Genomic DNA, 57671 nt, shown 5'->3' with positions numbered 1-57671 from the left:
AGGGCGCGGTCAATGCGGGGTCCAATCTCTATATGGGGACCGCGGCGCTGTCGGAACGCGACTGGATCCACGAGGCCGTCGACAAGGCCGACCTCATCATCTCGATCGGACACGATACGATCGAGAAGCCGCCCTTCATCATGAACGAGAAGGGACCTCGCGTGGTTCACGTCGGCGCCACGCCGGCGACCGTCGAACAGGTCTATTTCCCGGAGGCGGAGATCATCGGCGACGTCGGCGCCAGCCTGGCGGCGCTTGCGGGCCGCCTCGAAGGCAAGCTTCCCAACGCCGGCGCGCTGTTGGGCTTGCGCGAGAAAATCCTGGCAAAACTCGCGGAGGGTTCCACCGAAGACCGTTTTCCGCTGACGCCGCAGCGCATCGTCCATGACGTTCGGGAAGCGGTGCCGCCGGACGGCATCGTGACGCTCGACAACGGCATGTACAAGATCTGGTTCGCGCGCAACTATCGCACCAGCGTCGCCAACACGCTGCTGCTCGACAATGCGCTGGCCACCATGGGGGCGGGGCTTCCCTCGGCGATCGCCGCGGCCCTGATTCATCCCGAGCGGAAAATCCTCGCGGTGTGCGGCGATGGCGGCTTCATGATGAATTCGCAGGAGCTGGAGACGGCGGTTCGTCTCGGCGTGCATATCGTGGTGTTGATCCTCGAGGACCACGCCTACGGCATGATCCGCTGGAAGCAGGAAGCCGATCATTTCGCGGATTTCGGCCTCGAATTCGGCAATCCCGAGTTTGTGGCCTACGCCAAATCCTATGGCGCGACGGGCTCGCGGGTGGCGTCCACGGCGGACTTCCTGCCGACGCTGAAGGCCGCGCTGGACGGCAAGGGCGTGCATCTGGTCGTCGTGCCGATCGACTACAGCGAGAACATGCGCGTGCTGGTGAAGGAATTGCCGAAACATTAGGGCGCGCCGGTCCGAGGCACCTAGACGAAGCACTGCAGGGGGACGGAAAAGAAAAACGTCATCCTGAGGAGCGGCGTCTTCGCCGCGTCTCGAGGATGGCCGCACGCACCGAGCTGAACATCATCCTTTGAGACGCGCGCAAAGGCGCGCTCCTCAGGATGACGCCCCCAGCCGGTGTTTGCAGGTTCCACGACGGGCGGATTATGGTATGAGTTCCCGTCACGGATCTGCCGGGTGGTCAATCGATTGGGGCACGGGATGCAGCCAAGGGATCAAAGGCATCAATCAGTCTCCGCAACGCGTGCCGCGGCCATCGTGTTTTCGCTCCTCCTGTTGACCGGCTGCGAACAGAACGCCTTCGTGCCGCCACCGCCGCCCTCGGTCGACGTCGCGGTGCCCGTGCAACGCAGCATCACGCGCTATCTCGACGCCACCGGAAACACCGCGCCGATCAAATCGGTCGATCTGGTGGCACGGGTGCAGGGCGTATTGCAGGCGATCAGCTATCAGGACGGCGCCTTCGTCAAGGAAGGCACCACGTTGTTCACGATCGAGCCGCAGACCTATCAGTACAAGCTCGAACAGGCGCAGGCCGCCGAGGCCGGCGCGCAGGCTTCGGTGAAGCAGGCTGAAGCCGATTACAAGCGTCAAGTGGATCTGGTGGCGCGGCAGGCGGTGTCGCAGGCAACGCTCGATACCTCCACCTCCACCCGCGACAACGCCCAGGCCAATCTGCTGCAGGCGCAGGCCAACACCAAGATTGCCGCGGTCAATTTCGGTTACACCAACGTCACCGCGCCGTTCGACGGCATCGTCAGCGCGCATCTCGTCTCGGTTGGCGAACTGGTCGGCGCCTCTTCGCCGACGCAACTCGCCAGCATCGTGGCACTCGATCCGATCTATGTGAATTTCAACGTCAACGAACAGGACGTGCTGCGGATCCGGGCCGAAGCCCTCAAGCGCGGGGTCACGGTCGCCGAACTCAGGCAATTGCCGGTCGAAGTCGGATTGCAGACCGAAGCCGGCTATCCGCATAAGGGCAAGCTCGATTACATCGCGCCGGTCCTGAACCAGTCCACCGGCACGCTGCCGGTGCGCGGCCTGCTGCCGAACCCCGACCGGATGCTGCTGCCCGGCTATTTCGTCCGGGTCCGCGTGCCCTATGACAAGCAGGAAAATGCGCTGCTGGTGCCGGATGTCTCGCTCGGCAGCGACCAAAGCGGGCGTTATGTGCTGGTGGTCAACGGCGACAATGTGGTCGAGCAGCGCAAGGTGCAGACCGGCCCGCTCGAGGGCGATTTGCGCGTGATCGAAGACGGCCTCAAGCCGGACGATAAAGTCGTGGTTGCCGGCCTGCTGCGCGCGATCCCCGGCCAGAAGGTCGCTCCGAAGCTGCAGAAGATCGAAACGCCAAAAATCGAGACACAAAAAATCGAGACTCCGCCGTCGTCGACCAAATAGCGTATGGGACTTTGGCATGATTTCGAAATTCTTCATCGAACGTCCGGTCCTTTCCAACGTCATCGCGATCCTGATGATCCTGATTGGCGGCGTCTGCCTGTTCCGGCTCGCGGTCGCGCAATACCCTGATGTGGTGCCGCCGACGGTGCAGGTGACGACGCGTTACCCCGGCGCCAGCGCCAAGACCGTGATCGACACCGTGGCGCTGCCGATCGAGCAGCAAGTCAACGGCGTCGAGGACATGCTCTATATGCAGTCCTACAGCGGGGCCGACGGCACCTATTCGCTGACCGTGACCTTCAAGATCGGCACCGATCTGAACTTCGCGCAGGTGCTGGTGCAGAACCGGGTGTCGAGCGCGCTGTCGCAACTGCCGCAGTCCGTCCAGAACCAGGGCGTCACGGTGCAGAAGAAGTCGACCGCGATCCTGCTGTTCGTGACGCTGACGTCGCCGAATGCGACCTACGACAGTCTGTTCCTCTCCAACTACGCCACCATCAACATCCGGGATGAATTGTCGCGGCTGCCCGGCGTCGGCAACGTGACCGTGTTCGGCGCGGGCCAATATTCGATGCGGGTCTGGCTCGATCCCAACAAGCTGCAGGCGCGCAGTCTGGTGCCGCAGGATGTGATCCAGGCGATCCAGCAGCAGAGCCAGCAGGTCACGGCCGGCCAGGTCGGCGCGCCGCCGACCCCGCCCGGACAGGCGTTCCAGTACACGCTGAACGTCAACGGGCGGCTCGACGATACCCGCCAGTTCGAGGACATCATCCTCAAGACCGGCAATAATGGCGACGTCACCCGCGTGCGCGACGTCGGCTGGGTCGAACTCGGCGCGCAGACCTACAGCCAGGTGTTTTCGCTCAACAACAAGCCGGCTACCGGCATCGGCGTATTCCAGTCGCCCGGCGCCAACGCGCTTGAGGTCGAGGCGGCGGTGCAGAAGAAGATGGCGGAACTGGCCAAGGCATTTCCGCGGGACGTGAAATACGACACGCCGTTCGACACCACCAAATTCGTCTCGGCCTCGATTCATGAGGTCTACAAGACGCTGATCGAGGCCGGCCTCTTGGTGCTCGTGGTGATCCTGATCTTCCTACAGGACTGGCGCGCGATGCTGGTGCCGGCCACGACAGTGCCGGTGACGATCATCGGCGCCTTTGCCGCGATGGCTGCCCTTGGTTTCACCATCAACATCTCGACCCTGTTTGCCATCGTGCTGGCGATCGGCATCGTGGTGGATGACGCCATCGTGGTGGTCGAGGGTGCCGCCCACAACATCGAAAAGGGCATGTCGAGCCATGATGCCGCGATCAGCGCGATGGATGCGCTGTTTGCGCCGATCGTCGGCATCACGCTGGTGCTGATCTCGGTGTTCCTGCCGTCGGCCTTCCTGCCGGGATTGACCGGGCGGATGTATTCGCAATTCGCGCTGGTGATCGCCGCCACCGCGTTGCTCAGCGCGGTCAACGCCGCGACGCTGAAGCCGACGCAATGCGCGCTGTGGCTGCGCCGGCCGGCGCCGCCGGAGCAGCGCAACTTTTTCTACCGCGGCTTCAACGCGGTCTATGACCGGCTCGAGCGCGGCTACGGCCGGCTCATGGTCCGCATGACCAACCATAGCGGCCTCTGCGTGATCCTGGCGCTGATCCTGATTTGCGGCAGCGGTTACGGGCTATCGCGGATACCGACCGGATTTATTCCGATCGAGGACCAGGGCTATATGCTGGTCGCCGTGCAACTGCCTGACGGCGCCGCACTCGACCGCACCCAGCACGTGCTCGACCAGGTCAGCGAGATCGCCGGCAAGGTGGCGGGTGTCGATCAGGTGGTCACCATCGCCGGTATCTCGGCGCTCGACAATTCGTCGAGCCTCGCCAATGCCGGCGTCGGCTATCTGATCCTGAAGGAATGGAGCGAGCGCGGCCCGGGTCAGGATTTGCGCTCGCTGTTCGTCGGATTGAACGAAAAGATGGCGGCGATCCCGGAAGCGCGGATCCTGGTGATTCCGCCGCCGCCGATCCAGGGCATCGGCAACGCCGCCGGTTTTGCGATGCAGGTGCAGTTGCGCGACGGCAATGCCGATTATGGCAAGCTACAGGCGATCGCCGGCGCCATCGTCGCCAATGCGCAGACCCAAAGCGCGTTGCAGCGGGTCAGTTCGCCGTTCCGTTCGATGGTGCCGCAATTCAATGTCGAGGTAGACCGGATCAAGACCCAGACGCTGTATGTCACGACCGACCAGATCTTCTCGACGCTGTCGTCCTATCTGGGGTCGAGCTATGTCAACCAGTTCACCAAGTTCGGCCGTACCTTCCAGGTCTATGCCCAGGCGGAAGCGCAGTCCCGCCTGACGCCGCGCGACATCGAAAACCTGATGGTGCGCAACAGCCAGGGCAACATGGTGCCGATCGGCACGGTCGCGAACATCACGCAATCGGTCGGGCCCTCGCTGATCAGCCTCTATAACCTCTATCCGTCCGCGACCATCATCGGCCTGCCGGCCGCCGGCTATAGCTCGGGACAGTCGATGTCGCTGATGGAGGAGATCGCCGCCAAAACCCTGCCGACCGGCACGGGATACGAATGGACGGCGATGTCGTATCAGGAGAAGGCCGTCGGCGGCCAGATCTACTGGGCGTTCGGATTGGCGCTGCTGCTGGTGTATCTGGTGCTCGCGGGACAATATGAAAGCTGGTACGCGCCGGCCTCGGTGATCCTCGCGGTGCCGCTGTCGCTGCTCGGCCCGATGCTGGTGCTGTCGGCGCTCCGGATCGACAACAATCTCTATACCCAGATCGGCATCATCCTGCTGATCGCGCTGTCGGCTAAGAACGCCATCCTGATCGTCGAAGTCGCGCTCGAATTGCACGGGCGCGAGGGCAAGCCGTTGCTGGAATCCGCGGTCGAGGCGGCGCGCGCCCGGTTCCGGCCGATCCTGATGACGTCGTTTGCCTTTATCCTCGGGGTGGTGCCGTTGGTGCTGGCGACCGGCGCAGGCGCCAACGCCCGCAAATCGATCGGCATCACGGTGTTCTCCGGCATGCTGGCCTCGACCTGCCTTGCCGTGTTGTTCGTGCCGACATTCTTTGTCGTGATCCAGCGCTTCGAGAACTGGCTCACCGCCCGCAAGCAGGCGCCGGTGAAGGCGGACCAGGCAGCGTGATGGCGTGTATAAGGCATATCAACGCGTCGTCCCGGCGAAGTAGCTTGTGAAGCTATCTCGGCCGTCATCCCCGGGATGAACGCAATTGCGTTCACCCGTGAGGTGCGCGCTCTTTCTTGCGCGCCTCGAAGGATGGCCGCACGCACTGCGCTGAACACCATCCTTCGAGGCGCGCCAGAGAGGCGCGCTCCTCAGGATGACGGTTCCGGTGTGTCCCGGCGCCTTACGCGCAATTGCGCGCTGGGCCGGGACGACCCGCCGAGAGATTGTTTGAATCGCGGCCGCTTACTTCAAGGCCAGCGGCTTGTCTTCATCGAGAAAACCCATCAGCTCATGGAAGAACTGCATGCGGTTCTTTTCCATCATCACCGTATGGGTTCCTTCGCTGAGCTCGATCATGCGCTTGTAGGGCGTGTTCTTGAGCTGTTTGAAATAGTTCTGCGCCAGATAGCTCGGCAGGTCGGCATCCCATTCGGCATGCAGGATCAAGGTCGGCACGGTGATCTTGCCGGGATCATATTGCGCTTTGCCGGCGCTCCAGTAATTTCGGCTGTCCTGGCCGACGCCATTGGTGGCGCGCAGCATCGGCGGCGTGTGCTTCGAGGCCTCCGGATCGGTGGCCCAGGTCGCGTTCGCCCAGGCATCGAACACGCCGGGCGGAATCAGGTCGGCCTGCTTGTCGGCGGGCACGCCTTTCAGCCAACGCTCCTTGGCTGACTCCTTGGAGACCAACCGGTAAGCGCCGAGCGGCGGCAGGTCGGCGGCGGGCGGTTCGGTGCGGATCCATTGCGGCGCATAGAGCACCAGGCGGTCGACTTTCGCATTGTGCTCGCTGGTGTAGAGGCCGACGATCGAGGTGCCCCACGACCAGCCCATCACGTCGATTTTCGACACGCCGCGCTTTTTCAGGATGTAATCGACCGCGACGCCGTAATCATGCGCGGCGACCTCGGTCGATACGATCGGCTTGTTGGCCTCCGGCGGCTGGCTCATTTCCGGCGGCCGGGTCGAGCGGCCATAGCCCCTGACATCCACCAGATAGACGTCGAAGCCGCGCCCGGCGATCAGATCCATCATCGAGACGCCTTCGATCGGCAGGTCGAACGCGGTTTCGGCCGGATAGGTCGCGCCATGCACGAACAGCAGGATGCGGTCGGACGGGAAATTCTTCATGCCCACGGGATGCTTGTTGCGGACGAACAACTCGATTCCGGGGTCTCCCGACGGGATCATGACATCGGTGGTCTCGAGTTTTGGGCTGGCAGCCTGGGCGGTGGGATTCATCAGGATTGCGGTGGCGGTGAGGCACGCGAGCGAAAGCACGCGCAAGGCAAAAGCGGGCATCGTCAGACTTCCCTGGACTGTTTTTGACCGCTTGAGGGGCGGCATCGGCCGTTGTGGCCGATGCGCCAGAAATACACGGTCAAAGCGGGTTTATCGAGCGCCATATTCGCATGGCCATGTTCGGATAGCGTATTCGCATAGCCATTTTCGTATAGTCATGGCCGCGCTTGAGCGGCCGGCCGGCTTTGCCTATGCTGCCGGCTGCAACGATTTACCGCCCAAATCGTTCTCAATTCAGAAAATTCACAGCCTGCGGGAGACAGCGATGAACCTTTCCGATCTCAACAAGGTGGCCCAGGCCATGGTGGCGCCGGGCAAGGGACTTCTCGCGGCCGACGAATCCGGCGGCACCATCAAGAAGCGGTTTGACGCGATCAAGGTTGAATCCACCGAAGATACAAGGCGCGATTATCGCGAGATGCTGTTCCGCTCCAAGGACGCGATGTCGAAATGCATCTCCGGCGTCATCCTCTATGACGAGACGATCTGGCAAAAAGCCAAGGACGGCACGCCGCTGGTCAAGTTGATCGAGCAGGCGGGCGCGATCCCCGGCATCAAGGTCGATGAGGGCACGCAGTCGCTGCCGGCCTGCCCGGGCGAACTCGTCACGGTCGGCCTCGACAAGCTCGCCGAGCGGCTCGCGGCCTACTACAAGCAGGGCGCGCGCTTTGCGAAATGGCGTGCGGTGATCGACATCGGCAAGGACATTCCGAGCATGACCGCGATCTCCGTCAACGCGCATGCGCTGGCGCGCTATGCGGCGCTGTGCCAGGAGGCGCAGATCGTACCGATCGTCGAGCCCGAAGTGCTGATGGACGGCGATCACGATATCGACCGCTGTTATGACGTCACCCAGCGCGTGCTCAACAAGGTGTTCCAGGAATTGCGGATCCAGCGCGTCGCGCTCGAAGGCATGATCCTCAAGCCCAACATGGTGGTCTCGGGCAAGAAGAACGCCAAGCAGGCGCCGGCCGGGGAAGTCGCGGAAAAGACCATCCGGCTATTGAAGCATTGCGTGCCGGCGGCGGTGCCCGGCATCGCGTTCCTGTCCGGCGGCCAATCCGATGAGGAGGCAACCGCCCATCTCGACGCCATGAACAAGATCGGTGGCCTGCCGTGGAAGCTGACCTTCTCCTACGGCCGCGCGCTGCAGGCCGCGCCCCAGCACGCCTGGGCCGGCAAGCTCGAAAACGTTCCTGCCGGACAACAGGCGTTCAGCCATCGCGCGCAGATGAATTCGCTCGCGGCGCTCGGGCAGTGGAAGGCGGAGCTGGAAGGCAAGAAGGCGGCGTAGCTGTCATTCCGGGGCGCGACGAAGTCGCGAGCCCGGAATCCATACTCCCTGTGTTGTTGTTCGGTGCTGAACGCTGCCACAGGGGTTATGGATTCCGGGCCCCCGCCAAGAGGCGTGTCCCGGAACGACGAACTTTAACGTTGGCGTGAACAGCGCTAACCAACCCTCGCAATACCCGGCTCGAACGCCAGCGCGCTTTCGACCCACTTCGCGACGCGCAGCGTGCGATAATCTTCCCGGTACGGTCCGACGATCTGGACACCCAACGGCAGACCATTCTTGCCGAAACCTGCCGGCAGCGACAAAGCGGGCACGCCGAGCAGGGTCCACGGTTTCGACCAGCGACTTCAAATGGTTGGTGCAGGTGGGTCCTGCACCAACGTCTGCGCGGCGTGTTCGTAGTGCGCGCCAGAAGACGTAACCCTGGGTTGTCTTTAACCTCTGCTGTCTATAGGTTTGGCCGCCATGAACTGGCGGTTCAAAGCATTGGCGTTCCGCGCTCTCGATTTACCGGGAGGCGCTCAGGCGCATTATTTCCTGCAGCGTCATGTAACAAAGAACTGGCCGCGGCGGGCATCAACGCTGGATTCTCTTCTCGGGATAGCACGCCGAGTCACGGATGATTTTGCGCGGCATGCAGGTGGATCGCCCGCAACCGTGCTGGAAGTCGGAGCCGGTCGCGATCTGGCGGTGCCACTTGGATTGCGGCGACTCGGCGTCGGCAAGGTCATTGCCTCCGATGTGATCCGCTTGGCGAAGCTCGATCTTATCCAGCACGCTGCCGATCACTTGCTGGCAGATGGCGTCAAATTTCAGCATTGGGATGATCTTGAGAGATTTGGCATTGATTATCGTGCACCGCATTACGCCACGGCGAACGACGAAAAGGTCGATTGCTCCTGCTCCAATGAGGTTCTTGAGCACGTGCCACCTGAGCAGCTTGTCGAGCTACTGACTGGTCTGCGAGCTGTCACTAGCGGAATAACCACGCATTCGATCGACTACAGCGATCACTATGCCAGGTCTGATCGCCGGATCTCTCGCTTGAATTTCCTGCGCTACAGCGATGCCGATTGGGCCAAATACAATTCTGGCATGCAATATGTGAACCGGCTGCGTCACAGCGATTATCTGCGCCTTTTTAAGGAAGCCGGTTTCAAAATCCTTGAGGAAAGCTCGGTATTAGGCGATCCGCCGGCGGACTTGGCTGTCGTCGAGAAATTTCGGTCTTATGCTCCATCCGATCTCTATGCTGTGAAGGGGCGGATCGTTGCCGGATAAAAATCTGGATATTCCATGGATATTGGTCGTGATCGCATTGATGTCCGTTGCGATGATGCTGTGGGCTAGTTTTGGGATATCCAGGTAATCGAACAGGCTGTCGATCTTGGGCCACCTCCAAGTGGCTTTTTACCGTCCAAGGTAAACCCTCATCATTGGTGCATCGCGCCATTGAACAGTCCGCTAACAGCCTTTGGCGATACCCGGCTCGAACGCCAGCGCGCTTTCGACCCACTTCGCGACGCGCAGCGTGCGATAATCTTCCCGGTACGGTCCGACGATCTGGACACCCAATGGCAGACCATTCTTGCCGAAACCTGCCGGCAGCGACAAAGCGGGCACGCCGAGCAGGGTCCACGGCGCGCAATATTCGGCGTCGCCGGTATAGCTCAGTCCCTTCGGCGCCTCGCCGAACGCCGGCAGCGTCAGCACCGCGTCGTAGCCTGACATCTCGGCGGTGAACGCATCGCGCAATTTGTCCTGCGACGCCTTGGCCGCAAGATAATCGGTCGCGGAATGCGCGTTGCCGGTTTCGACCAGCGACTTCAAATGGTCGCTGCTGCGATCGGGATAGCGTGCCACCAGCTCGGCGAAGATCACAGCGCCCTCGCTGGTGAGAATGGTGTTGATCGCGCTCCAGTTCGTGCGATCGAGTTCGGCGAGTTCAATCTCCGCGATGACCGCGCCCGCATCGCGCAGCGTGGCGATAGCGACATCGAATACTTGCTGCTGTTCGGCTTCCGCCTTCGCCCATTTCGCGAAGCGGACAATCGCGAGCCGTGGCGCGGCGAGCGGTGACACGCCTTGATCGATATCGACCTGGAAGTTCGGTAGCGACCGGCCGTGGCGATCGCGGTCGCTTGAGCCTGCAAGCTGCGACAGCGCGAACGCGACGTCGTCGACCCGCCGCGCGAAGAAGCCGATATGATCGAGCGATGGGCTCAGATGATGCACGCCGAGCCGCGGGATCGCGCCGAAACTCGGCTTGAAGCCGACCACGCCGTTGAACGCGGCGGGCCGCACCACCGAGCCCAGCGTCTGGCTGCCCAGCGCCAGCGGAACCAGCCCGGCCGCGACCGCCGCCGCTGATCCCGACGACGATCCGCCCGGCGTATGCTTGGAGTTCCACGGATTGACGGTCGGTCCCGGCTGTCGCCAGGCGAATTCGGTCGAGACGGTCTTGCCGAAGATCGTGGCGCCGAGATTGCGCAGGCGCTCGACCACCCAGGCATCCGCGCTCGGCACGTGATCCCGGTAGATCGGCGAGCCGTTGGTGGTCGGCATGTCCGAGGTCGCGATGATGTCCTTGATCCCTACGGGAATGCCGGACCACGGCCCCGGCCGCCGCGTGGTATCGGAGGGAAGAACCTCGAACGCTTTCAGCGTCGGCTCGACCTCGCTGGCTCGCTCCAGGCAGGCCGCCGCGTAATGATCGGCCGCGGCCGGGTTGCCCCGGAACAGGCGCAGCAGTTCGAGCAGTCCCGCACCGGATTGCAGCGCGGAGCGGGCGGCAGGATCGGTCATAATTGGGTACTCCATGGCCGGGCATAGCCGTCCGAAGGACGGCGTCGCTTCCGCTCGCCTATGTCCCGGCCATCCACGTCTTTGTCTAGGCAATGCCGTCAAGACGTGGATGCCCGGGTCAAGCCCGGGCAGGACGAGTCCGCGAAAGTTTCGCTTGCGCGAAGCTATTTCATTGCGACCGCGGGTTCGATGAATTTTTTCACCACGAACGCTTTATAGTCGGGCTGGCTGGCCAGATTGCCGAGCGCGATTTGGGTGTCCATCGCGACTTTCAGCGCATCGGCGCTGATGTCGACGCTGGGCGGATAGACGGCGTCGGCGAGCATGCGTTTGACGGCGGATTCCACCACCATTGGATCGAGCGTCGGAAATTCCTTTTTCGCGATCTCGACGGTCTTGGCTTGTTCCTTGGCCATGAAGCGCATCGCCATTTCCATGGCGTTGACCACACGCTGCGCCGTATCGGGGTCGACGTCGTTGCGCGCGGTCACCGCCGAGAAGGCGTAGGCGCCGTAGGATTTCGGAAATCCGAGCACGACCTTCATGCCCTTGGCGACGGCCTGGTCGAGGCCCGGCTCATACATCACCGCGACATCGGCCTGCTTGGCGACGAACGGCCCGGGCTCGGAACCGATCGCGACCTGGATCATGTCGACGTCGGTCTTGGCGTCCATGCCGTTTTCCTTGAGCAGTTTGATGAACAGCGAGGTGCTGGTGGTCGGCATCAGGCCGGTGACGACCTTCTGGCCCTTGATGTCCTTGATGCTGTCGAACTTGAAATCCGGCGCGGTCGCGATCCACACTGCAGCGCCATTGACGACATTGGCGATGATGTCGACCGGCGCGCCCTTGGACGCCGCGATCGCGGTCCATTCCGGGCCGTGGATCGAGAACTGCGCGCTGCCGGAAATCACCGCCGAGAGCGCCACCGTCGGCGCGCCCGCGGTTTCCTTGGTGAGATCGACGCCTTGCTGCGTGAAGAAGCCCTCGTCGATCGCGACGTAAAGCGGCAGATACAGCATCGACTGGAACGCCTGCGACAGCACCACCTTCTTGTTGTCGGCAAGCGCCGGGCTCGCCAGCAGCAATGATAGTAGCGCGGCGGCGCGGGCGATACGCATGGGCAACGACATCTGAAATCTCCGTATTCGGGACATTGATATGGCTAAAGCGGGATGGCTTTTGATTGAGTTGGTCTGGCCGGCATTTCAGCCCACCTTTCCCCGCCGGGGAGAGGTCGATTTGCGCAGCAAATCGGGTGAGGGGCGCTTAACGAGAGGCCGTAACCCCTCACCCCAACCCTCTCCCATTCGAAGTCGGATATATCCGACTTCGATCGATATGATGCCCAACTCGGGTAAACCCGAGTTGGGTGGGAGAGGGAGCGCGTTCCCATCGCTGCTATGGCTTGATCTAATCTCATCTCATCATGCTCTAGACCTGAACCTGATGGACGGTGTTCGACTGCTTCCAGGGCAGGCTGGTGCGCTCGATGATGTCGATCACGTAATACAGCACGAACCCCATGATCATCAGCGTGAACAGGCCGACCCACACCGTGTTGAGATCGTAGAGGCTGGACGCCGTATAGATCAGGTGGCCGAGCCCGCGCTGCGACGAGATGAACTCGCCGACCACAGCGCCGACCAGGCCAAAGCCGATATTGATCCGGAACGTGGCGATGATCGACGGCAGGGTCGAGGGCACCACCGCCTTGAAGAACACCTGATGCTTGTCGGCGCCCATCGAGATCATCAGCGATTGCAGATCGACGTCGGCGTCCTTGGCGGCCTGATACGCTGCGATCAGCGCCACGATCGCGGTCAGCGACACCGACAGCATCACCTTGGAGACCAGACCTGTTCCGAACCACAGCACCACGATCGGCGCCAGCGCGATTTTCGGGACGCTGTTGATGGCCACGATAAACGGCTCGACCAGCCGCGCCACAAAGGCCGAATACCATAGCGCCAAACCCAGCAATGATCCGAAGATGGTGCCGATGACAAAGCCGAGAATGGCCTCGAACAGCGTGTACCAGGTGTCGGACACAAGGTCGCCGCTCATCAGCATCTTGCTGCCATCGGCAAAGATGCCGAACGGCGAGCCGACCAGAAAGGCCGAGATCCACCCCGCGCGCACGCCGATTTCCCACAGCGCGAAGAAGCCGATCACCGCTGCGGCCTGTAAAACGGCACGGCCGAGCGAGGTGTCGAAATTGAAGCGACGTCGCGCGCGGCGTGTCTTGCGCTTCGGCAGGGGCGCCGTGCCGGGAAGGGTAATGGTCACGCGGTCTTCTCGGTCTGGATGTCGAGCTCGGCGCATAGCGCGTGGAAGTAGCCGGAGAAGCGGCTGTCGCTGCGCGCCGCGATCGGCGAACTCGCCGATATATCGATGTCGTGCACGATCTTGACCCGGGCCGGGCGCCCTGAGAGCACGACGACGCGCTTCGACAGCGCGACCGCCTCGTCGATGTCGTGCGTCACCAGGATAACGGTCTTGTGATAGGTCTCCACCGCGTCCTTCAGCACGCCCTCGAGATAGAGCCGCGTCTGGTAGTCCAGCGCCGAGAACGGCTCGTCGAGCAGCAGGATATCAGGGTCCATGATCAGCGTGCGGATCAGCGCCACGCGCTGGCGCATGCCGCCCGACAATGTTTTCGGATAGGCGTTTTCAAAACCGGCCAGCCCGAAGCCCTTGAGGTATTCGCGAGCCTTGCCCTCGGCCTCGACGCGGTCGACGCCGCGGGTCTCCAGGCCCAAAAGCACGTTGCCGAGCACGGTGCGCCAGGGAAACAGCAGGTCCTTCTGCATCATATAGCCGACGCGGCCGCGCAGGCTGTCGATCTCCTCGCCGAGATAATGCATCGAGCCCGAGTCAGGCTCGATCAGGCCGGCGATCACATTGAAGATCGTGGTCTTGCCGCAGCCGGAGGGACCGATGATGCTGACGAAATCGCGGGCGTTGATGTCGAACGAGAGGTCGTCGAGCACGCGGACTTCACCCGCCTTGCCGTGGAACGACTTGCGGACGTTGCGAACGCTGAGCTGGATGGGAGAAGGCTGCATCGGCCCAACCAACGCAACTTGTATGCCACGGCAGCGCGGGCATAAAGCGCCGGTGCGCGGGCGTTTTCGCCGATTTTATGGGGTTTCTCCGCTGCTTTGCCCATGCCTTGCGCAAAATTCTGCCTCCGCGCCAAGAAATTATGCACGTCAGATCATCCAGAGATATAATGGACGCGTTACGCCAAGGCATATGGTCCAGTATCTGCGCGTAAACACCGAGGCCGGCGGCACCGCGATATGGGGTGCCCTGGCCGATGCAAAGCGAGCAGTCGCAGACTATATCCGGATCAAGCAGCGGATCGGAGGTCTCCATGGCGACGTTGACAATCAACGGTGAGCAGAAGTCGTACGAGGCGCCGGCGGAGATGCCGCTGCTCTGGGTTTTGCGCGATGTGCTGGGTCTCACCGGCACCAAGTTCGGCTGCGGCATCGCGCAATGCGGCGCCTGCACGGTGCATGTCGATGGCAAGCCGGTGCGCTCCTGCATGCTCCCGGTCGGCGCGGTGCGTGATCGGCCGATCACCACCATCGAAGGCGTCGGCGCCACGCCGGCCGGCGCCAAGGTTCAGAAAGCCTGGCTCGACCTTGAAGTGGTCCAGTGCGGTTACTGCCAATCCGGCCAGATCATGTCGGCCGCGGCGCTGCTCGCGGGCACGCCAAATCCGGACGATTCCGATATCGACGCGGCGATGGCGGGCAATATCTGTCGCTGCGGCACTTATGTGCGGATTCGCGCCGCGATCAAGCAGGCCGCTTCCGGCCGTCAGTCGTAGGAGCGGACCATGGCCCAGGCAGCAACGATTTCGCAAAAGCCTTCCAACGGATTTTCCCGCCGCCGCGTGTTGACCGGCGGGGTGGCGAGCGCCTTCCTGCTCGCGTTTCATGTTCCGGTGCGTGGCGAAAACGAACCTGTGCAGCCGTCCGATGACACATCAGGCAAATTCGCGCCGAACGCGTTCATCCGCATCGATCCCGCCGGCAAGACCACGCTGGTGATGCCGCAGACCGAGATGGGCCAAGGCATCTACACGGCGGTGGCGATGATTCTGGCCGAAGAGCTTGATGCGGATTATTCCGCGGTGGTTCTCGAGCATGCGCCTGCCAATGAGAAGCTCTACGCCAATCCGGCTTTCGGCGTTCAGGCGACCGGCGGCTCTACCTCGGTACGCGCGTTCTGGAAGCCGCTGCGCGCCGCCGGCGCCACCGCGCGCGCGATGCTGGTTCAAGCCGCCGCGAAACAATGGCAGGTCGATACTTCAAGCTGCACCACGGCGAACGGCGAAGTGATCCATGCCGAAAGCGGACGCAGGCTTGGCTATGGCGCGCTGGCCGACGCGGCAGGCGCCGAAACGCCGCCAAAGGATGTTCCGCTCAAGGACCCCAAGAATTTCGTGCTGATCGGCAAACCGCTGAAGCGGTTCGACACCCCGGACAAGGTCAACGGCAAAACCGTCTACGGCATCGATGCAATGCTGCCGGGCATGAAGTTTGCGACCCTGGCGATGTCTCCGGTGTTCGGCGGCAAGATCGCCAAGGTCGATGATGCGGCGGCCAAAAAATTGGCTGGCGTGCGACAGGTGATCGTGCTGGACGATCTGGTCGCGGTGGTCGGCGATCACATGTGGGCCGCGAAGAAGGGCCTCGAGGCCCTCGCCGTGACCTGGAACGAAGGCAGCAACGCCCGTATCAATTCGAAAGACATCTGGGAAAATTTGCGCGCCGCCAGCGAAAAGGATGGCGCGGTCGCCAAATCCGAGGGCGACATCGCCAAGGCCCTCGCCACCGGCGAGAAGATCGAGGCGGCTTTTGAATTGCCGTTCCTGGCCCATGCCACAATGGAGCCGTTGAATTGCACGGTTCATTTCAAGGGCGACTCCTGCGAGATCTGGACCGGCACGCAAATCATGGCGCGGGTGCAGTCGGAGGCCGCGAAGGCCGCGGGGCTGCCGGTCGAGAAGGTGATCGTCAACCAGCATCTGATCGGCGGCGGCTTTGGCCGCAGGCTGGAGCCCGACATGGTGGTCGCGGCGGTTCGCATCGCCAAACAGGTCGATGGGCCGGTCAAGGTGGTGTGGACCCGCGAGGAAGACATCCAGCACGATGTCTACCGTCCGGTCTATCGGGATACGATCTCCGCGACACTGTCCGACGGCAAGATCGCGGCCTGGAAATATCGTATCACCGGGGCTGCCATCCTCGCGCGCTGGCTGCCGCCGGCGTTCCAGAAGGGCATCGATATCGACGCGGTCGATGGCGCGGCCGATATTCCCTATGACATCCCCAACATCCACGTCGACTATGTGCGCGCCGAACCGCCCGCGGTGCCGACCGGCTTCTGGCGCGGCGTCGGCCCGAACAACAACGTGTTCGCGATGGAATGCTTCATGGATGAGCTGGCGCGCAAGGCCGGCAAGGACCCGGTCGAATTCCGCCGGTTGATGCTGGGTAAAAGTCCGCGGCTGCTGGCGGCGGTGAATCTGGCGGCCGAGAAATCCAATTGGGGCCAGCCGCTGCCGCCCCGCGTCGGCCGCGGCATCTGTGCGCAGCCGTCGTTTGCGAGCTTCATCGCAACGGTGGTCGAAGCCGAAGTCGATGAGCAGGGCGAGGTGCATCTGCGGCGTGTCACGTCCGCCGTCGATACCGGCATCGCCGTCAATCCCGATACCATCATGGCGCAGGTCGAAGGCGGGCTGATCTTCGGCCTCACCGCCGCGTTGTATGGCGAGATCACCATCGACAAGGGTCGTGTGCAGCAGTCGAACTTCCACGACTACCGCATGCTGCGCATCGACCAGGCGCCCAAGATCGACGTGCATCTGATCAAGAGCGGCGAGGCGCCCGGCGGCATCGGCGAGACCGGCGTCACCGCGAGTGCGCCGGCGCTACGCAACGCGATCTATGCCGCGACCGGCGTCGCGCTGCGAAGGTTGCCGATCGATCGCTCGCTGATTGCGGTGGGGAAGAAGTCATGAGCCCCGCCGCGCGCCGCATTCTGTCGAGCGTTGTGGTGATCGCGGCCGTCGTCGTGGCCGGCGCGGTGTGGTTCATCCGCGGTCCGGGCCCGATGGCGTTCGCCGATGGCCCGAAAGTCGCGCTGGCGGATTACAAGGCCGCCGATCCCACCGGCGTGCCGGCTGCGCTCGCCAAGGCCAATTTGATCGAGCGCGGCGAATATCTCGCGCATGCGGCCGATTGCATGGTCTGCCACACCGCGCCAGGCGGCAAGCCATATGCCGGCGGCTTCGCCTTCAAGCTGCCGTTCGGCACGCTGTATTCGACCAACATCACGCCGGACAAGGAAACCGGTATCGGCAATTACAGCGACGCCGATTTCCTCAATGCGCTGCATCGCGGCACCCGCCGCGACGGCGCGCGGCTTTATCCGGCGATGCCGTATACGTCATACAGCAACATCAGCGACGCCGACGGGCTGGCGATCAAGGCCTATCTGTTCAGCCTTCAGCCGGTGCAAGCGCCGGCGCCGGCCAATACGCTGGCTTTTCCGTTCAACCAGCGCTGGGCGATGACCTTCTGGTCGGTGGTGTTCAACCCCGACACGCGCTTCATGCCGGACACCTCGAAAAGCCCGGAGTGGAATCGCGGCGCTTACCTGGCCGAAGCACTGGCGCATTGCGGCGAATGCCATACGCCGCGGAATCTCGCTTTCGCGCTGGATAATCGCCGCAAATTCGCCGGTGCGCTGACGGCCGGATGGCGTGCCTTCAATATCACGTCGGACAAGGCGACCGGCGTGGGCGGCTGGAGCGACGATCAATTGGCGTCGTATCTTGCGACCGGGCACGCGGCCGGTCATGGCACCGCGTCGGGCCCGATGGGCGAGGCCGTGGACCAGAGTCTCAGTTTGCTGGCGCCGGGGGACATTCACGCCTTGGTGGCGTATCTGCGTAGCGTGCCGCCGGTGAGTTCGACCGATCTGCCCGCGACGCTGGCGCCGCCGGCGCCGGCTTCCCACAAAGAAGGCGGCCAGATTGCGGACGCGCGCGGCAAGATGGTGTTCGAGGGCGCTTGCGTCAGTTGCCATGGCTGGACCGGTGAAAGCGCGATCTCACCGTTCGCCACCATCACCGGGTCGTGGGCGGTCAACGATCCCGGCGCTACCAATGTCGCGCAGATCGTGATTTCGGGGACCAAACGCCATACGCCGCCCGGCGCGGTTTCGATGCCGGCGTTCGGCAATGCCTATTCGGACACCGAGATCGCGGCGGTCGCCAACTACGTCACCGCGCGCTTCGGCAGCAAGGGCTCGGCGATCACCGCGCAAGAGGTCGCGGAGCTACGCAAGCAAACCGCGCAATAGGCGCATGATGATTATTAATTGAATCGGTCGCGATCTCGCTTCACCTCTCCCGTTGGGAGAGGTCGGCGCGCAGCGCCGGGTGAGGGGTTACAGCCTCTCGTTTGGCATAAGAGCCCTCACCCGATTTGCTTTGCAAATCGACCTCTCCCCGACGGGGAGAGGTGAAGGGAAGCACGCGGATAGCCCCCGGTCTCAATCTAATCTCATCCCGCAATAGGCATTTTCCGCAGTCCTGATCCCGGCGCTGCGCCGGGCAGGGGCTGCTGGCGGCTCTTGCGACCGCCAAACATGGCCACCATCTGTTGTCACCAGAGGATTTTGCCATGTTGGATTTTACCCGAACCACGGCCGACGACCTGTCGTCATCCATTCCATCCGAGCCTGCTTCCAGTGCCACGCCGCCGAACGACCGGGCGCTGCTCGACGCCTATTCCAATGCGGTGATCGGCGTGATCGAGCGCATCGGCCCCGCGGTCGTGCGCGTCGAAACCGGGCCTTCGTCGCCGCAATCAGGTGAGCGCGGCGGGCTCGGCTCCGGCATCGTGATCTCGCCCGATGGCCTGGTGCTGACCAACAGCCATGTGGTCGGCGCCTCGAAGCAGATCCGGCTGCGCGACAATGAGGGCATCGTCACCGACGCCCGCGTGCTCGGCGTCGATCCCGATACCGATCTGGCGCTGCTACGCGCCGACGGCGCGCGCGACCTGCACTACGCTTCATTGGGCAATTCCAAGAGCCTGCGCCGCGGCCAACTCGTGGTCGCGATCGGAAACCCGCTCGGCTTTGAATCGACCGCGACCGCGGGCGTGGTGTCGGCGCTGGGCCGTTCGATCCGCTCGGCCAACGGCCGCACCATCGAGGATGTGATCCAGACCGATGCGGCGCTCAATCCGGGCAATTCCGGCGGGCCGTTGGTGTCGTCGGCGGCCGAAGTGATCGGGATCAACACCGCGATCATCAACGGTGCGCAAGGCATCTGCTTTGCGGTCGCCAGCAACACCGCGCAATTCGTGCTGTCGGAGATCATCCGCCACGGCTATGTGCGGCGGGCTTTTATCGGCGTGTCCGGGCAGAGCGCGCCGATCCCGCGGCGCCACGCGGTGCTGGCCGGGGTCGAGAACAAGATGGGTGCGCTGCTGATGCAGATCGAGCCGGATAGCCCGGCGTCGAAAGCCGGCCTGTTGCCGGGCGATGTGGTCATTCGCCTTGACGGCGTCGACATCAACGGCGTCGACGATCTGATCCGCACGCTCGATCGCGACCGGATCGATCGCAAGCTGGAACTGAATGTGCTGCGGATGGGCCGGCTGCGCGAGATCGACATCCATCCGATCGAGCGCAAACCCGCGGTGCGGCAACGACAGCCGCACTAGCGGCTCCTCCCAAACAAAGCCCAAACAAAAAGGCGGCCCGATGGGGCCGCCTTTTCTGCGTCGCTAGAGCGAGCCGTTACTGGCAGAGATACCTGCGGCCGTCCTGGCCACGGAAATAGGTTCCGGGCTGGCAGCTATAGCCGCTGTTGTCATAATAACCCTCGCTGTTGTCGTAGGCGTAGCTATCGTAACCGGGGCCGTAACCGCCGTAGTAGCCGAGGCCGCCGATCGCAGCACCTGCTATGGCGCCAGCCGCGAGGCCGGGTCCCCAGCCACCGCCGCCGCGACGGAATCCGCCGCCACCGCCATGAAAGCCACCGCCGTGGAACCCGCCACCGGCGAAGTGCGCGCCGCCGCCGCCCATGTGGCCACCGCCACCCATGTGGCCACCGCCACCCATATGGCCGCCGCCACCGTGACCACCACCACCGCCGCCACGCGCCATCGCGGGTGAGGCCGCGGCGAGGGCAATCGCCAGCGCCGCAACGCCTATCGTTTTGAATTTTGTCATGGACCATCTCTCCTGTTGTTCTGTCGGGGAGAAAACGGTCTGCCGTCGCGAACGTTCCAGATGTTTCCGCGTTGTAACGTCGCAATCACAGCCCTTTGACTGCGATTTCCGGGATCGTCACTCGGCGGACCGCTATTCGAACGTGCTGCTTCGCAACTGCGGTCGGGCGGCGTGGCGATAGCTTTCGACTGGTTAGAATCACTTAAAACCCCTAGTTTCCAAGGGCGCGCCGCATTCGGGTGTCCCGATTCGGCTGAAAAACAGGGTTTGGCGACCACAAAAGCTGTGCAGATCGCTGGAAGTGCTGTTTTTCCCGAGGAATTTCCAAATACTGTCGCGTGGCACGAATCAACCAACAGGAGTCAAAATGGCAGTTCAAATGACCAAGTCGCAGCTGATCGAGAAGATCTCCGGCGAAACCGAAGTAGCAAAGAAGGACGTCAAGGGCGTACTCGAGACGCTGGCGACCGTCGGCTACAAGGAGCTGAAGAAGTCGGGCGTATTCCTGGTCCCGGGTTTCGCCAAGTTCGTCGTGATCAAGAAGCCCGCCACCAAGGCTCGGCAGGGTACCAATCCCTTCACCGGAGAGGCGATGACGTTCAAGGCCAAGCCGGCCCGCAAGATCGTCCGCGCCCGCCCGGTCAAGGCGGCAAAAGACGCCGTCTAATGTTGAAAGGCCCCGGGAGGGGCCTTTTTGCATTGAGGGGGTTTGCGGCGGCGGTCCTGCGCAGGGGGGCTGGACGCGCGTGCCGAAGCTGGCACCGTTGCGCCAACGGCGCGCCTCGCAACTCCACCCAATGCGGTATGGGCTTCGCGCCCAATTCAACACCTTGCCACATGCTGGGGGCTTGACGGCCGGCTTCGATTTAGGGGCTGGCCGCCGCCCCTTGCTCGCGGGATAGCGAGGTGCTGTGACGATCCAATCAAGAAGATCGCCCGGGAGAAGAAACCGATGACCCTCCCGCCGCAGAGCGTCCCGCGCGACGTCTCTGCCGACGCCGCGCAGGCGGCGTTGCAAAGCGCCATTCGCAAGGCGGCGCTTCGTTTCGTGCCGTTGCTGACGATTGCCTATCTCTTCAATTATCTCGACCGCACGAGCCTTGGTTTCGCGGCGCTGACCATGAATCACGAGCTCGGGCTGTCGCCCGGCCAGTTCGGCCTCGCCGCCGGGATTTTCTTCCTGGCCTATTCGACGTTCGAAATCCCCAGCAATTTGATGCTCTATCGTTTCGGCGCGCGGCGCTGGCTCGCCCGCATCATGATCAGCTGGGGCCTGGTGTCGGCGGCGAACGCTTTTGTGGTCGGGCCGAACAGCTTCTATGGCGTGCGGCTTGTGCTGGGGCTGGCGGAAGCCGGCTTCTTTCCTGGCGTGACCTTCTTCCTCGCCGCGTGGTTTCCGGCGCAATACCGCACGCGGATGCTGGCGTGGTTTCTGATCGGGATCCCGGCGTCCGCGCTGGTCGGCGGTCCGGTGTGCGGGATGCTGCTGCAGATGGATGGCATCTGGGGACTGGCGGGCTGGCAATGGCTGTTCATCCTGGTCAGCCTGCCCTGCATTCCGCTCGGCTTTCTCACGCTGTATCTGCTCGCGGACAATCCGGAGAGCGCGACCTGGCTGACATCCGAGGAGCGCGACGCGCTGCGCCACACGCTTGCCTCCGAGGTGCGCGAACGCCCGCATACATCGCTGCTGGCGGCGCTAAGGGATGTCCGGGTCCAGATTCTCGCCGCGATCCAGTTCGGCTTCACGCTGGGGTCTTACGGCATCGGCATCTGGCTGCCGTTGATCCTGAAGGAGTATCATCTCTCGACGCTGTCGATCGGCTGGATCTCGGCGATCCCTTATTTGTTCGCCTCGGTCGGCATGATCGTGTGGGCGCGCTATGTCGACCGGACCGGCCATCGCGTGGTCAATCTGGCGATCGCGTGCTTGCTTGGCGCCGCCGGGCTGGTCGCGCCGATCCTGTCGGGTTCGCTGACAGTGGCGCTGATTGGGTTCAGCGTGGCGCTGATCGGCGTCTCGGCGGCGCGGGCGGTGTTCTGGACGGTGCCGACCCGGTTCCTGACCGGCGTCGCGGCCGCCGGCGGCCTTGCCTTCATCAACAGCATCGGCACGGTCGGCGGTTTTGTCGGGCCATCGATGATGGGCTGGCTGCGCGAGTTTTCCGGCTCCTATGTGATCGGCCTCACCGCCGTGGCCGCGATCATGCTCGCCGCAACCGTCGCATCGCTGTCATTGAAGCTCGTGGTGTCGAACGAGTAGCGAGCCCTTCAATTTGTCCCGGCTTCGATGCATCCTTGCATCACGCTGTCGATTTCGGCGCGCGACAGCACGCCGATCTCGGCCACGAATACGATCCGGGTCCGCGGCATTCCCGCAGGCGGCGTCCCGCCTGGGGCCAGCGTCGCGCGGCCGCCGGCGAACTGAAACACCGTCAACTTGCCGGGCTGCTCGATGGTGTCGAACAGGCCCTTGGCGCGCGCCAGTTTGGGGGCGAGGCGATTGATCGCCTGCTGCAATCGCGACAACGACAGCGGCCGTTCCGAGCTCCAGCTCAGCGTCTCGAACCGATCCGCCGCCGGCCGCTGTCGCCCAGGCTCGCGCGGCCCTGACTCGCGCGGCGCCGGCACATGATCGATGTCCGGAGGGAACAGCAGCGATAGTGGGACCTCGCCATGCGGGGCATCGACCAGCACCGCCGCCGGACGCAGCGCCCGCACCGCGTCGCGCACTTGCGTGCGCTGCTCGGCAGTTGCGAAATCCACTTTGCTCAGCGCCACCACGTCAGCGGCTCTTACCTGCGAGCGCAGCAGGGCGTCGTCCAGCATCGCGATCGGCGTCGTCGCATCCACCACGCACAGCACGGATTCCAGCGGCGCCTCGCGCCAGATCACCGGGTCCATCAGGTTGCGCACGATGTCGGTCGGATCAGCCACCCCGCTGGTTTCGATCACGATCAGCTCCGGCCGCGGATCACGCCGCAGCAACGCGGCCAGCGTCCGCAACAGATCGCTTTCCAGGGAGCAACAGATGCAGCCATTGCTCAAACTCACCACGCCGTCGGCCGCGCCGATGATCAGCTCGGCATCGATGTTGATCGCGCCGAAATCATTGACCACCGCGGCAATGCGCCTTCCGCCCGCGTGGGCCAGCACATGATTGACGACCGTGGTCTTGCCCGCGCCGAGAAAGCCGGCCACCAGCACGACCGGGACCGGCATCTTTTTAACCCCCGGCAATGGGCCGGCGCACCGGCTGGCCAGGCCGCGCCGCCACATCCAGCACGCCATCGCGGATCAATTCGTGGCCGCTGACCACCAGATGACGCACGCCTTCCGACGGACGGTTCATCGCCGAGAATTCGGCTTTGTCGGTGAGCGTGTCGAAGTCGAACGCCACGATGTCGGCATCGGCGCCCGGCTGCAGCCTTCCCTTGGCCCGCATCGCGGGGGTGCTGGGCCCGAGAATCTCCGCCGGGATCAGCGCGCATTTGCGGATGCCCTCGATGAGCGACACGGTCTGGCGCTCACGCACCCATTCGCGGATGAAGCGCGTGAAACAGCCGGCCGAGCGCGGATGCGAGGTCGCGTCCGCGGGCAGCGGCCAGGCGTCGCCGCTGTAGACGCTGCCGTCGGATAACGTCCAGGGCATCGCGTCCGATGCGATCGCGCCGCCGGGATACAGCACCGAGATATCGAGGAGGTCACGGTGGTGCGAATTGTTCTCGGTATCCAGGATATGCCACAGCACCAGCGTCGAGGGTTCGGTGGCCTGTGCCGCCAACAACTCCTCGCGGTCCCGGAAGCGACGCCCGTCGGTCACCCGCTGCACCGAATCGTAGCCGGTACCGTTGCGCGCCTCGAATTCCGGGTCGCTGAAGAACGCCGCGGCAAGCACCGTCGAACCAGTGCCGTAGGGATAGGCTTCGACCGTGATCGGAAGCCCTTGCGCCTGCGCTTTCGCGACCAGCACGGCGCAACGCTCGACGTCGGTCTTGCTGGAGGAATTGAAATGGCAGATGTGCATATGCGCGCCGGTGGCGCCGGCATAGCCGATCAGGCGGATATAGGCCTCGGCAGCACTTTCCGGGTCGATGCGGGACATGTAGGCGACGTGGGTGAAGGTCGGCACCGCGCGCGCCGCCGCCAATTGACACACCGCCGTCAGTTCCTGCACGCCGGCGCCCGGCGCATAGGCGTTGAGGATGCCGATGCCGATGCCGCCCTCGTTCAGGCCGCCGGCGAGGCGCTCGAGGATGCCGGCCGCCTCGGCTTCGCTGGCCACATTGTCGATCCAGCGGCGATCGCGCATCGCATTGCCGAACGCCTCCAGCGAGCTTTCGGCGTTGGAACCGGTCATCGCGCCGATCCGTGCAAACGCCCAGTTGGCGGAGGCACCGTAGTTCAGCACGCGTCCGTGCGCGGCCTGCTGCCGATACCAGGAGGCGACCGGCAACACGCCGGCTTCGAGGTCGAGCGTCGTCGTCACCCCGTCGAACGCCTGCATGCGGTCGGCCGGGATCGACTGGCCGTGGGCGTGCAGATCGATGAAGCCGGGGGCGACCACCAGTCCGGTCGCATCGATCGACCGCTCGGCGCTGCCGAGCCCGGTACCGACCGCGGCGATCTTGCCGTCCAGCACCGCGACATCGCCGACCGCGTCCATCCCGCTGGCGGGATCCACCACCCGGCCACCCGTGATTACCAAGCCCGCCATGCCGTCACTCCCGCACCGGCCGAGGAGGGCCGTCGCGACAGCCATAGAGGCAGATTTTGTGACCGGCAACAATTTTGGCCTATCGGCATACCATCGTTGCGAGATCGACGTGACGGACGTCACTCGGCGGCGAAAATGCCGCAATATATGGGCGCGCGGCGGTAAACCGTTTGATCAGACACCCCGTATATTGTCGGGCGGCACGCGCTTGGCGGACTCAATTCGGACGCCGTGTGAAGTTTGAAAAGTCCCAATTTCAGCCGCGCGCCAGCCTTCCTCCTGCGCGGGGTGTCGTATATGAGAGATTTGCTACTGGAACGATGATCCACAGGAGCGAATTGGCGCATGGGCGTGGCGGCGGGTAGTCAATCCAGAAATCGCGATCTGTCATGTGATCGACACGAACGCGGGCAAGCATTTCAACTGGGGTATGGCATGGTAAATCGATCGACGACGGCGCAATCCTCCGTGGCGATGCGGCGGCGGGGGCCTCCCGCGATGGTGACGCTCGCGGCGATGGTGGCCCTGGCGGCGCTGACCCCCCAGGCCGTGGCGCGACAGGCGCGCTCGGCGCCCCCCGTCGAGGCGACGGCGCCGCGCGAGGCCGGCGAGCCGATCATGGCGATCGTGTCGATCAAGAGCCAGAAGGTGACCTTCTACGACGCCGACGGCTGGATCCTGCGCGCGCCGGTATCGACCGGCACCACGGGACGCGAGACGCCGGCCGGCGTCTTCGCCCTCCTTGAGAAGGACAAGGACCATCATTCGAGCCTCTATGACGATGCCTTCATGCCGAACATGCAGCGCATCACCTGGAACGGCGTCGCGCTGCACGGCGGGCCGCTGCCCGGCTATGCGGCCTCGCATGGCTGCGTGCGGATGCCCTTTGGCTTTGCGGAAAAACTGTTCGACAAGACCGAGATCGGGATGCGCGTGATCATCTCGCCAAACGACGCCGAGCCGGTCGATTTCTCCGATCCGGCGCTGTTCGTGCCGAACAAGGAAGCGATCGCGGCTGCGCCGGCCAAGGCCGAAGCGCTCGCCCGCGAGGCTGCGGAAGCCGCCAAGGCCGCCGACGAGACCAAGAAGGCCGCCGCGGCAGCGACGCGCGAGGCCGCATTGGTCCCGGCGACGCTGCGCAAGCTGCAGGGACTCAAGACCCGCGCCGACACTGAGCTCGCCTACGCCGACAGGGTGCTCGCCGCCGCCCAGACCGACGAGGCCAAGGCGCGAGCCGGGGACTTGCAGCAGAAGGCGACGGCCAAAGCCACCGATCTGGGCACGCAGCTCGACACCGCCAAGGCCGACGCGAAGTCGAAGCTCGATGCCGCTGCCGCCGCAAAGGATGCCGCCAAGGCGGCCGGGCCAAAGAAGACCGACACCGCCAAGGCGGCGAGCGAGGCCAAGCTCGCGCTTGAGCCGGTCTCGGTCTACATCAGCCGCGCGACGCAAAAGCTTTATGTGCGGCGTAACACCCACAAGCCGGCGCCGGACGGCGGCGGCGAGGTGTTCGATTCGACCATCGAGGTTCCCGTTACCATCCGCGATCCCGGCAAGCCGCTCGGTACGCATATTTTCACGGCGATGGCGAAGAACGATACCGGTCTGCGCTGGAGCGTGGTCACGATCGACAACGGCGACGACGCCAAGGACGCGCTCGGCCGCATCACCATCCCGCAGGATGTGCTCGACCGCATCGCGCCGACCGCTATGCCGCGATCATCGATCGTCATCTCGGACGAGCCGCTGAGCGCGGAGACCAACTATCGCACCGAGTTCGTCGCGGTGCTCAACAACCAGCCGCAGGGCGGCTTCATCACGCGCAAGCCGACCGCCGACGTCCGCGTGGCCAGGGGCGACGTCGTCGAGGACGACGGCTTTGGCTCGTTTTTCCGCAATTGGGGCGGCCAGCCTGTCGCTCCGCCACCACCCGTCAATCCCCAGCGGCGCCTGTACTATCGTCCGGTGCAGCAGCAGCAGGGCTGGTGATAGGGCGCAGCACGCCGCGAGCTCGATGAGATTGGTCGAGCTGTACTCTCAATGCACCAGGCTCTGGACGCGGCGAACCGCGGCGGGAATGGGGGCGATCACCGGCACGGCAAACCGCGGGGCCAGCGCGGTTGCGGCATTGCCGAGCGGGCCACCGCCGATGATGACGGCCTTGGCTCCATCAAGCTCGATGCAGGCCAGGACAGCTTTTCCAAGCGCCTCGGTCATCTCATCGGGGTGTCTGGCGAGCTCAAGAGGGTCGCCCGAGGTGAGCCGGACCCCGGCGTAGAGGCTCGCCAGTCCGAGCTCGGCGGCGCGTGCGTCGATCGCGGCGACAAGCTCAGGCGTCGTGGTCGCGACCCCAAACCGTCTGTCGCCGGACGCCGCTTCCAGCATCGACGACTCCGCGATTCCGACCACGGGCACGCCGACCCGCGCCGGCAATTCGCGCAGGCCGGGATCGCCGAACGCACTGACAATGATACCGGCGACACCGCCGGCAAGCCGCATTCCGATTTCAACCACTTCCGCGGCGGAAGCGGTAAGCGCCGCAGGCTGAACGATCATCTGCGGGCTTCTGGTCGCGGTGGCGCCGATAATTTTGACGCCGTCAGACGCCGCCGATTGCGCGATCCGCACCATCATGTCGGTGGTCGCCTGCGACGAATTCGGATTGATGACGAGAATGCGGGTCACGCTTTTCGCCGGCACGTCTGGCTTGGCTTCCTGCTGAGCGTGAGCGGCAAGAGGCCACATCATCGCACCACCTATTGCCGTGACGAACTCGCGTCGCCTCATTCAATATCCCCACCGACAGAGGTATGCCGTCGCGGGGGATCATAGGTGATCGGGCTGCTTCGTTGAAAGGGCCCGCTGCCTCCGCCGCGTTGACGGAATGCTGATCTATCCCGACAAGCCGACATCTTCAGGGCGTAATCGGCATGTCACAAACCTGCCGGGAGGGCGCATCGCGGGCATTTGACAGGGACGAATCAACCCTGTTTAGGGTACCAAACAACGTTCCCCGATACCTCAGGACATTGTTCATCGATGGATATGAAGAGCCCTGTTTCGCGAGATAGCGAGTACCGGTTTTACCGGGGTCCGGTTGCCACCTGCGTTGCCAACGGCATTCAGGCGGCAAATTTTCTCGGTGATCGATTCCTCAGAAAGACACGTCATTCATCTTCGGCAATCGATCGACTGTACGCGGACTCGATGAACAGCGCCTTTTCCGCGACGGAATCGTTTCTCGTCACCGGAGCGCCGCACGCCTCGGCCTATTATCCGCGGGACTTTGCCTGGTTCTATCCCGATGTTCTCGATCCCGACACCATCATGGATTCCGAGGATGCCATTCGCCGGGTTCGTTTGCTCGAAAGAAGCGTCCGGCTGATGCTGGAGGCGGTTCGCGCCGGGGTCGTCACCACCACCATTATCCCGGCAGGACGCAATCGGTACATCGGCGTCAATTATTTTGCGCGGCCTTCGGATACGCTGCTGGGTATCCTCGCAGGTCTGGAGCAAATCATCGGCGCCGACCAGAGGGCGTCCGCGTCGTATCTGGGATTGTCGCAGGGCGCCCATGCGGGCCGCCTGTTGCTGGTCGAATATCGCGAGGATCTGAAAAAAGCGATCGTCGAACTCGCAAGATCCCTGGAGCCGTTCGAGGATGACGGCGCCGGCTATCTGCTGTGTGACGCCGCCGCACCGCGTTCCGCGGCGACGGATACCCGCGCCGAACGCCGGCGTTTCGTCACCAATGCGTGCATCTACGCGACATTCCTGCGCGCCATCGAACTCGAGGTGATCGGCATCGACGAGCTGGAGCAACTGCTCGGGCGCGAACTTTCACGATATAAGGCCGAGCTGCTCAGTCTGTTCGGCAAGCGAGGCCATATCAGTCATTCGCTGGATTGCGATAACGAAGCGCCTTCGTCTTGCGTGGCGCTCGACTTCGTCAATGTGCCGCGGGGATTTTGGGATTTAAAACGCAGGAGTGAGCGCGCGTTGTTCGCAGCCACGACGGATCTGATCATCGCCGAACCGCGGTTTCGCGTGCCGAACACGTTTCACTTCCTGGTCTCCGTGGATAACCCGCGCCGAAAGATGATCCACAAGATCGCATCGCCATCCTACCAGGGGCGTTCTTCCTGGCCGACATTCAATGTCGAATTCGCCGACCGCATGCTGGACTTCGACGAATTTTCAGCAACCGATACCTACGGCTCCTGCGCGCGCGAGATCTTGAGCGCGATTCGTGCCGCCACCGAATTGCATGGCGGATATCAGGAACTGCTGACCGAACAAGGCCTCAAATATTGTACCTGGGCGTATCAGGGCGCTGTCGCTCACTCCTGGTTTCCACGTTTCCTGACGGTCTGGAAAAGAGCATTCGGCACTCCGCTACTGGATTGGAAGTAACCGAGATCTTCCCTCTCCCCTTGTGGGAGCAGTTCGTAGGGTGAGGCAACGGCACCGTCATCCTGAGGTGCGAGCTCTTGCGAGCCTCGAAGGATGTTGTTCCGCGCAGTGCGCGTAGCCATCCTTTGAGGCGCGCAAGAAAGTGCGCGCACCTCACGGGTGAACGCAATTGCGTTCATCCCGGGGATGACGCAGCACTAAGAGACGCGTCGATTCAGCAAATAAAACTTGACAGCATTTTTTGAGTTGCCCGTCGTGCCAATGTGTCGCAGCGGATCATGCTTGATCGTCAAGGCAAATCAGTTTCACTTCTTGTGCCATCCCGTCCCACCAGAGGGGCGTATGCGCATTCGTCACGAAACGCGGGTCGGGGTGTGATGGACGCGAGGACGCTATTGACGAACAGCGTTTGAGCGGACGGCAAAGTCGTGTGGTCCTGACGCCCCAATGGCCGGTGTCAAATTCGCAAGGAGCTCGCGCTTCTTGGGAATGACGGTGACAAACAAGCCAAGGTCTCGCCGGGGAGAGCACGATATAAGCTGTAACACCATTGCGCAGGGAAGGCCGGACTGCCTCCGCTGAACCTGTATGCTCGTGTGCTTTTTTTATCTACCTTTGCACGCGAGACCGCGGGTGCAGCGCGCACCCGGTCTTCCCTGCGCCCTCTTTATTTAGGGCGAACGTATCTGGCAAAACTCGGGCGAATGCCGTCGCGAGAATGCGGAGTTGTGTCCGCACTACATCTCCACCGTCGTCGTCCGCGAAGGCGGACGATCCAGTATTCCGAGACGCTCGTGATGGAACTGAAAACTCGCGGCGTACTGGATACCCGCCTGCGCGGGTATGACGGCGGTGGGTATCGTCAGCGTCGTCATTGCGAGGAGCGAAGCGACGAAGCAATCCAGCTTCCTTCGTTGCCCTGGATTGCTTCCGCCTTCGCTCCTTGAGCTACGGCGGACAAGTCGCTATCGCTCGCAATGACGATGCTTAAGCGCCATTTGAAAACCAAATCGCTCAGTTCTTCTGGCCGTAGCTCAGCAAGCCGCCTTTGCCTTTCGGCGGATGCGCGCGAAGGGCTTCCTCGTTGGGCTCGGTGCCCCAGCCCGGGCGGTCGGGGATAATGAGATGGCCGTCGATGATCTCGGGCGCATGCGTGAACAGTTCGTGGTCCCAGGCCAACCGGTCGATATCGGTTTCCATGATCCGCAGATTGGGCACCGCCGCGCTGAAATGCGCGTTCATCATGGTGCAGAGGTGGCCGTAGAAATTATGCGGCGCGACATTGACCTCGCAGGCCTCCGCGGCGGCGGCGATCTTCATCGACTGCCACACCCCGTTCCAGGGCGTGTCGATGATCGCGACATCCATCGCCTGCTCGCGGAAATACGGCAGGAACTCGCGCAAGCCGGTCAGCGTCTCGCAGGACGAAATCGGGTGCGGGCTGTGGCGGCGGATATAGCCGAGCGCTTCGGGGCTGAAGCTGTCGATCTCGATCCAGAACATGTCGAGGTCGGCGATCTCGCGCAGGATCTTCAGATAGCCCTCGGTCTTGGCGTTGAAATTGAGATCGAGCAGGATATCGACGTCAGGCCCGGCGCCGTCCCTGATCGCTTCCAGATGCATGCGCAGGTCGCGCAACACCCGGCGGTCGACATTGATTTCTGGCTCGAACGGCACGCCGAAGCCGGGCCGCCAGCCCTGCGGCTTGCCGTCGGTGTAGGTGAAGATGTTGGTCTTCAGCGCGGTGAATTTCTTCTCGCGCACCTCGCGGCCGATCGCCTTGACGCCATCAAGGTCGGTAATCGCCGGCTTGTACCAGGACGGATGGTTGATGCGCCAGGTCGCGCAATGCGACCAGTAGACCCGGATGCGGTCGCGGATCTTGCCGCCGAGCAGTTCATAGCAGGGCACGCCCAGCACCTTGCCCTTGACGTCGAGCAGCGCGTTTTCGATGGCGCCCAGCGCCTGGGCGATGACGCCGCCGGTCGAGGGCCGCGTCACCGCCGTCAGTTCGGCGAAGATACGCTCATGCTGCAGGGCGTTCTGCCCGACCACGCGGACCGCGAGCCGTTCGATCGCGGCACCGAGGCCGGGGGAGCCAAAACCTTCGTCGAATTCGCTGTAGCCGACGACGCCGTCTTCGGTGGTGATCTTGACGAAATGATAGTTACGCCAGCCGGCGTCGCACGCGAGCGTTTCAACGCTCCGCACCCTGCTGTTCCCAGCCATGGCCTTCTCCCCTTGTCTTGTTCTTGTCTTGGCTTGTCGTCGTCGCAGCCGAGCTTAGCGTCACTCGGCCGCGCGGGGATAGCCCTCGAATTTCTGATTTTCGATCTCGGCGGCATCCTCGCGCTTGCTGTGCACCATGCTGAACACCACGGGAACGAACATCAGGGTGGCCACGGTCGCAAACAACAGCCCGCCGATCACCGCGCGTCCGAGCGGTGCGTTCTGCTCGCCGCCTTCGCCGAGCCCGAGCGCCATCGGCAGCATGCCGATAATCATCGCCAAAGCGGTCATCATGACAGGACGAATGCGGACGAAGCCGGCTTCGAGGGCAGCGGCGATCGGATCGCCGAGTTCGGCATAACGCTCGCGGGCGAAACTGATCACCAGCACGCTGTTGGCGGTGGCGACGCCCATGCACATGATGGCGCCGGTCAAGGCCGGCACCGAGAGCGTGGTGTGGGTGATGAACAGCATCCAGACGATGCCGGCCAGCGCCGCCGGCAGCGCCGTGATGATCACGAACGGATCGGACCACGACTGGAAGTTCACCACGATCAACAGATAGATCAGCACCACGGCGCCCAGCAATCCGAACAGCAGGCCGGAGAACGAGCTCTCCATGGTCTGCACCTGGCCGACCAGCGCCACCGAGCTGCCCTTGGGCAGCGCACTGGCGTTCTCGCTGATGGTCTTGCGGATGTCGGCCGCCACCGATCCGAGATCGCGTCCCTGCGGCGTGGCATAGATCTGCACCAGCGATTGAATGTCGTATTGCGACACCACCGCGTTCGACGTCGTCCGTTTAATGCTGGCGATGCCGCCGAGGATCACCGGGCTCGGCGTGCCATTGGCGCCGGTCATCGGCAGGGTTTCCAGCGAGCTCAGCGAGTCCAGCTGATATTGCGGCGTTTGCAGCACGATCGAGTAGGACACGCCGTTTTTCGGATCGAGGTAGTAGGTCGGCGCCACCTGCGAACTGCCGGCGAGATTGACCACCATGCTGTTGGCGACATCGCGTTCGGTCAGGCCGACAAATTGCGCGCGGGTGCGGTCGACATCGACGTTGAAGCTCGGGTTACGCGTCGATTGCTGGATACGCGCGTCGGCGACGCCGGGAATCCGGCGGATTTTCGCCAGCAGATTGTTGGCATAGGCGAAGTTGCCGTCGAGATTAGCGCCGCGCACCTCGACGTCGATCGGCGCCGGCGCACCGAAATTGAGGATCTGGTTGACGATGTCGGCCGGCAGGAATGCAAACGTCACGCCGGGGAACAGATTGGGCAGCTTTTCGCGCAGCGCCTTGACGTAAACTTCGGTCGGCTCGTGGTCTTCCTTCAGCTTGATCTGGATGTCGCCATCCTGCGGGCCGATCACGCCGGTGTTGTTGTAGGTCATGTTGATGCCGCTGATCGGCATGCCGATATTGTCGGCCATGGTCTCGATCTGGTCCGGTGGAATGACCGTGCGTATCGCCTTCTGAATATCGGCGAACTGATTGGCGGCGTCCTCGACACGGGTGCCGACCTGGGTCCGCACATGCATCAGGATCTGGCCGGCATCGACCGAGGGGAAGAAGTTGCGGCCGAGATACGGCACCAGCGCAAAGGATACGGCGACCAGGCTGATGAAGCCGATCACGAAGGTCGGACGGTGCTTCAGCGACAGCCCGAGCAGGTCGTGATAGGCGGAGCGGAATCGCTCGAACCCGGCCTCGAAGCCGCGCTGAAACCGCACCAGCGGATTGTGCGAATGCGGCGCGCCGCCTTCATGATGCACGTGCGCATGCAGCAGATACTTCGCCATCGTCGGCACCAGCGTGCGCGACAGGACGAACGACCAGACCATGGCGAACATCACGGCTTCGGCCATCGGCACGAACAGAAAGCGTGCGATGCCGGAAAGGAAGAACATCGGAATGAACACGATGCAGATGCACAGCAGCGACACGAACGCCGGCACCACGATCTGGTTGGCGCCATCCAGGATCGCTTCCTCGACTTCTTTGCCTTGTTCCAGATGGTAGTTGATGTTTTCGATCGTCACGGTGGCTTCGTCGACCAGGATGCCGACCGCGAGCGCCAACCCGCCGAGCGTCATGATGTTGAGGGTTTCGCCGATCGCCGCCAGCATGATGATGGAGCCGAGCACCGCAAGCGGGATCGAGGTGGCAATGATGATGGTCGAACGCCAGCTCCCCAGGAACAACAGGATCATCACGCTGGTCAGTACCGCGGCAATGACGCCCTCGCGCGCCACGCCGGTGATCGCACCGCGCACGAACACCGACTGGTCGCCGATAAAATTGATCTTCAGCGCGTCCGGCAGCGAGGATTTGTAATCCTTCACCTTCTGCTTGATGCCGGCGATGATATCGAGCGTCGAGATCGAGCCCGCCTTCAGCACCATCATCAGCACCGAACGGTTGCCGTCGACATGCACGATATTGGTTTGCGGCGGGTTGCCGTCGCGGACGGTGGCGACGTCGCGGATATAGACCATGGCGCCATTGACGGTCTTGATCGGCAGATCGCCAAGCTCCTGGATCTTGAGCGGCGAATTGTTGAGCTGGACGGTGTATTCGAAACCGCCGATCTTTTCCGTGCCCACCGGCGTGATCAGGTTCTGCGCCGCCAGCGTGTTGGCGACGTCCTGTCCCGACAGCCCGCGGGATTGCAGCGCCGTTGGATCGAGGTCGATCTGGATCTGCCGCTGCTTGCCGCCATAGGGATAGGGGATCGCAGCTCCGGGGACGGTCACCAGCGGCGTGCGCAACTGGTTGATGCCGATATCGGCGAGGTTCTGTTCGGTGAGGCCTTCGCCCGACAGCGCGAGCTGGATGATCGGCACCGTGGAGGCGCTGTAGTTCAGGATCAATGGCGGCGTCGCGCCGGGCGGCATCTGTTTGAGCAGCGTCTGCGAGATCGCGGTGACCTGGGCATTGGCCGTGCGGATATCGACATTGGGCTGGAAGAAGATCTTGACGATGCCGAAGCCGTTATAGGAATTGGCGACGATATGCTCGATGTCGTTGACGGTAGTCGTCAGCGTGCGCTCAAACGGCGAGGTGATACGGCCGGCCATCTGGTCCGGCGGCAGGCCGGTATATTGCCAGACCACGCCGATCACCGGGATGCGGATGTCGGGAAAGATGTCGGTGGGGGTTCGCAGCGCCGCGAGCGGCCCGACGATCAGAAGCAGCAGTGCCAGCACGACGAACGTGTAGGGCCGGCTCAGGGCAATTCTGACGATGGCATTCATTCGTGCAATTCTCGATCAATCGCTGGACAGCGGTTGCGGTGCAAAAATCACGCCGCCAGCTTCTCGCATTGCACACAAGGATTTTCCAATCACTTAGTTCTCATCGATTTTACGGCAATATTACGTATTTTTAATCTGACGCGGCCGAAAAGGCATTTCGAAAAGGCAGTTCGAAAGGCCTGGGCGTGTCGTTGTTAACGATGACAGCGATACCAGACGCCGTCTTCGCCCTGGAAATAGCCGGGCGCGCGATTGTGAGAACGATATCGCCGCGTGCAGTAGATCGGACCAAAATGCGATCCGCCCGACGGGGTGAAGCCGAACAGGCCGGCTGCGCCGATCCATGCGCTAGCGGGATTGGCGGCGAAATCGCCGGGGAAAAAGCCGTTGTTCTGGAAATCCCGGTCGTCGTCGCGCTGGTCGAAATGCCAGGCGGTGGGCGGTACATCCCGCTGCAAAAACGGCTGGTGCGTGCTTTGCGCCAACGCCGATCCGGCGCTGGCCGATGCGAGCGCGCAGGTTGCTGCCATCAAAATTCTCAATCTGCTCATGATCGCGCCATCATCTGCAACATGGCTTGTTCGTCCCCCAATCGCCTTTCCAGCCTTCGAGCTTGCCGCGCCGGAATTGCAGATAGAGGCCGTCCCTGCGATCCGACAAGGCGCTGCCTTTCACGTTGGGCAAGGCCAGAAACATCTCGTTGCCGGGGCGGCCCCGGACATACACGAGGCTCGTCCCCAACGCCGTCGAGGCTTCATCGACATTCATGCCGAACGCCAGCGGCGTGTTGTTGGCGGCCTGCGCAGAAGCGGGCGAAGGCCCGATGGCCGCGATCAAGCCGGCCGTCAAACCGGCGTTGGCGGCCATCCAGATCGTCGCGGCGAACATCGTCCGTGTCATGGTCGGTGTCTTGGCTCGGCGCCTCATGGCTTGGCCTCCGCCGGTTGCAGCGCTGCGAGCTTGCCGTCCGGCGTCCATCCGCCACCCAGCGCCTGGAACAGGCTGGAGGCGGCCAAAAGCTTGGTCAGCCGCACCTGCGCCAGCGTGTTCTCGGCGGTCAGCAATGTTTGCTGGGTTTGCAGCACCGTGATCAGGTTGATTGTGCCGGCGCGCAACTGGACCTCCGAGACGTCGAAGGCCTTGCGCGAATTGCTGACGGCTTCGATCTGCAGCCGCTCCTGCAAGGTGGTCTGCGACAAGGCGACCAGCGCCTTCTCAACGTCGGCGAAGGCCGACAGCACCGCCTTGCGATAGGCCTGCAAGTATTGCAGTTGTACGCCCTTGGCCTGCTTCAACTGGCTTTCCAGCAGGAAGCCGTCGAAAAGCGGCTGGGTCAGCCCTGCCGCGAGCGTATAATACCAGGCGCCCGGTCCGAACAATGCCGCCAGCGCGGCGCTCTGTACGCCGGTGGTCGCGGTCAACTGGATCTGCGGGAAGAAGGCGGCCCGTGCCGACTCGACGCTGAAGTTGGAAGAGGCGAGCTGCGCCTCGGCCTGCCGGACGTCCGGCCGCTGATAGAGCAGTTCGGAGGGCAGGCCCGGCGTTACCCTGGGAACCACGATCGAGGTCAGCGCGCCGCCGCTGACGTTGAAGTTGGCCGGCGCGCGCGCCACCAGCAGTGCCAGCGCGTAGATATTCTGCTTGAGCGTGACTTCGAGCGGCGGGATCGCCGCGCGCTCGGTGGACACCAGTGCCTGCTGCTGCGACACATCGAGCTGCGAGGCGGTTCCGCCCGCGAATTGCTGGTTGATCAGCGTCATGATGCGTTCGGCGGCGGCCAAATTGCGGCGGGCGACGCGCAGTTCGTCCTGCGCGGCCAGCACCTGGAAGTAGGTGTTGGCGACGGTGACGATTGTCGACAGCGTCACGACTTCGCGGTTGTAGCGGGACGATGTCGCGGTTTCCTCCGCCGCGCGAAGGGTTGCCTGGTTCTTGCCCCAGAAATCGAGCATGTAGCTTGCGGTAAGGCCGGCGCTGTAGGTCGAGAAGTTCGACCCGCTGCCGCTGGAAAGGCCGGTGAGGCCGCTGCTGGAACTGCTGGAGCTACTGGCTGCCGATCCGAAATGCTCCTGCTCGGCGTTGACCGAACCGCTGATCGATGGCAGCAGCGGCGCTCCCGACACGCCGACCTGTGCATCGGCTTGCACGATCTGGGCAATCGCCACCGCGATGTCGAGATTGAATATCTGCGCGTCTTCCATCAGCGAGGTCAGCTCTTTGGAGCGAAAGCCGCGCCACCAGTCCAGCGCCGGAACGGCGGCGTCCGGCGCGCGCTTCGATGCCTCGCGATAGCCGCCGGGAACCTCAACGTTGAGTTCGGGCCGTTCGGAGCCGAGGATACAGCCGGACAGGCCGGGTGCGAGCAGAAGTGCCGCGAGTGCGGGCCCGATGCCAATCCGGCCGCGCCGTCGTGTCGCTGGGGATTTTGATGGATACGCAACGTCACTCATGGGGCACCGGCTCAAGCCTCGACTTCAGGGGCGTGCTGCGTCCCCGCATCCGCAAAAAACACCATGCTTCGACCCCGGCATCGCACAGGGCCCGGTCAAGCGCTAGGTCTCTGATAAGGGTTGTTGTTGACATCTGTTTTATTCGCCCGGCTGCAGCGTGGGACGGGGCGGGTGCGGCACCGCACCGCCGCGCCAGAGGCGTTGGCTCCACAGCCGAAGCCGGTCCAGACACAAGTAGATCACCGGCGTCGTATAGAGGGTCAGGATCTGGCTCAGGATGAGGCCACCGACGATCGCGATCCCGAGCGGCTGCCGCAGCTCGCCGCCATCGCCCATGCCGATCGCGAGCGGCACCGCGCCGAGCAGCGCGGCCATCGTCGTCATCATGATCGGCCGGAAGCGCAGCAGGCAGGCTTCGTAGATCGCATCGAAGGAATTGAGCCCGCGGCCGCGTTCGGCCTCAAGCGCGAAATCGATCATCATGATCGCATTCTTCTTGACGATGCCGATCAGGAGAATGACGCCGATCAACGCCATGATGCTGAATTCGGTGTGGAAGGCCATCAAAGCGAGCAGGGCGCCGACGCCGGCGGACGGCAACGTGGACAGGATCGTCAGTGGATGGATGTAGCTTTCGTAGAGCACGCCGAGCACGATGTAGATCGTGACCAGCGCCGCCAAGATCAAATAAGGCTCGTTGCTGAGCGAATCCTGAAAAGCCTTCGCCGTGCCCTGGAAGGTGCCGCGAATGGTCGAGGGCACGCCGATCCGGTTCATGGTGGCGTCGACCGCGCTGACGGCATCGCTGAGCGATGCATTGGGTGCCAGGTTGAACGAAATGGTATTGGCGACCAAGAGGCCTTGATGATTGACCGCGAGCGGCGTCGAGCCTTGCTTGAACCGCGCCACCGCCGACAACGGAATCATGGTCTCCTGACTGGTGGAAACCGCAGCACCGGTCGAGGCCGCGCCGTTGCCGGTCAGGCCGATCGAGTTGGTGGCGGCATTGCGCGCGGCTTGTGCGTTGGCGGAGGTGGTCGAAACGCCGGGAGCCACCACGGTTCCCGAGACGGCGTTGGTGGCTTGCGAACCGGTGACCGATCCGCCCGACGTGCTGACATAGACGTCCTTGAGCGTCTCCGGGTTTTGCCAGAACCGCGGCGCCACTTCCATGATCACGTGATACTGGTTGCGGGCGACGTAGATGGTCGATACCTGGCGCTGGCCGAATGCGTCATAGAGCGTGTTGTCGATCTGGCTGACGGTGATCCCAAGCTGGGCCGCGGCATCGCGGTCGATCACGAGGTCGGATTCGAGCCCCTTGTTCTGCTGGTCGCTGTTGACGTCGGTGAGGAGGGGCACGCTTTGCAGCGCGGCCGCGATCTTCGGCGACCATTCATTGAGCTCCTCCAATGTGGGGCCCTGCAGCGTGTATTGATACTGCGCGTTGCTGGCGCGGCCGCCGACACGAATGTCCTGCACGGCCTGCAGAAACAGGGTCGCTCCAGGTATCACCGCCATGGCACGCCGCAGCCGCGCGATGACGCCGTCGGCGGAGATATGGCGTTCGGACAACGGCAGCAGCGATACGAACACGAAACCGGAATTGGTCTGGCCGCCGCCAGTGAAGCCGACCGCGGTTTCGACCGCAGGATCCTTTTTGATGGTGGAGACGAACTGCGCCAGCTTCTGCTGCATCAATTGAAAGGAAATGCTCTGGTCGGCCTGGATCGAGCCGACCAGTCTTCCGGTGTCCTGCTGCGGGAAGAAGCCCTTTGGAATGACGACGTACAAATAGACGCTAAGGCCGACCGTCACAAAGAAAACCAGCATCATCAGGCCCGGGTGCCTGAGCGCCGACGTCAGCGTTCGCCGGTAGAAATTGAGCATCGCTTCGAAAAAGCGCTCGCTGACCCGATAGAGCCGTCCGTGGCCTTCGCCGGTCTCGCCACGCAGCAGCACGGCGCACATCATCGGGGTGGTGGCCAACGAGATCGCCAGCGAGATCAGGATCGCAATCGAGATCGTCATCGCGAATTCGCGGAACAGGCGGCCGACAATGCCGCCCATCAGCAGGATCGGGATGAAGACCGCGATCAGGGAGATGCTCATCGACAGCACGGTGAAGCCGACTTCGCCGACGCCCTTGATGGACGCTTCCAGCGGCGACAGCCCGTCCTCGAGGTGGCGGGTGATGTTTTCGAGCACCACGATGGCATCGTCGACGACGAACCCGGTCGCCACCGTCAGCGCCATCAGCGAGAGATTGTCGAGGCTGTAGCCCATCAGATACATCGCGGCGAACGTCGCGATCAGCGAGACCGACACCGCCACGACAGGGATCAGGGTAGCGCGCAGGTTCCGCAGGAACGCGAACACCACGACGATGACGAGGAGAACCGCCAGGATCAGCGTGCGCTCGACGTCGCGCAACGAGGTGCGAATGGTGGTGGAGCGGTCCGCCGCGGTTCCGATTTCGATCGCCGGCGAAATCGAAGCCTGCAATTGCGGCATCAGCGCCTTGACCCGGTCCACGGTGCTGATGATGTTGGCGTTCGGCTGCCGGTAGAGGATGATCAGGACCGCCGGCTTGCCGTTGGCGAGGCCGGAGTTGCGCAGGTTTTCGACGCCGTCGGTGACCTCGCCGATGTCAGAAAGATGCACCGCCGAGCCGTTACGGTAGGCAACGACCAGGGATTGGTAGTCCGCGGCCTTGTTGGCCTGGTCGTTGGAATAGATCTGATAGCGTTGGTCGCCGACGTCGATGCCGCCCTTCGGGCTATGGGCATTGGCGCTTCCAAGCGCGGCGCGGACGTCTTCCAGGCCGATGCCGTATTTGTACACCGCCTGTGGAATAAGATCGACGCGCACCGCGGGCAGCGAACTGCCGCTGACGCCGACTTCGCCGATGCCCTCGACCTGCGACAGTTTCTGCGCCAGCACGGTCGATGCGGCGTCGTAGAGGTCGCCGCGTCCCATGGTGTCCGACGTCAGCGTCATGATCAGGATCGGGGCGTCGGCGGGATTGACCTTCTTGTAGGTCGGGTTGGCCCTCAGGCTGGTCGGCAGGTCGGCACGGGACGCATTGATCGCGGCCTGCACGTCGCGCGCGGCGCCGTCGATGTCGCGGTTCAATCCGAATTGCAGCGTGATGCGTACCGAGCCCACCGAAGAGGAGGACGTCATCTCGGTGACGTCGGCGATCTGGCCGAGATGACGCTCGAGCGGGCTTGCGACCGTGGTTGCGACGTCCTGCGGGCTCGCACCCGGCAAGGTCGCCTGCACCGAGATGGTCGGAAAATCCACCTGCGGCAGCGGCGAAACCGGCAGCTTGAAAAACGCCACCACGCCTGCCGCCGCAAGCCCAAACGTCAGCAGCGTTGTCGCGACCGGCCGGCGAATGAAAGGTGTTGATGGGCCCATGGGTTCAGTTCGATGCTCAGTTCAATTCGTTCGCAGGCCCAGCCTCGCGCGTGCGGCCCGCAAAGCGCACCGCCAGACGGTCGAACCAGAGATAGATCACGGGGGTGGTGAACAGCGTCAGCAACTGACTGACCAGCAGGCCGCCGACGATGGAGATGCCGAGTGGGTGCCGCAGTTCGGAGCCGGCGCCGGTGCCGAGCATCAGCGGCAGCGCACCGAGCACGGCGGCCATGGTGGTCATCAGGATGGGCCGGAACCGCAGCAGGCAGGCTTGATAGATCGCCTCGCGCGGCGGCTTGCCCTCGTTGCGCTCGGCGTCCAGCGCGAAGTCGATCATCATGATCGCGTTTTTCTTCACGATGCCGATCAAGAGGATGATGCCGATGATGGCGACGATCGTCAGATCATTGCCGCCCGCCATCAACGCCAGCAGCGCGCCGATGCCGGCGGACGGCAGCGTCGAGAGAATGGTGACGGGATGGATGAAGCTCTCATAGAGCACGCCGAGCACGATATAGACCGTGACGATCGCGGCCAGGATCAGGAACAGCTGGTTGGAAAGCGATGACTGGAACGCCAGCGCGGCGCCCTGGAAACTGGTGATGACGCCGAGCGGCTGGCCGATATCGGTCTGCGCCTGCTTGATCGCCGTCACGGCGTCGCCGAGGGCTGCACCAGGCGCCAGGTTGAAGGAGATGGTGGCGGCCGGAAACTGCCCGAGATGCGACACCTGCAACGGCGCGGTCTCCTCCCGCATCTTGGCCATCACCGCCAGCGGCACCGGCGTGCTGCCGACCGATGACGGCAGGTAGATGTCAGATAGCGATTTCAACGAGGTTTGCAGGCTGGGGTCGGCTTCGAGGATGACGCGGTACTGGTTCGAGTTGGTGAAGATGGTGGAGACGATACGCTGGCCGTAGGAATCATAGAGCGCGTTGTCGATGGTGGCGGGCGTGATGCCGAAGCGGGCGGCCTGGTCGCGGTCGATCTGCACGAAGACCGAAAGCCCGTATGCCGAGATGTCGCTGCTGACGTCGGAGAACTGCGGAAGCTGGTTGAGCTTGTCGACGAGCTTGGGCGCCCATTCGGCCAGTTGGTTCGGATCGGCATCCTCCAGGATGAATTGATATTGCGTTCGGCTGACGGTGCCCTCGATCGTCAAGTCCTGCACCGGCTGCATGTAGAGGCTGATGCCGGTCAGCGACGCCGTCGCCTCCTTGATGCGCTTCATGATCGCCGTGATGCCGGATTTACGCTGGTCATACGGCTTGAGGTTGATCAGGATGCGTCCACTGTTGAGCGTGGTGTTGGTGCCGTCGACGCCGATGAACGACGACAGGCTTTCGACTTCGGGATCCTTCAGGATGACGCTGGCCAGTTGCTGTTGCCGCTCGGCCATCGCCGCATAGGATACCGATTGCGGCGCTTCGGAAATCGCCTGGATGACGCCGGTATCCTGAAGCGGGAAGAAGCCTTTGGGAATGATGATGTAGAGATACGCGGTGAGCGCGAAGGTGCCGAGCGCGATCAACAGTACGAAGGTCTGACGATCGAGCACCCAGTTGAGCGCGTGGCCGTACAACTCGATGATCTTGTCGAAGCCTTCGCGGCTGTAGCGCTGAAATGCGTTTTCGTGGGTTTCGGTTTCAGGCTTGAGCAGCTTGGCGCAGGCCATCGGCACCAGGGTCAGCGACACCACGGCCGAGATCAGGATCGTGACCGACAGCGTGATGGCGAATTCCCGGAACAGCCGTCCGACCACGTCGCCCATGAACAGCAGCGGGATCAGCACCGCGATCAGCGAAACCGTCAGCGAGATGATGGTGAAACCGATCTGCGCGGAGCCTTTCAGCGCCGCCTGCAACGGCTGCTCGCCTTCCTCGATGTAGCGGGAGATGTTCTCGATCACCACGATGGCGTCATCGACCACGAAACCGGTGGCGATGGTCAGCGCCATCAGCGAGAGATTGTTGAGGCTGAAGCCGAACAGATACATCGCCCCCAGCGTGCCGACCAGCGACAGCGGCACCGAAAGGCTCGGGATCAGGGTGGCGCGCGCGTTGCGCAGGAACACGAAGATCACGAGCACCACGAGCATCACGGCGAGCGACAGCTCGAATTCGACATCCTCCACCGAGGCGCGGATCGTCACGGTGCGGTCGGTGAGGATGCTGAGATCGATCGCGGTGGGCAATGTGGCCTGCAATTGCGGCAACAGCGCCTTGATGCCTTCGACCACCGCGATGACGTTGGCGCCCGGCTGCCGCTGGATGTTCAGGATGATCGCCGGCGTTTCGTTCATCCAGGCGCCGAGCTTGTCGTTCTGGGCGCCGTCGGTCACGTCGCCGACGTCGCTGAGCCGCACCGGCGAACCGTTCTTGTAGGCGACGATCAGCGACTTGTAGTCGGAGGCGTTCCTGATCTGGTCGTTGGCGTTGATGGTGTAGGCGCGCATCGCGCCGTCGAAATTGCCCTTGGGCGTGTTGATGTTGGCGTTGCCGAGTGTGGTGCGCAGGTCGTCGATGTTCAGGCCGTAGGCGGCGAGCTTGCGGATGTCGGCCTGGATGCGTACCGCCGGCCGCTGGCCGCCGGAGATGCTGACGAGGCCGACGCCGGGAAGCTGGGAGATCTTTTGCGCCAGACGGGTGTCGACGAAATCCTCGACCTGGGTCAGCGGCATGGTTTTCGACGTCAGTCCGAGCGTCAGGATCGGCGCGTCGGCGGGGTTGACCTTGGCGTAGATCGGCGGCGCGGGCAGGTCGGAGGGCAAGAGATTGCCGGCGGCGTTGATGGCCGCCTGCACCTCCTGCTCGGCGACGTCGAGCGAAATGCTCAGGCCGAACTGCAGCGTGATGACCGAGGCGCCGGCCGAACTCACCGAACTCATCTGGTTGAGATTCGGCATCTGGCCGAACTGTACCTCCAGCGGCGCGGTCACCGACGACGTCATCACGTCGGGGCTCGCGCCGGGATAGAAGGTCTGCACCTGAATGGTCGGGTAATCGACTTCAGGCAATGCAGCGACCGGCAGGAACCTGAACGCCAGCAAGCCGGACAGCATAATAGCTATCATCAGCAGCGTGGTCGCAACCGGCCGCATGATGAACGGTTGCGACGGGCTCATTGTTTTTGTCCGGCGTCTGGCTTCTGTTGGCTGTCCGGCTTTGGTCCGCCATCCGAGCCCTGCTTCTTGCCGGCCTTGTCCGGGCCGGGCGCGGCTGCGCCGCCGGCTGCGGGGGCAGTGGCACCCGCAGCTTCGGCGCGGACGTTGATCTTGGCGCCGTCGCGCAGCTTGTCGGCGCCATCGACCACGATTTTATCGCCCGGCTGCAAACCGGAGCGAACCTCGACGCGATCGCCATCGGTCACGCCGAGATCGATCTTGCGAACCGAGACCGTGTTGTCGGCGTTGACCAGATAGACGAACGTGCCGGGCACACCGCGCTGCACGCCCGCCGTCGGCATGATGGTGACGTCCTTGTGGGTATCGAGCAGGAGCTGGATATTCACGAACTGATTCGGATAAAGCGCTTCCGTCGCGTTCGGAAATTGCGCGCGCAGCTTGATCGTTCCGGTGGTCGGATCGATCTGGCTGTCAAACGTCTGCAAGGTGCCGTCGGCGATTTTCTTGGCGCCGCTGCGGTCGAAGGCCGCGGACGGCAGCCCCGCGCCGGCCTGCAGGCGCTTGGAGATCGCCTGTAGATTATCCTCAGGCACCGTGAACAGCACGCTGATCGGCTTGAGCTGCGTGATGACGACAAGACCGTTGGTATCGCCCGCGGTCACATAATTGCCCTGGTCGACCTGGCGCAGGCCGACGCGGCCGTCCAGCGGCGACAGGATACGGGTATATTGCAGGTTCACTTCCGCGGACTTGACCGTGGCTTTGTCGGCTTCCACCGTGCCCTGATCCTGTGCGACGAGTGCCACCTGGGTATCGAGTGTCTGGCGCGGCACCGCATTCTGCGCGGCGAGCCCCTGATAGCGGGCGAGATCCACCTGCGCGCCCTTGAGCAGCGCCTGGTCGCGCGCCAGATTGCCGTTGGCCTGGGCGAGGGTGGCTTCATACGGCCGCGGGTCGATTTCAGCGATCAGATCGCCCTTCTTGACCTCGTCGCCTTCGGTAAAAACCACCTTCTGCAAGTAGCCCGAGATCTGGCTTCGAATGGTGACGGTGGCGAGCGAGGTGACCGTCCCGAGCGCATTGATGTTGACGTTGATGTCGCCCTTGGTGACTGCCTCGGGCACGATCGACATCGGCGCGGCTCCGCGACCGTTCTGCGCTGGTGGCGCGCTCTGCTGCTTGGTCCACCAGACGATGCCGGCCACGATCAGCAGCAACAGCAGGCATGTACCGACCAGGCGCCAAGCCGATCGCGGCCTGGGGGCGGCCGGCGCGGCTTCGCGGGTAGGTTTGGCTTCCTGGGGAGGTTTGATTGGTTGATTCATGAACGTTCCATCACCGAGTTTTCGTTCATCTTGCAGGCCTCATTGTTGCGTGGCCGGTCGAGGGGGAGGTCGCTCAAACAAACCGTGACGGGCCGGTCATTGTAGGCGTTTTGAATAATATTCCGCAACTGCTCAGGGGCACGCAGAAACGCTTCCAACAGCGATTATCGCATTAATATTCAGAAAGAATTCTAGGACTATGCGGCACTTCCTGCCAGCGAATCCGCCCACTACCCGCAGAGATTGCCGAATACATGCGACCCAAAAAGCACAGTTCCCGACCGATTGCGCGAAGCCGGACGTTTTGAAGCGCCCATGGTCGACCGAAAGGATGTAGCCAGAGCTTTTTTGCGCGAAGCGGTCACTGGTTGCTGTGAAGAAATGCGGCAAAAAAGCAGATGGACGCCTCGTTCCGATTCAATCGGGAAGGAAAAGGCGCTAGGGTGATCCAACGCGTTGAATCAGGCTGTGGCCAGCCCGACAACCGTAACAAAAAGGAGGATGGCCATGGCAAGCTCCAGCGTTCGGCGGCCTTATCGGGGCGTATTTCCGGTGGTGCCGACGGTGTTCGACGGCGATGGCCGGCTCGATCTCGACGGCCAGAAGCGCGCCGTCGACTGCATGATCGACGCGGGCTCGCACGGGCTCTGCATCCTCGCCAATTTCTCCGAGCAATTCGTGCTGACCGACGCCGAGCGTGACCAAGTGCTCGACGCAGTGTTGCACCATGTCGCGGGCCGCGTCCCGGTCATCGTCACGACCACGCATTTTGCGTCGCACATCTGCGCCGAGCGCTCGAGGCGCGCGCAACAGGCCGGCGCCGCGATGGTCATGGTGATGCCGCCCTATCACGGCGCCACGATCCGGGTCGGAGAAGCGGCGATCTACCAATTCTACCGGACCGTCTCGGAGGCGGTCTCCATCCCCATCATGATTCAGGACGCCCCGGTCGCTGGCACGCCGCTTCCCCCGGCCTTCCTGGCGCGGATGGCGCGGGAGCTCGAGAACATCTCGTATTTCAAGATCGAGACGCCGCAGGCCGCCGCCAAATTGCGCGAGCTGATCGCGCTCGGCGGCGAGGCGATCGAAGGCCCGTGGGACGGCGAGGAGGCGATCACGTTGATGGCCGATCTCGATGCCGGCGCGACCGGCGCGATGACCGGCGGCGGCTATCCCGACGGTATCCGCCAGATCACGGATGCGTATTTCGCCGGCCGTCGCGACCAGGCGATCGCGGCCTATGAGCGCTGGCTGCCGCTGATCAATTACGAAAATCGCCAGTGCGGCCTGATCGCCTGCAAAGCGCTGATGAAGGAGGGCGGTGTCATCCGGCACGAAACCGTGCGCCTGCCGCTGCAGCCGTTACACCCGGCCGTACGAGCAGGTTTGATCGAGATTGCACACCATCTCGGTCCATTGGTGCTGCGGTGGGGTAAATAACCTCGCCGTCACCGTTTCTCCAGCCTCGGGACAAGTCGCCGTGACAGCCATTCGCCTCGCTATCGTCGGTCTTGGCAAGATCGCGAGGGATCGCCATGTCGCCGCGATATCCGGCACCGATGGCATCGAACTCACCGCGGTCGTCGATCCAAACGCCACGATGGACGGCATCGCGCATTTCGCGACGCTCGATGACATGCTCGCGGCCGACCATCCGGTCGATGCCGTGGCGCTCTGCACGCCACCGCAAGCACGTCAGGCGCTGGCCACGGCGGCGTTGAAGGCCGGCAAGCATGTGCTGCTGGAAAAACCTCCGGGCGCCAGTGTCAGCGAACTGACGCCGCTGATTGCGACGGCGCGGCAAGCCGGACGCGCGCTGTTCGCGGCCTGGCATTCCCGTTTCGCTCCCGCCGTCGAACCGGCGCGTGCTTTCCTTGCCGAGCGTACGATCAAGTCGGTCGTCGTCGAATGGAAGGAAGACGTCACCGTCTGGCATCCAGGTCAGGCCTGGATCTGGCAGCCGGGCGGGTTCGGCGTCTTCGATCCCGGCATCAACGCGCTTTCGATCATGACGCGCATTCTGCCGCGGCCGTTCTTCCTCACCGAGGCCGAACTGTGCTTCCCGCGCAACCGGGCGACGCCGATCGCGGCCAATCTCGGCTTCTCCGACGATCGCGGTCTGCCGATCCGCGCCGAATTCGATTGGCGCCAGACCGGTCCGCAGACCTGGCATATCCAGATCGAGACCGACGCCGGGTGCTTGGCCTTGGCGTCCGGCGGCCGCCGCCTGATCCATAACGACCGCACGCTGGTCGACGAGCCGAAGGCGGAATATCCGGCGATCTATCGCCGCTTCATCGAACTGATCGCCAATGGTGTTTCCGACGTCGACCTGTCGCCGCTGCTCCATGTCGCCGACGCCTTCATGCTCGGCCGGCGGCGCGACGTCGAACCGTTCAAGGATTGACGTCGTTGACGGCGTCCGCGATCGCGTCGCTGCCTAATGGTGGCGATCCCGCGAACGGCACCAGCAGAACTCCCAACAGCGCCACGCCGGCGAGCAGCGCCCAGGCTTCGTTGGTGGAGAGCGCGAAGGCGGCCTTCTCGACCATCGGCCGCAGATAGGCTTCCACGGTGGCATCGGATACGCCGGGAGGCCGGTGGGTGAAGAGCTGGACGTCGAGCCCGATCGCCCGCGCCGCGGTGACGTCTCCGGCCATCAGTCGGTCGCGCAGCGCTTCGGCGTGGCCTCCGGTGCGGCCATAGAGGATGGTGTCGATCAGCGCGATCCCGATCGCGCCACCGAGGTTTCGCATCAGATTGAACAGGCCGCTGGCATCGGGCACCCGTGCTGCCGCCAGCGCGCCGAGTGCAAGCCGGGTCGGCGGCAGCAGGCAAAACATGATGGCGACGCCGCGCAGCACCTGCGGCCAGAACATCTCGCCGAAATCGGCAGTGCGGCTCTGAAACGCGCTGCAACCGAGCCCGAGCGCGAAAAGACAAAAACCCACAGCCGACAGCAGGCGCGGATCGCATCGGCTTTCCAGCGCGCCGGCAATCGGTGCTGCGATCAGTTGCGAGAGCCCGGTGACCAGCATGATGGTGCCGATCTCGAAAGCGTCGTGGCCGCGCACAAAGGCCAGAAACACCGGCATCAGATAGACCGAGCCGAATAATCCGACGCCGAGGCAGAAGCTGAGCGCGCAACCGATCGCGAACGAGCGCGTGCCCAGTGTCGACAGATCGACCACGGGATGGGTGGCCTTGAGGGTTCGTTTGGCGAACAACGTCGCGGCAGTGGCGCTCAGCAACAAAAGAGAGCCACAAGCCGGCGAAAGCCAGCCCGATTGCGGCGCTTGCTTCAGCGCGATCTCCAGGCTCGCCAGGCTTGCGGCCATCAGCGTGAGCGAAACGCGGTCGAGTGCGGCGAACGCGCGAAAATCGGGTTTTTCGCGCGGCAGCAGCCAAGGCGTGGCGGACACGGCGACGATGCCGGGGATCACGTTGATCAGGAACAGCCAGTGCCACGAATAGGTCTCGGTGATCCAGCCGCCGACCACGGGCCCGATGGTGGGCGCCAGCACCGCCATGACGCCGGCCATCGTGGTGGCGATCGGATGCAGGCGCAGCGGAAACAGCAGGAACACCGCGGAAAACACTGCCGGGATCAGCGTTCCCCCGGCAAAGCCTTGCAGCACGCGGAAGCCGATCAGCATCGCAAAACTACCGCTCGACGCGCAACCGATCGAGGCAATCGTGAAAAGGCCGACCGCCGATACGAACAGCCAGCGCAGGGTCAGCACCCGCGTCAGCCATCCGGTCAACGGGATCGCGACGATTTCCGCGATCAGATACGCGGTTTGAATCCAGCTGATGGCATCGGGTGAAATTGCCAGCGCGTGCTGGATCGCCGGCAGCGACGTCGCGACCACCTGGATGTCGAGGATCGCCATGAACATGCCGAGGCACATCAGGACAAAGCCGAGCCATGTCGCGGCGCCCGGCTCGGCTATCGGCTGGTCACTCATGTTTGCATCGCGAGTGCGCGATTTTCGGCGCGAATCCGGATCGCAAGCACACCCGCATTGAGGATGGTAAAGATCGCAGCGATCCATGGCAGGTGCAACACCAAGGGAAGCACGGCAATCTCCCCGGCCACCACGGCATAATTGGGATGCGACAGATATCGATAGGGACCGGCCGACACCAGTCGCTCTCCCGGTAGCACGATAATCCGCGTCGTCCATCGCGCGCCTAGCGTCCAGAACACCCAGCCGCGCAGGCCCTGGAGCACGAGATAGGCCGAAAGCGCGATGGCATTCACCGGCTGGTCGCGTCCAAATACCCATAGCGAGATCAGCCAGCCGGCATGCACCGCGACCACAAACGGATAATGTCCCGACGCCAGTTCCACGGCGCCGCGCGCCATCAGTCGGCGCGTGTTGCGATGGGCCACAACGAGTTCTCCGGCCCGCTGCAGCGTGACCAGTGCAAGGATGATTTCGGCCGTGGTCAAGCGGCGTGCCGCAGCGTAACGCAACTGGCGGTGAAGCCGGGTCCGAGCGCGGTCAGCAGCGAACGCGGCGGCAAGCCTGCGTTGCGCGCGCGTTCGAGCACGAACAACACGGTGGGTGCCGACATGTTGCCGCAATCGGCGATCACCTGCCGCTCATGGTCGAGCGTGCCCTGATGCAGCGCCAATGCGGTCTCTAGCGCGCTAATCACCCGCGCGCCGCCGGGATGGCAGATGAAGCGGTCGATATCCGCCATCGTCAGCCCCATGGCCGCGAGGATCCGTGTCAGCGCGGGGTTGAGGTTCTCGGTGACAAAGTTCGGAATGGTGCGCTGGAAGATCACGCCAAAACCTTCGGGATCGACATTCCAGCCCATGATGCCGAGCGTATCCGGCCACAGATGTTCGCCGGAATGCTCGATGGTCGTGGCGCCGCCGTCGCCGGCGCGCAGGATGATGGCGGCGGCGCCGTCGCCGAACAGGCTGGTGGCGACGATGTTGGCCTTGGTGAGTTCGTCGAGCCGAAGCGCCAGCGAACAAAGCTCGACCGCCACCAACAGCACGTTACTGCCCGGCCGCGCCTGCGCCAGCCTTGCCGCGATCGACAGTCCCGAAACGCCGCCGGCGCAGCCAAGCCCGAACACCGGCACGCGCGTCACGTCGGAGCGGAATCCCATGCGGCCGGCGATGCGGGCCTCCAGGCTCGGCGTTGCGATGCCGGTGGAGCAGACGGTGACGATGGTGTCGATATCACGCGCGGATAATTGCGCGTCCGCCAGCGCCTTTGAGGCGGCGTCGACGAACAGCGCCTCGGCGCCCTCGAGAAAGGCCTTGGTGCGCTCCGGCCAGCCGCGCCGTTCGAGATACCAGTCGAACGGCTTGACGCCGTGGCGCTTGATGATGCCGGTATTGGCAAAGATGCTTGAGAGCGTTTCGAATTGAGGCAGGCGAGGCCCGAACACGTCCCATGCCGCGGCCAGAACATCCTTCTGCAAAAACACGTTGGGAGGAACGGCTGTCGCTAAAGATACCAGGGCAGCCGTATGCATCGCGTGTTCTCCGAGGAATGAGTCATTGCGGTAACAGACGTTCCTGCGCCGGTATTATTTCGGTGGTCGGGAAAAATATTTCGCCGAGGGTCACTTAAAGGTGAAGCTGGCCTCTTATTGCCGCCGCGATCGTCTGCACCGGCGCGCTTTGCCGAATCCTGTCGTGCTCTTCCTGTCCCGCTTCTGCAACCGAGATCTTCCAGACAGCTCTAGCAGGAATGCCGTCTCCTATGCTTTGATGCGGGAATAAGAACCGGAACGCAAGCCGTGCCAAGCGGCGTCAGCTATCCCGGCAAAAACAAAAGGGAGCATCTGTCTTGGAACAGCCCGGCCGTACCATGCTGGCGAAAATCTGGGACCAGCATGTCATCGCGCGCATCAGCGACGACACCGATCTGCTCCATGTCGACCGCCATCTGCTGCACGATCTCGGCGGCTCGCGCGGGCTGCTTGATCTCAAGAGCCGAGGCCTCACGGTGCACAATCCGGAGCTGACTTTTGCGACGCCGGACCATGCGATTTCGACCGCGCATGGACGCGCCGGCACCATCAAGATCGGCCTGGAATTGCTGACGGCACTGCGGGTCGAAACCACCGCGAGCGGCATCCGATTGTTTGATATCGACGAGCCCGGCCAGGGCATCGTTCATGTTATCGGCCCCGAACTCGGCCTCAGCCTTCCCGGTTGCCTGATCGTCTGCGGTGACAGCCATACCTGCACCCATGGCGGCCTCGGCGCGCTCGCCTTCGGCATCGGCTCCAGTGAGCTGACGCATGTGCTGGCGACGCAGGCGCTGATCCAGCGCCGCCCCAAAACCATGCGCGTCAGGTTCGAAGGCAAGCTGCCGCCCGGCATCACCGCAAAGGATATGATCCTGGCCTTGATCGGCCATGTCGGCGCCGCCGGTGGCACCGGTTACGCGGTCGAATATGCCGGCAGCGCCATTCGCGACTTGCCGGTCGAAGGGCGGCTGACCATCTGTAACCTCTCGATCGAACTCGGTGCCAAGATCGGCATGGTCGCGCCCGACGACAAAACCTTCGAATACATCAGGGGGCGTGTTTATGCGCCGCAGGGCGAGATGTGGGCGCAGGCGGTCGAGGCGTGGCGGCGGCTTCCGAGCGATCCCGACGCGGTGTTCGACCGGGAAGTCGTCATCGATGTCGCCGGCATCGAACCGCAGGTGACGTGGGGCATCAGCCCCGAACATGTCATCGGCATCGATGGCCACATTCCCGATCCGCAGGCAACCTCCGACCCGGAGCGCCGCGCGGCGTTGCAGACCGCGCTCGATTACATGGGGCTTGAGGCCGGCGCGCCGATCGCGGGTACGCCGGTCAATTGGGTCTTCATCGGTTCCTGCACCAATAGCCGGCTCAGCGATTTGCGCGCCGCGGCCGAGATCGCGCGCGGCCGAAAGGTAGCACCCGGCGTTCGCGCCTGGATCGTGCCGGGCTCGGAAACCGTCAAACGCGACGCGGTTGCCGAGGGGCTCGACAAGATTTTCACCGAGGCCGGCTTTGAATGGCGCGAGCCGGGTTGCTCGATGTGCCTGGCGGCGAACGGCGAAACCGTAGCCCCCGGCCAGCGCTCGGTCTCGACCTCCAATCGCAATTTTATTGGCCGCCAGGGCCCACGCGCGCGCACCCATTTGGCGAGCCCGGCGAGTGCGGCGGCGGCAGCGATCGCCGGCGCGATCGCCGATGTGCGGACGATGGAGCGCTGAGATGCCGAAACCGTTCGGTAAACTGACCGCGGTCGCAGCCCCGATCATGCGCTCCAACATCGATACCGATGTCATCATTCGGATCGAGCGGCTGGTCGGCAACGGCATTCGCGGCTCGCTCGGCAAATGGGCGTTCGGCTCCTTGCGCTATTTGCCTGACGGGTCGGAAAATCCGGAATTCATCCTGAACCGCGCGCCGTATCGCGAGGCGGAGATCCTGGTCACCGGTCCGAATTTCGGCTGCGGCTCCTCGCGTGAAGGCGCGGTGTGGGCGCTGCAGGAGCGCGGCATTCGCGCCGTGATCGGCTCAAGCTTCGGTGACATCTTCTTCGCCAATTGTTTCCAGAACGGAATTCTTCCCGTTGTCGTCGACAAGGCGATCGTCGATGGCCTGGCTGCTGAAATCGAGCTCACCCAAGGCGCCGGGCGCATCGGTATCGATCTTGAAGCACAGACCATCACCTCGCCGACGGGAAAACAACACCGTTTTGAAATAGATCCACGCCGTCGTGCCGGCCTGCTGGAAGGTCTCGACGAGGTCGCGCTGACCTTGCAGCGCGACGACGAAATCAGGTCATTCCAGGCTGCCGATCGCAATCAGCGGCCGTGGATTCATTTTGCAGGGAAACAATCATGAATACCCGCTCCAACATGTTCAAGGTTGCCGTGGTCGGCGGCGAGGGTATCGGCCCGGAGGTGACGGCGCAGTCGCACCGTGTGCTCAACTGGTTCGTCGTCAACCGCGGCGTGCCTGTCACGTTGCGTGAGGCGCAATACGGCATCATTCCGTATCTGGCGACCGGCAAGGTGCTGCCGGAGGATACGGTCGAGGCGATGGAAGAAGCCGACGCCATCCTGTGGGGCGCGACCGGCGGCCCCGAGACCAAGGAAGTGCCGGCTGCCGCGCGCAAGGCCGGCAGCCTGCTCTCGATGCGCAGCAAATATGATCTTTACGCGAACTTTCGCCCGATCGTCGCCAATCCGGCGCTGGCTGACTCGGCGCCGCTCAAGGCCGAGGTGCTGAAGGGGGTCGATTTCGTCATCATCCGCGAACTCACCAGCGGCATCTATTTCGGTGAGCCGCGCGGCATCGAAACGCTGCCGGACGGCCAGCGTCGCGGTTTCAACACCGAGCAATACACTACCGAACAAATCCGCCGCGTGGCCCGCTCCGCCTTCGAGCTCGCGCGCACCCGCAAACGAAAAGTCTGCTCGGTCGACAAGGCCAACGTGCTGGAGACCAGCGTGCTGTGGCGCGAGGAAGTGGTCGCGCTGCACGCGGCCGAATTTGCCGACGTCGAACTGACGCATATGTATGTCGACAATGCCGCGATGCAGATCGTGCGCGATCCCCGGCAGTTCGATGTGATGGTGACCGGCAATATCTTCGGCGACATTCTTTCGGATTGTGCGGCGATGGCGTCGGGTTCGCTCGGCATGCTGCCGTCGGCGTCGCTCGGTCCGGTCGATCCATACGGCCGCCGCAAGGCGCTCTATGAACCGGTGCATGGCAGCGCGCCCGATATCGCCGGCAAGGGCATCGCCAATCCGCTCGGTTCGATTCTCAGCCTCGCCATGATGCTGCGGATGACGCTCGACCGGCCGGATGACGCGGACCTGCTGGAAACGGCGGTGGCCGCGGCGCTGGCCGCCGGCGCGCGCACCGCCGATATTGCCGAAGCCGGCGCCGCCAGATTGTCGACCGCGCAGATGGGCGATGCGGTGCTGGCAGCACTTGAGAAGGTCGCGGGCAAGCAAAAGGAGAGCGCGTGACGGTTCCAGGCGGCCAGCCGCTCACGTCGTTGTGCTGGCCGTAAGGTACGCGCATGCTGTAATCAGGTTTGCCACGAAGCAGCCCCGCGCTGCGACGCTTTCAATTGCGATAAAGGATGAGGAATAACGCCATGACGCACGCGATCCGTTTTCACAAGACCGGTGGCCCCGAAGTTCTGACCTGGGAGGAGGTTCAAGTCGGCAAGCCCGGTCCCGGCGAGGCGCGCATCCGCCACACCGCGGTGGGACTGAACTTCGTCGATATCTACAATCGTGCGGGCGTCTATCCAGCGCCATTGCCGAGCGGTCTCGGCAGCGAAGGGGCCGGCGTGGTCGAGGAAGTCGGTCCCGGCATCACGGATCTCAAGGCCGGCGATCGTGTTGCCTACGGCAGTTCGCCGCTCGGCGCCTATTCCGAAGAACGGTTGATCCCCGCTGATCGCCTGCTCAAGCTGCCCGCCGGCATCGATGACAAGACCGCGGCCGCGATGATGCTCAAGGGCCTGACCGCGCAATATCTGATCCGCCAGACTTATCGCATCAAGGCCGGCGAGACCATCCTGCTGCATGCCGCGGCGGGCGGCGTCGGGCTGATCCTGGCGCAATGGGCCAAGCATCTCGGCGTCACCGTGATCGGCACCGTCGGCAGCGACGAGAAAGCGAAACTCGCGCTGGCCCATGGCACCGCCCACGCCATTGTCTATACCCGCGAGGATTTCGTGAAGCGCGTCGACGAGATCACCGGCGGCAAGAAAGTGCCGGTGGTTTATGATTCCGTCGGCAAGGACACCTTCCTGAAATCGCTCGATTGCCTGGCGCCGCTCGGCTATCTCGCGCTGTTCGGCGCGTCCTCCGGCAACGTCGAGCCGCTAAACCTCGGCCTGCTGGCGCAAAAAGGCTCGCTCTACGTCACCCGCCCGACGCTGAACACCTATGGCGCCAAGCGCGAGAACCTGGTGGCGATGGCAAAGGAGCTGTTCGAAGTCGTGCAATCCGGCGCGGTCAAGATCGAGGTGCACCAGACCTATCCGCTGAAGGACGCCGCGAAAGCCCACGCTGATCTCGCCGCGCGCAAGACCACGGGCTCGACGGTGCTGACGGTATAAAGGACACATCAGGCCATGGCGCGCGTCCTCTTGCCGCTGCCGGCGCGGGATTTCGATCCAAGCGAAGCCGCGGTGAGTTGGCGCGTGCTGGTGGATGCCGGGCACGCGGTTTATTTTGCAACGCCGGACGGGCGGCCCGCCGTCGCCGACGACATCATGCTGACGGGGCGGGGCCTCGACCTCTGGGGCGCCGTTCCGTTGCTGCGAAATCTGCCGCTGGTGGGGCTGGTGTTGCGGGCCAATCGCGCCGCTCGAACCGCGTATGCGCAGATGATCGCCGATCCGCATTACAGCGCGCCGCAACGGTGGGACAACGTCAACCCCGCCGAGTTTGACGGGCTGCTGTTGCCCGGCGGGCATCGCGCGCGGGGCATGCGCGAATATCTCGAAAGCGAAATCCTGCAACGCCATGTCGCAAGCTTCTTCGAACAGGAAAAGCCGATCGCGGCGATCTGCCACGGCGTGGTCCTGGCCGCGCGCAGCGTCTCGCGGCAAACCGGGCGTTCGGTTCTCCACGGATATCAGACCACGGCGCTGACTTGGGCGCTGGAGAACAGCGCATGGTCGCTCGCCCGCATCACGCGGTTCTGGGATCCGAATTATTACCGAACCTATCTGGAGCAGGCTGGCCAGCCGAAAGGCTTCATGTCGGTGCAGCAGGAAGTGACGCGGGCGTTGGCACGCCCGGAAGATTTTCGCGATGTGCCGAAAACTGATCCGGATTACCGCCGCAAGGTTTCGGGGCTCGAACGCGATTCATTCGACAACCCGGCACCGGCGTTTGTGGTGCACGATCGCAATTACGTCTCGGCGCGATGGCCGGGCGACGTGCATACGTTCGCGCGGAAGTTCGCGGGGATGCTGGGAAGCTAGGGCTGCGATGCAAAACCATCCTTGCCAAAGTGATCGGGCACTGATTGGTTGCGAACCAACGAACAAAATTCAACGGTTGGATCGCGCCCCATGAATCTGCATCATCTGCTCAATGCCCGCCGTGCGGCGGGCAAGCCCGTCCGTGTCGCGCTGATCGGCGCCGGCAAGTTCGGCTCGATGTTCCTGTCGCAGGTGCCGCATACGCCGGGGCTTGAGGTTCCTGTCATCGTCGATCTCGATCCGGAGCGCGCGCGCGAGGCCTGCCGTACCGTCGGCTGGGACGCCGAGCGGATCGCCGCCACTAATTTCACCGCCGACGGCGCCAAGGCGACCGCGGGCGACATCGAAGTGATCGTGGAGGCCACCGGTAATCCCGCGGTCGGCATCCGCCATGCCCGGGCGGCGATCGCGGCCGGCAAACATATCGTGATGGTCAATGTCGAGGCCGACGTGCTGGCGGGGCCGCTGCTCGCGGACGAGGCGCGCAAGGCCGGCGTGGTTTATTCGCTGGCCTATGGCGACCAGCCGGCGCTCACCGCGGAAATGGTCGACTGGGCCCGCGCCACCGGCTTTCGCGTGGTTGCGGCCGGCAAGGGCACGAAATATCTGCCGGCCTATCATGACGTGACGCCGGAAGGGGTGTGGGGCCATTACGGGCTGACGGCGGGCGAGGCGCAATCCGCCGGCATGAACCCGCAAATGTTCAACTCGTTTCTCGACGGCACCAAGTCGGCGATCGAAATGGCGGCGATCGCCAATTCCTGCGGCCTCGACGTGCCGGGCGGCGGCTTGCTGTTTCCGCCCTGCGGCGTCGACGATTTGCCGCATATCATGCGGCCGGTCGACAAGGGTGGCGTGCTGGAGAAATCCGGCGTGGTGGAAGTGGTCTCCTCGCTGGAGCGCGACGGCCGCCCGGTGTTTCGCGATTTGCGCTGGGGCGTCTACGTGGTGCTGGAGGCGCCGAACGATTATGCCGCCGATTGCTTCAAGCAGTACGGCCTGAAGACCGATGCCAGCGGGCGTTATGCGGCGATGTACAAGCCCTATCATCTGATCGGGCTGGAATTGAACATCTCGATCCTGTCGGCGGCGTTGCGCGGCGAGCCGACAGGTCAGCCGCACGGCTTTCGCGGCGATGCGGTCGCGGTCGCCAAGCGCGCGCTACGGTCAGGCGAAATGCTGGACGGCGAGGGCGGCTATACCGTGTGGGGCAAACTGATGCCGGCCGCCGCCAGCCTCGCCGCGGGCGCGCTGCCGATTGGCCTCGCGCACAAGGTCAAGCTCAAGAGCGACATCGCCCATGGATCGGTGGTGCGCTGGAGCGATGTCGAATTCGACGCCAACAACGACACCGTCAAGACGCGGCGGGCGATGGAAGAGAAGTTTCGCGGGAGAGGGTGAGGGGCTGCGGCAGCGGATGCAGAACTTCAGCGTCGTAAGCCAATCTCTGCGTCGTCCCGGCCTTGAGCCGGGACCCATAGCCCC

General features: G+C 63.5%; 41 protein-coding genes and 1 pseudogene (1 of these 42 only partly in view). 21 read left to right on the top strand and 21 right to left on the bottom strand.

The features are described from left to right. The 3 genes from GSQ88_RS23470 to GSQ88_RS23460 form a co-directional block, all read left to right on the top strand. On the top strand, positions 1-926 hold the 3' portion of the coding sequence (locus GSQ88_RS23470) for an acetolactate synthase large subunit (RefSeq protein ID WP_159010133.1). Its footprint begins 703 nt before the window's first position; only the last 926 of its 1629 coding nucleotides appear in the window; its start codon lies off the left edge, out of view; its stop codon occupies positions 924-926. 315 nt (positions 927-1241) lie between these two features. Further along, positions 1242-2387, top strand: coding sequence for an efflux RND transporter periplasmic adaptor subunit (locus tag GSQ88_RS23465; protein ID WP_502706764.1), 1146 nt, complete (start codon positions 1242-1244; stop codon positions 2385-2387). A 16-nt stretch (positions 2388-2403) separates the two neighbouring features. Beyond that, the gene (locus GSQ88_RS23460; RefSeq protein ID WP_159010131.1) at positions 2404-5553 is read left to right on the top strand and encodes an efflux RND transporter permease subunit; all 3150 of its coding nucleotides are present in this window, start codon (positions 2404-2406) and stop codon (positions 5551-5553) included. Positions 5554-5838: 285 nt separating this feature from the next. On the opposite strand, the gene GSQ88_RS23455 is transcribed toward GSQ88_RS23460, so the two are convergent. Beyond that, positions 5839-6897 carry an alpha/beta hydrolase gene (locus GSQ88_RS23455; RefSeq protein ID WP_174248092.1) on the bottom strand — a complete coding sequence of 353 codons (1059 nt, stop codon included), beginning with the start codon at positions 6895-6897 and terminating at the stop codon, positions 5839-5841. Positions 6898-7162: 265 nt separating this feature from the next. On the opposite strand from GSQ88_RS23455, the gene GSQ88_RS23450 reads away from it, so the two are divergent. Beyond that, a complete protein-coding gene (locus tag GSQ88_RS23450; protein WP_159010130.1) occupies positions 7163-8191 on the top strand; it encodes a class I fructose-bisphosphate aldolase in 1029 nt (342 codons plus the stop codon). A gap of 155 nt (positions 8192-8346) precedes the next feature. On the opposite strand, the pseudogene GSQ88_RS23445 reads toward GSQ88_RS23450, so the two are convergent. Next, positions 8347-8520 (bottom strand): annotated as a pseudogene (locus GSQ88_RS23445) (amidase family protein); the annotation flags it as partial. Between the two features lie 136 nt (positions 8521-8656). Here GSQ88_RS23445 and GSQ88_RS23440 point away from each other — a divergent pair. Next, positions 8657-9472 (top strand): class I SAM-dependent methyltransferase, encoded by an 816-nt coding sequence (locus GSQ88_RS23440; RefSeq protein ID WP_159010129.1) that lies wholly within the window; start codon positions 8657-8659, stop codon positions 9470-9472. A 183-nt stretch (positions 9473-9655) separates the two neighbouring features. On the opposite strand, the gene GSQ88_RS23435 is transcribed toward GSQ88_RS23440, so the two are convergent. From GSQ88_RS23435 to GSQ88_RS23420, 4 genes are all read right to left on the bottom strand, one after another. Next, positions 9656-10996, bottom strand: a complete 1341-nt coding sequence (locus GSQ88_RS23435) for an amidase (protein ID WP_159010128.1) — start codon at positions 10994-10996, stop codon at positions 9656-9658. Positions 10997-11160: 164 nt separating this feature from the next. Further along, positions 11161-12129 carry an ABC transporter substrate-binding protein gene (locus tag GSQ88_RS23430; protein ID WP_159010127.1) on the bottom strand — a complete coding sequence of 323 codons (969 nt, stop codon included), beginning with the start codon at positions 12127-12129 and terminating at the stop codon, positions 11161-11163. Between the two features lie 301 nt (positions 12130-12430). Then, on the bottom strand, positions 12431-13285 hold the full coding sequence (locus GSQ88_RS23425; RefSeq protein WP_246784951.1) for an ABC transporter permease: 855 nt from the start codon (positions 13283-13285) through the stop codon (positions 12431-12433). Further along, positions 13282-14064, bottom strand: coding sequence for an ABC transporter ATP-binding protein (locus GSQ88_RS23420; RefSeq protein ID WP_159010125.1), 783 nt, complete (start codon positions 14062-14064; stop codon positions 13282-13284). Before GSQ88_RS23420 ends, GSQ88_RS23425 begins: the two co-directional genes overlap by 4 nt. 311 nt (positions 14065-14375) lie before the next feature. Between GSQ88_RS23420 and GSQ88_RS23415 the strand changes: the two genes are divergently transcribed. The 4 genes from GSQ88_RS23415 (at position 14376) to GSQ88_RS23400 (ending at position 19755) form a co-directional block, all read left to right on the top strand. After that, positions 14376-14837 (top strand): (2Fe-2S)-binding protein, encoded by a 462-nt coding sequence (locus GSQ88_RS23415; protein ID WP_159010124.1) that lies wholly within the window; start codon positions 14376-14378, stop codon positions 14835-14837. A 9-nt stretch (positions 14838-14846) separates the two neighbouring features. Continuing rightward, positions 14847-17036, top strand: coding sequence for a xanthine dehydrogenase family protein molybdopterin-binding subunit (locus GSQ88_RS23410; protein ID WP_159010123.1), 2190 nt, complete (start codon positions 14847-14849; stop codon positions 17034-17036). After that, on the top strand, positions 17033-18382 hold the full coding sequence (locus GSQ88_RS23405) for a c-type cytochrome (RefSeq protein WP_159010122.1): 1350 nt from the start codon (positions 17033-17035) through the stop codon (positions 18380-18382). The genes GSQ88_RS23410 and GSQ88_RS23405 overlap by 4 nt, the downstream gene beginning before the upstream one ends. A gap of 323 nt (positions 18383-18705) precedes the next feature. After that, on the top strand, positions 18706-19755 hold the full coding sequence (locus tag GSQ88_RS23400) for a S1C family serine protease (protein WP_159010121.1): 1050 nt from the start codon (positions 18706-18708) through the stop codon (positions 19753-19755). 76 nt (positions 19756-19831) lie between these two features. Here GSQ88_RS23400 and GSQ88_RS23395 read toward each other — a convergent pair whose 3' ends face one another. Then, entirely contained in the window at positions 19832-20266 is a 435-nt protein-coding gene (locus GSQ88_RS23395) for a hypothetical protein (RefSeq protein ID WP_159010120.1), read from the bottom strand. 367 nt (positions 20267-20633) lie between these two features. Here GSQ88_RS23395 and GSQ88_RS23390 point away from each other — a divergent pair, with 367 nt between their 5' ends. After that, on the top strand, positions 20634-20933 hold the full coding sequence (locus GSQ88_RS23390; protein ID WP_159010119.1) for an HU family DNA-binding protein: 300 nt from the start codon (positions 20634-20636) through the stop codon (positions 20931-20933). Between the two features lie 285 nt (positions 20934-21218). Next, positions 21219-22529: an MFS transporter gene (locus GSQ88_RS23385; protein WP_159010118.1), complete on the top strand. Its 1311-nt coding sequence runs from the start codon at positions 21219-21221 to the stop codon at positions 22527-22529. A gap of 8 nt (positions 22530-22537) precedes the next feature. On the opposite strand, the gene GSQ88_RS23380 is transcribed toward GSQ88_RS23385, so the two are convergent. After that, on the bottom strand, positions 22538-23488 hold the full coding sequence (locus GSQ88_RS23380) for a CobW family GTP-binding protein (protein WP_174248091.1): 951 nt from the start codon (positions 23486-23488) through the stop codon (positions 22538-22540). Between the two features lie 4 nt (positions 23489-23492). Further along, complete coding sequence (locus GSQ88_RS23375) at positions 23493-24983, bottom strand: amidohydrolase family protein (protein WP_246784949.1); 1491 nt, start codon at positions 24981-24983, stop codon at positions 23493-23495. Positions 24984-25418: 435 nt separating this feature from the next. On the opposite strand from GSQ88_RS23375, the gene GSQ88_RS23370 reads away from it, so the two are divergent. Then, the gene (locus GSQ88_RS23370) at positions 25419-26972 is read left to right on the top strand and encodes a L,D-transpeptidase (RefSeq protein ID WP_159010115.1); all 1554 of its coding nucleotides are present in this window, start codon (positions 25419-25421) and stop codon (positions 26970-26972) included. A gap of 48 nt (positions 26973-27020) precedes the next feature. Here GSQ88_RS23370 and GSQ88_RS23365 read toward each other — a convergent pair whose 3' ends face one another. Further along, positions 27021-27731 (bottom strand): aspartate/glutamate racemase family protein, encoded by a 711-nt coding sequence (locus tag GSQ88_RS23365; protein WP_283810699.1) that lies wholly within the window; start codon positions 27729-27731, stop codon positions 27021-27023. Between the two features lie 291 nt (positions 27732-28022). On the opposite strand from GSQ88_RS23365, the gene GSQ88_RS23360 reads away from it, so the two are divergent. After that, the gene (locus GSQ88_RS23360) at positions 28023-29396 is read left to right on the top strand and encodes a hypothetical protein (protein ID WP_502706763.1); all 1374 of its coding nucleotides are present in this window, start codon (positions 28023-28025) and stop codon (positions 29394-29396) included. A 1014-nt stretch (positions 29397-30410) separates the two neighbouring features. Here the strand turns inward: GSQ88_RS23360 and GSQ88_RS23355 are convergent. The 8 genes from GSQ88_RS23355 to GSQ88_RS23320 all read right to left on the bottom strand — a co-directional run bounded on the left by GSQ88_RS23355 (position 30411) and on the right by GSQ88_RS23320 (position 45205). Continuing rightward, positions 30411-31625 carry a mandelate racemase/muconate lactonizing enzyme family protein gene (locus GSQ88_RS23355; protein WP_159010114.1) on the bottom strand — a complete coding sequence of 405 codons (1215 nt, stop codon included), beginning with the start codon at positions 31623-31625 and terminating at the stop codon, positions 30411-30413. A gap of 60 nt (positions 31626-31685) precedes the next feature. Further along, complete coding sequence (locus GSQ88_RS23350; RefSeq protein WP_159010113.1) at positions 31686-34883, bottom strand: efflux RND transporter permease subunit; 3198 nt, start codon at positions 34881-34883, stop codon at positions 31686-31688. A gap of 194 nt (positions 34884-35077) precedes the next feature. Next, a complete protein-coding gene (locus tag GSQ88_RS35320; protein WP_210253871.1) occupies positions 35078-35434 on the bottom strand; it encodes a BA14K family protein in 357 nt (118 codons plus the stop codon). 10 nt (positions 35435-35444) lie between these two features. Then, complete coding sequence (locus GSQ88_RS23340; protein WP_159010112.1) at positions 35445-35810, bottom strand: hypothetical protein; 366 nt, start codon at positions 35808-35810, stop codon at positions 35445-35447. Continuing rightward, entirely contained in the window at positions 35807-37333 is a 1527-nt protein-coding gene (locus GSQ88_RS23335) for an efflux transporter outer membrane subunit (protein WP_159010111.1), read from the bottom strand. The genes GSQ88_RS23340 and GSQ88_RS23335 overlap by 4 nt, the downstream gene beginning before the upstream one ends. A gap of 138 nt (positions 37334-37471) precedes the next feature. Continuing rightward, on the bottom strand, positions 37472-40756 hold the full coding sequence (locus tag GSQ88_RS23330; RefSeq protein ID WP_159010110.1) for an efflux RND transporter permease subunit: 3285 nt from the start codon (positions 40754-40756) through the stop codon (positions 37472-37474). 16 nt (positions 40757-40772) lie between these two features. Next, a complete protein-coding gene (locus GSQ88_RS23325) occupies positions 40773-43880 on the bottom strand; it encodes an MdtB/MuxB family multidrug efflux RND transporter permease subunit (RefSeq protein ID WP_159010109.1) in 3108 nt (1035 codons plus the stop codon). Further along, complete coding sequence (locus GSQ88_RS23320; RefSeq protein ID WP_159010108.1) at positions 43877-45205, bottom strand: MdtA/MuxA family multidrug efflux RND transporter periplasmic adaptor subunit; 1329 nt, start codon at positions 45203-45205, stop codon at positions 43877-43879. Before GSQ88_RS23320 ends, GSQ88_RS23325 begins: the two co-directional genes overlap by 4 nt. Before the next feature lie 507 nt (positions 45206-45712). Between GSQ88_RS23320 and GSQ88_RS23315 the strand changes: the two genes are divergently transcribed. Then, positions 45713-46645 carry a dihydrodipicolinate synthase family protein gene (locus GSQ88_RS23315; RefSeq protein ID WP_502706762.1) on the top strand — a complete coding sequence of 311 codons (933 nt, stop codon included), beginning with the start codon at positions 45713-45715 and terminating at the stop codon, positions 46643-46645. 40 nt (positions 46646-46685) lie between these two features. Further along, complete coding sequence (locus GSQ88_RS23310; protein ID WP_159010106.1) at positions 46686-47612, top strand: Gfo/Idh/MocA family protein; 927 nt, start codon at positions 46686-46688, stop codon at positions 47610-47612. Here the strand turns inward: GSQ88_RS23310 and GSQ88_RS23305 are convergent. Genes GSQ88_RS23305 through GSQ88_RS23295 form a run of 3 tightly spaced genes read right to left on the bottom strand, consistent with a single transcriptional unit; the run spans position 47602 to position 50707 of the window. After that, positions 47602-49173: a DHA2 family efflux MFS transporter permease subunit gene (locus GSQ88_RS23305; RefSeq protein WP_246784947.1), complete on the bottom strand. Its 1572-nt coding sequence runs from the start codon at positions 49171-49173 to the stop codon at positions 47602-47604. The two genes, GSQ88_RS23310 and GSQ88_RS23305, sit on opposite strands and share 11 nt — an antisense overlap. Then, positions 49170-49661 (bottom strand): isoprenylcysteine carboxyl methyltransferase family protein, encoded by a 492-nt coding sequence (locus GSQ88_RS23300; RefSeq protein WP_159010105.1) that lies wholly within the window; start codon positions 49659-49661, stop codon positions 49170-49172. The genes GSQ88_RS23305 and GSQ88_RS23300 overlap by 4 nt, the downstream gene beginning before the upstream one ends. Beyond that, the gene (locus GSQ88_RS23295; protein ID WP_159010104.1) at positions 49658-50707 is read right to left on the bottom strand and encodes a type III polyketide synthase; all 1050 of its coding nucleotides are present in this window, start codon (positions 50705-50707) and stop codon (positions 49658-49660) included. The genes GSQ88_RS23300 and GSQ88_RS23295 overlap by 4 nt, the downstream gene beginning before the upstream one ends. 338 nt (positions 50708-51045) lie before the next feature. Here GSQ88_RS23295 and leuC point away from each other — a divergent pair, with 338 nt between their 5' ends. The 6 genes from leuC (at position 51046) to GSQ88_RS23265 (ending at position 57587) form a co-directional block, all read left to right on the top strand. Then, positions 51046-52434 carry a 3-isopropylmalate dehydratase large subunit gene (gene leuC / locus GSQ88_RS23290; RefSeq protein ID WP_159010374.1) on the top strand — a complete coding sequence of 463 codons (1389 nt, stop codon included), beginning with the start codon at positions 51046-51048 and terminating at the stop codon, positions 52432-52434. Position 52435: 1 nt separating this feature from the next. Then, positions 52436-53071 carry a 3-isopropylmalate dehydratase small subunit gene (gene leuD, locus GSQ88_RS23285; protein WP_159010103.1) on the top strand — a complete coding sequence of 212 codons (636 nt, stop codon included), beginning with the start codon at positions 52436-52438 and terminating at the stop codon, positions 53069-53071. Beyond that, positions 53068-54207 (top strand): 3-isopropylmalate dehydrogenase, encoded by a 1140-nt coding sequence (gene leuB / locus GSQ88_RS23280; RefSeq protein WP_174248090.1) that lies wholly within the window; start codon positions 53068-53070, stop codon positions 54205-54207. Before leuD ends, leuB begins: the two co-directional genes overlap by 4 nt. A gap of 131 nt (positions 54208-54338) precedes the next feature. Beyond that, entirely contained in the window at positions 54339-55313 is a 975-nt protein-coding gene (locus GSQ88_RS23275; protein ID WP_159010101.1) for a quinone oxidoreductase family protein, read from the top strand. A gap of 15 nt (positions 55314-55328) precedes the next feature. Next, positions 55329-56186 (top strand): type 1 glutamine amidotransferase domain-containing protein, encoded by an 858-nt coding sequence (locus GSQ88_RS23270; RefSeq protein WP_159010100.1) that lies wholly within the window; start codon positions 55329-55331, stop codon positions 56184-56186. Between the two features lie 90 nt (positions 56187-56276). Next, on the top strand, positions 56277-57587 hold the full coding sequence (locus GSQ88_RS23265; RefSeq protein WP_159010099.1) for an NAD(P)H-dependent oxidoreductase: 1311 nt from the start codon (positions 56277-56279) through the stop codon (positions 57585-57587). Positions 57588-57671: the final 84 nt, after the last annotated feature.

This window comes from Bradyrhizobium sp. S69 (assembly GCF_009766005.1).
In the GTDB taxonomy this organism is placed as follows: domain Bacteria; phylum Pseudomonadota; class Alphaproteobacteria; order Rhizobiales; family Xanthobacteraceae; genus Bradyrhizobium.
The sequence above is the reverse complement of the archived record's forward strand: the minus strand, read 5'-3'. Positions and strand labels throughout refer to the sequence as shown.

Bases quoted from the DNA above. Each gene is read 5' to 3' on its own strand.
- GSQ88_RS23460 (WP_159010131.1), top strand. From the start codon at position 2,404: ATGATTTCGAAATTCTTCATCGAACGTCCGGTCCTTTCCAACGTCATC.
- GSQ88_RS35320 (WP_210253871.1), bottom strand. From the start codon at position 35,434: ATGAGCAGATTGAGAATTTTGATGGCAGCAACCTGCGCGCTCGCATCG.
- GSQ88_RS23410 (WP_159010123.1), top strand. From the start codon at position 14,847: ATGGCCCAGGCAGCAACGATTTCGCAAAAGCCTTCCAACGGATTTTCC.
- leuB (WP_174248090.1), top strand. From the start codon at position 53,068: ATGAATACCCGCTCCAACATGTTCAAGGTTGCCGTGGTCGGCGGCGAG.
- GSQ88_RS23405 (WP_159010122.1), top strand. From the start codon at position 17,033: ATGAGCCCCGCCGCGCGCCGCATTCTGTCGAGCGTTGTGGTGATCGCG.
- GSQ88_RS23305 (WP_246784947.1), bottom strand. From the start codon at position 49,173: ATGAGTGACCAGCCGATAGCCGAGCCGGGCGCCGCGACATGGCTCGGC.
- leuD (WP_159010103.1), top strand. From the start codon at position 52,436: ATGCCGAAACCGTTCGGTAAACTGACCGCGGTCGCAGCCCCGATCATG.
- GSQ88_RS23330 (WP_159010110.1), bottom strand. From the start codon at position 40,756: ATGGGCCCATCAACACCTTTCATTCGCCGGCCGGTCGCGACAACGCTG.
- GSQ88_RS23390 (WP_159010119.1), top strand. From the start codon at position 20,634: ATGGCAGTTCAAATGACCAAGTCGCAGCTGATCGAGAAGATCTCCGGC.
- GSQ88_RS23340 (WP_159010112.1), bottom strand. From the start codon at position 35,810: ATGAGGCGCCGAGCCAAGACACCGACCATGACACGGACGATGTTCGCC.
- GSQ88_RS23380 (WP_174248091.1), bottom strand. From the start codon at position 23,488: ATGCCGGTCCCGGTCGTGCTGGTGGCCGGCTTTCTCGGCGCGGGCAAG.
- GSQ88_RS23275 (WP_159010101.1), top strand. From the start codon at position 54,339: ATGACGCACGCGATCCGTTTTCACAAGACCGGTGGCCCCGAAGTTCTG.
- GSQ88_RS23395 (WP_159010120.1), bottom strand. From the start codon at position 20,266: ATGACAAAATTCAAAACGATAGGCGTTGCGGCGCTGGCGATTGCCCTC.
- GSQ88_RS23270 (WP_159010100.1), top strand. From the start codon at position 55,329: ATGGCGCGCGTCCTCTTGCCGCTGCCGGCGCGGGATTTCGATCCAAGC.
- GSQ88_RS23430 (WP_159010127.1), bottom strand. From the start codon at position 12,129: ATGTCGTTGCCCATGCGTATCGCCCGCGCCGCCGCGCTACTATCATTG.
- GSQ88_RS23420 (WP_159010125.1), bottom strand. From the start codon at position 14,064: ATGCAGCCTTCTCCCATCCAGCTCAGCGTTCGCAACGTCCGCAAGTCG.
- GSQ88_RS23365 (WP_283810699.1), bottom strand. From the start codon at position 27,731: ATGATGTGGCCTCTTGCCGCTCACGCTCAGCAGGAAGCCAAGCCAGAC.
- GSQ88_RS23370 (WP_159010115.1), top strand. From the start codon at position 25,419: ATGGTAAATCGATCGACGACGGCGCAATCCTCCGTGGCGATGCGGCGG.
- GSQ88_RS23375 (WP_246784949.1), bottom strand. From the start codon at position 24,983: ATGGCGGGCTTGGTAATCACGGGTGGCCGGGTGGTGGATCCCGCCAGC.
- GSQ88_RS23265 (WP_159010099.1), top strand. From the start codon at position 56,277: ATGAATCTGCATCATCTGCTCAATGCCCGCCGTGCGGCGGGCAAGCCC.
- GSQ88_RS23295 (WP_159010104.1), bottom strand. From the start codon at position 50,707: ATGCATACGGCTGCCCTGGTATCTTTAGCGACAGCCGTTCCTCCCAAC.
- GSQ88_RS23435 (WP_159010128.1), bottom strand. From the start codon at position 10,996: ATGACCGATCCTGCCGCCCGCTCCGCGCTGCAATCCGGTGCGGGACTG.
- leuC (WP_159010374.1), top strand. From the start codon at position 51,046: ATGCTGGCGAAAATCTGGGACCAGCATGTCATCGCGCGCATCAGCGAC.
- GSQ88_RS23355 (WP_159010114.1), bottom strand. From the start codon at position 31,625: ATGGCTGGGAACAGCAGGGTGCGGAGCGTTGAAACGCTCGCGTGCGAC.
- GSQ88_RS23360 (WP_502706763.1), top strand. From the start codon at position 28,023: ATGGATATGAAGAGCCCTGTTTCGCGAGATAGCGAGTACCGGTTTTAC.
- GSQ88_RS23325 (WP_159010109.1), bottom strand. From the start codon at position 43,880: ATGAGCCCGTCGCAACCGTTCATCATGCGGCCGGTTGCGACCACGCTG.
- GSQ88_RS23450 (WP_159010130.1), top strand. From the start codon at position 7,163: ATGAACCTTTCCGATCTCAACAAGGTGGCCCAGGCCATGGTGGCGCCG.
- GSQ88_RS23335 (WP_159010111.1), bottom strand. From the start codon at position 37,333: ATGAGTGACGTTGCGTATCCATCAAAATCCCCAGCGACACGACGGCGC.
- GSQ88_RS23385 (WP_159010118.1), top strand. From the start codon at position 21,219: ATGACCCTCCCGCCGCAGAGCGTCCCGCGCGACGTCTCTGCCGACGCC.
- GSQ88_RS23350 (WP_159010113.1), bottom strand. From the start codon at position 34,883: ATGAATGCCATCGTCAGAATTGCCCTGAGCCGGCCCTACACGTTCGTC.
- GSQ88_RS23455 (WP_174248092.1), bottom strand. From the start codon at position 6,897: ATGCCCGCTTTTGCCTTGCGCGTGCTTTCGCTCGCGTGCCTCACCGCC.
- GSQ88_RS23400 (WP_159010121.1), top strand. From the start codon at position 18,706: ATGTTGGATTTTACCCGAACCACGGCCGACGACCTGTCGTCATCCATT.
- GSQ88_RS23315 (WP_502706762.1), top strand. From the start codon at position 45,713: ATGGCAAGCTCCAGCGTTCGGCGGCCTTATCGGGGCGTATTTCCGGTG.
- GSQ88_RS23440 (WP_159010129.1), top strand. From the start codon at position 8,657: ATGAACTGGCGGTTCAAAGCATTGGCGTTCCGCGCTCTCGATTTACCG.
- GSQ88_RS23320 (WP_159010108.1), bottom strand. From the start codon at position 45,205: ATGAATCAACCAATCAAACCTCCCCAGGAAGCCAAACCTACCCGCGAA.
- GSQ88_RS23415 (WP_159010124.1), top strand. From the start codon at position 14,376: ATGGCGACGTTGACAATCAACGGTGAGCAGAAGTCGTACGAGGCGCCG.